50 protein-coding genes and 5 tRNA genes (2 of these 55 running past the window's edge) are annotated in these 57,671 nt (G+C 52.4%); 40 read left to right on the top strand and 15 right to left on the bottom strand.

What is annotated here, in order from left to right; translation table 11 throughout:
* Positions 1-244 carry the 3' portion of a peptide-methionine (R)-S-oxide reductase MsrB gene (gene msrB / locus ACK3CJ_RS13985; RefSeq protein WP_409522831.1) on the top strand. 152 nt of this gene lie to the left of the window's left edge, so 244 of the gene's 396 nt are visible here — the last part of the coding sequence; its start codon lies beyond the left edge, outside the window; it ends in the stop codon at positions 242-244.
* Here msrB and ACK3CJ_RS13980 read toward each other — a convergent pair.
* A complete protein-coding gene (locus ACK3CJ_RS13980) occupies positions 238-828 on the bottom strand; it encodes a YajG family lipoprotein (protein ID WP_409522830.1) in 591 nt (196 codons plus the stop codon). The two genes, msrB and ACK3CJ_RS13980, sit on opposite strands and share 7 nt — an antisense overlap.
* 4 nt (positions 829-832) lie before the next feature.
* Positions 833-1,411, bottom strand: a complete 579-nt coding sequence (gene syd / locus ACK3CJ_RS13975) for a SecY-interacting protein (RefSeq protein ID WP_409522829.1) — start codon at positions 1,409-1,411, stop codon at positions 833-835.
* A 296-nt stretch (positions 1,412-1,707) separates the two neighbouring features.
* Between syd and ACK3CJ_RS13970 the strand changes: the two genes are divergently transcribed.
* The 17 genes from ACK3CJ_RS13970 (at position 1,708) to ACK3CJ_RS13890 (ending at position 15,406) form a co-directional block, all read left to right on the top strand.
* Positions 1,708-1,784 (top strand) — tRNA-Asp (locus tag ACK3CJ_RS13970).
* A gap of 84 nt (positions 1,785-1,868) precedes the next feature.
* A tRNA-Val gene (locus ACK3CJ_RS13965) sits at positions 1,869-1,944 on the top strand.
* 60 nt (positions 1,945-2,004) lie between these two features.
* Positions 2,005-2,081, top strand: a tRNA-Asp gene (locus tag ACK3CJ_RS13960).
* Between the two features lie 86 nt (positions 2,082-2,167).
* Positions 2,168-2,243 (top strand) — tRNA-Val (locus ACK3CJ_RS13955).
* Between the two features lie 24 nt (positions 2,244-2,267).
* A tRNA-Asp gene (locus tag ACK3CJ_RS13950) sits at positions 2,268-2,344 on the top strand.
* A gap of 347 nt (positions 2,345-2,691) precedes the next feature.
* Positions 2,692-5,067: a TonB-dependent receptor domain-containing protein gene (locus ACK3CJ_RS13945; RefSeq protein ID WP_409522827.1), complete on the top strand. Its 2,376-nt coding sequence runs from the start codon at positions 2,692-2,694 to the stop codon at positions 5,065-5,067.
* 134 nt (positions 5,068-5,201) lie between these two features.
* Positions 5,202-5,717, top strand: coding sequence for a DUF2271 domain-containing protein (locus ACK3CJ_RS13940; protein WP_409522826.1), 516 nt, complete (start codon positions 5,202-5,204; stop codon positions 5,715-5,717).
* A gap of 2 nt (positions 5,718-5,719) precedes the next feature.
* On the top strand, positions 5,720-6,541 hold the full coding sequence (locus ACK3CJ_RS13935; RefSeq protein WP_409522825.1) for a DUF4198 domain-containing protein: 822 nt from the start codon (positions 5,720-5,722) through the stop codon (positions 6,539-6,541).
* Positions 6,542-6,564: 23 nt separating this feature from the next.
* Positions 6,565-6,864 (top strand): hypothetical protein, encoded by a 300-nt coding sequence (locus ACK3CJ_RS13930; RefSeq protein WP_409522824.1) that lies wholly within the window; start codon positions 6,565-6,567, stop codon positions 6,862-6,864.
* Positions 6,865-6,922: 58 nt separating this feature from the next.
* Entirely contained in the window at positions 6,923-7,414 is a 492-nt protein-coding gene (locus tag ACK3CJ_RS13925; RefSeq protein ID WP_409522823.1) for a DUF6162 family protein, read from the top strand.
* Entirely contained in the window at positions 7,411-8,298 is an 888-nt protein-coding gene (locus ACK3CJ_RS13920; protein WP_409522822.1) for a metal ABC transporter solute-binding protein, Zn/Mn family, read from the top strand. Before ACK3CJ_RS13925 ends, ACK3CJ_RS13920 begins: the two co-directional genes overlap by 4 nt.
* Positions 8,298-9,002: a metal ABC transporter ATP-binding protein gene (locus ACK3CJ_RS13915; RefSeq protein ID WP_409522821.1), complete on the top strand. Its 705-nt coding sequence runs from the start codon at positions 8,298-8,300 to the stop codon at positions 9,000-9,002. Before ACK3CJ_RS13920 ends, ACK3CJ_RS13915 begins: the two co-directional genes overlap by 1 nt.
* Entirely contained in the window at positions 9,002-9,880 is an 879-nt protein-coding gene (locus ACK3CJ_RS13910) for a metal ABC transporter permease (RefSeq protein WP_409522820.1), read from the top strand. The genes ACK3CJ_RS13915 and ACK3CJ_RS13910 overlap by 1 nt, the downstream gene beginning before the upstream one ends.
* Positions 9,877-10,713 carry a hypothetical protein gene (locus ACK3CJ_RS13905; protein ID WP_409522819.1) on the top strand — a complete coding sequence of 279 codons (837 nt, stop codon included), beginning with the start codon at positions 9,877-9,879 and terminating at the stop codon, positions 10,711-10,713. The genes ACK3CJ_RS13910 and ACK3CJ_RS13905 overlap by 4 nt, the downstream gene beginning before the upstream one ends.
* 180 nt (positions 10,714-10,893) lie before the next feature.
* Positions 10,894-12,090 carry an efflux RND transporter periplasmic adaptor subunit gene (locus ACK3CJ_RS13900; RefSeq protein WP_409522818.1) on the top strand — a complete coding sequence of 399 codons (1,197 nt, stop codon included), beginning with the start codon at positions 10,894-10,896 and terminating at the stop codon, positions 12,088-12,090.
* Positions 12,090-14,075 carry a MacB family efflux pump subunit gene (locus ACK3CJ_RS13895; protein ID WP_409522817.1) on the top strand — a complete coding sequence of 662 codons (1,986 nt, stop codon included), beginning with the start codon at positions 12,090-12,092 and terminating at the stop codon, positions 14,073-14,075. Before ACK3CJ_RS13900 ends, ACK3CJ_RS13895 begins: the two co-directional genes overlap by 1 nt.
* A 5-nt stretch (positions 14,076-14,080) precedes the next feature.
* On the top strand, positions 14,081-15,406 hold the full coding sequence (locus ACK3CJ_RS13890) for an efflux transporter outer membrane subunit (RefSeq protein WP_409522816.1): 1,326 nt from the start codon (positions 14,081-14,083) through the stop codon (positions 15,404-15,406).
* A gap of 124 nt (positions 15,407-15,530) precedes the next feature.
* On the opposite strand, the gene ACK3CJ_RS13885 is transcribed toward ACK3CJ_RS13890, so the two are convergent.
* The 4 genes from ACK3CJ_RS13885 to ACK3CJ_RS13870 are packed head-to-tail and all read right to left on the bottom strand — an operon-like array spanning position 15,531 to position 18,359.
* Entirely contained in the window at positions 15,531-16,499 is a 969-nt protein-coding gene (locus ACK3CJ_RS13885) for an energy transducer TonB (RefSeq protein WP_409522815.1), read from the bottom strand.
* A 57-nt stretch (positions 16,500-16,556) separates the two neighbouring features.
* The gene (locus ACK3CJ_RS13880; protein ID WP_409522814.1) at positions 16,557-17,000 is read right to left on the bottom strand and encodes an ExbD/TolR family protein; all 444 of its coding nucleotides are present in this window, start codon (positions 16,998-17,000) and stop codon (positions 16,557-16,559) included.
* A complete protein-coding gene (locus ACK3CJ_RS13875; protein ID WP_409522813.1) occupies positions 16,997-17,431 on the bottom strand; it encodes an ExbD/TolR family protein in 435 nt (144 codons plus the stop codon). Before ACK3CJ_RS13875 ends, ACK3CJ_RS13880 begins: the two co-directional genes overlap by 4 nt.
* Entirely contained in the window at positions 17,421-18,359 is a 939-nt protein-coding gene (locus ACK3CJ_RS13870) for a MotA/TolQ/ExbB proton channel family protein (RefSeq protein ID WP_409522812.1), read from the bottom strand. The genes ACK3CJ_RS13875 and ACK3CJ_RS13870 overlap by 11 nt, the downstream gene beginning before the upstream one ends.
* A 183-nt stretch (positions 18,360-18,542) precedes the next feature.
* Between ACK3CJ_RS13870 and ACK3CJ_RS13865 the strand changes: the two genes are divergently transcribed.
* The 7 genes from ACK3CJ_RS13865 to ACK3CJ_RS13835 all read left to right on the top strand — a co-directional run bounded on the left by ACK3CJ_RS13865 (position 18,543) and on the right by ACK3CJ_RS13835 (position 25,640).
* Complete coding sequence (locus ACK3CJ_RS13865) at positions 18,543-19,475, top strand: 1-aminocyclopropane-1-carboxylate deaminase/D-cysteine desulfhydrase (protein ID WP_409522811.1); 933 nt, start codon at positions 18,543-18,545, stop codon at positions 19,473-19,475.
* A 30-nt stretch (positions 19,476-19,505) separates the two neighbouring features.
* Positions 19,506-20,375, top strand: coding sequence for an NAD(+) kinase (locus ACK3CJ_RS13860; RefSeq protein WP_409522810.1), 870 nt, complete (start codon positions 19,506-19,508; stop codon positions 20,373-20,375).
* Positions 20,376-20,438: 63 nt separating this feature from the next.
* Positions 20,439-21,488, top strand: a complete 1,050-nt coding sequence (locus ACK3CJ_RS13855) for a metallophosphoesterase (protein ID WP_409522809.1) — start codon at positions 20,439-20,441, stop codon at positions 21,486-21,488.
* A gap of 1 nt (position 21,489) precedes the next feature.
* On the top strand, positions 21,490-22,110 hold the full coding sequence (locus ACK3CJ_RS13850; RefSeq protein WP_409522808.1) for a rhomboid family intramembrane serine protease: 621 nt from the start codon (positions 21,490-21,492) through the stop codon (positions 22,108-22,110).
* A 130-nt stretch (positions 22,111-22,240) separates the two neighbouring features.
* Positions 22,241-22,507: a YeaC family protein gene (locus ACK3CJ_RS13845; RefSeq protein ID WP_409522807.1), complete on the top strand. Its 267-nt coding sequence runs from the start codon at positions 22,241-22,243 to the stop codon at positions 22,505-22,507.
* Between the two features lie 14 nt (positions 22,508-22,521).
* Positions 22,522-25,149, top strand: a complete 2,628-nt coding sequence (gene pepN, locus ACK3CJ_RS13840) for an aminopeptidase N (protein ID WP_409522806.1) — start codon at positions 22,522-22,524, stop codon at positions 25,147-25,149.
* Between the two features lie 104 nt (positions 25,150-25,253).
* The gene (locus ACK3CJ_RS13835; protein ID WP_409522805.1) at positions 25,254-25,640 is read left to right on the top strand and encodes a hypothetical protein; all 387 of its coding nucleotides are present in this window, start codon (positions 25,254-25,256) and stop codon (positions 25,638-25,640) included.
* On the opposite strand, the gene ACK3CJ_RS13830 is transcribed toward ACK3CJ_RS13835, so the two are convergent.
* Positions 25,631-26,773: a DUF484 family protein gene (locus ACK3CJ_RS13830; protein ID WP_409522804.1), complete on the bottom strand. Its 1,143-nt coding sequence runs from the start codon at positions 26,771-26,773 to the stop codon at positions 25,631-25,633. The two genes, ACK3CJ_RS13835 and ACK3CJ_RS13830, sit on opposite strands and share 10 nt — an antisense overlap.
* Positions 26,774-26,869: 96 nt before the next feature.
* Positions 26,870-27,484 carry a riboflavin synthase subunit alpha gene (locus ACK3CJ_RS13825; protein WP_409522803.1) on the bottom strand — a complete coding sequence of 205 codons (615 nt, stop codon included), beginning with the start codon at positions 27,482-27,484 and terminating at the stop codon, positions 26,870-26,872.
* An 87-nt stretch (positions 27,485-27,571) separates the two neighbouring features.
* On the opposite strand from ACK3CJ_RS13825, the gene ACK3CJ_RS13820 reads away from it, so the two are divergent.
* On the top strand, positions 27,572-28,456 hold the full coding sequence (locus tag ACK3CJ_RS13820) for a TIGR01777 family oxidoreductase (protein WP_409522802.1): 885 nt from the start codon (positions 27,572-27,574) through the stop codon (positions 28,454-28,456).
* A 27-nt stretch (positions 28,457-28,483) separates the two neighbouring features.
* Here ACK3CJ_RS13820 and ACK3CJ_RS13815 read toward each other — a convergent pair whose 3' ends face one another.
* Positions 28,484-30,268 carry a BatD family protein gene (locus tag ACK3CJ_RS13815; RefSeq protein WP_409522801.1) on the bottom strand — a complete coding sequence of 595 codons (1,785 nt, stop codon included), beginning with the start codon at positions 30,266-30,268 and terminating at the stop codon, positions 28,484-28,486.
* A 146-nt stretch (positions 30,269-30,414) separates the two neighbouring features.
* On the opposite strand from ACK3CJ_RS13815, the gene ACK3CJ_RS13810 reads away from it, so the two are divergent.
* The 3 genes from ACK3CJ_RS13810 to ACK3CJ_RS13800 all read left to right on the top strand — a co-directional run bounded on the left by ACK3CJ_RS13810 (position 30,415) and on the right by ACK3CJ_RS13800 (position 36,638).
* Positions 30,415-35,265, top strand: coding sequence for an NAD-glutamate dehydrogenase (locus tag ACK3CJ_RS13810; protein ID WP_409522800.1), 4,851 nt, complete (start codon positions 30,415-30,417; stop codon positions 35,263-35,265).
* Between the two features lie 41 nt (positions 35,266-35,306).
* Positions 35,307-35,537, top strand: a complete 231-nt coding sequence (locus tag ACK3CJ_RS13805; RefSeq protein ID WP_409522799.1) for a DUF2835 domain-containing protein — start codon at positions 35,307-35,309, stop codon at positions 35,535-35,537.
* Between the two features lie 72 nt (positions 35,538-35,609).
* Positions 35,610-36,638 carry a quinone-dependent dihydroorotate dehydrogenase gene (locus ACK3CJ_RS13800; RefSeq protein ID WP_409526592.1) on the top strand — a complete coding sequence of 343 codons (1,029 nt, stop codon included), beginning with the start codon at positions 35,610-35,612 and terminating at the stop codon, positions 36,636-36,638.
* 89 nt (positions 36,639-36,727) lie between these two features.
* Here ACK3CJ_RS13800 and rmf read toward each other — a convergent pair whose 3' ends face one another.
* Complete coding sequence (rmf, locus tag ACK3CJ_RS13795; RefSeq protein ID WP_409522798.1) at positions 36,728-36,934, bottom strand: ribosome modulation factor; 207 nt, start codon at positions 36,932-36,934, stop codon at positions 36,728-36,730.
* A 301-nt stretch (positions 36,935-37,235) separates the two neighbouring features.
* On the opposite strand from rmf, the gene rlmKL reads away from it, so the two are divergent.
* Positions 37,236-39,443: a bifunctional 23S rRNA (guanine(2069)-N(7))-methyltransferase RlmK/23S rRNA (guanine(2445)-N(2))-methyltransferase RlmL gene (rlmKL, locus tag ACK3CJ_RS13790; protein WP_409522797.1), complete on the top strand. Its 2,208-nt coding sequence runs from the start codon at positions 37,236-37,238 to the stop codon at positions 39,441-39,443.
* Positions 39,444-39,516: 73 nt separating this feature from the next.
* Here rlmKL and gltA read toward each other — a convergent pair whose 3' ends face one another.
* Positions 39,517-40,800, bottom strand: a complete 1,284-nt coding sequence (gene gltA, locus ACK3CJ_RS13785) for a citrate synthase (RefSeq protein ID WP_409522796.1) — start codon at positions 40,798-40,800, stop codon at positions 39,517-39,519.
* 422 nt (positions 40,801-41,222) lie between these two features.
* Here gltA and sdhC point away from each other — a divergent pair, with 422 nt between their 5' ends.
* The 9 genes from sdhC to sucD all read left to right on the top strand — a co-directional run bounded on the left by sdhC (position 41,223) and on the right by sucD (position 52,603).
* The gene (gene sdhC, locus ACK3CJ_RS13780) at positions 41,223-41,600 is read left to right on the top strand and encodes a succinate dehydrogenase, cytochrome b556 subunit (RefSeq protein ID WP_409522795.1); all 378 of its coding nucleotides are present in this window, start codon (positions 41,223-41,225) and stop codon (positions 41,598-41,600) included.
* On the top strand, positions 41,594-41,941 hold the full coding sequence (gene sdhD, locus ACK3CJ_RS13775) for a succinate dehydrogenase, hydrophobic membrane anchor protein (RefSeq protein WP_409522794.1): 348 nt from the start codon (positions 41,594-41,596) through the stop codon (positions 41,939-41,941). The genes sdhC and sdhD overlap by 7 nt, the downstream gene beginning before the upstream one ends.
* 3 nt (positions 41,942-41,944) lie before the next feature.
* On the top strand, positions 41,945-43,720 hold the full coding sequence (sdhA, locus tag ACK3CJ_RS13770) for a succinate dehydrogenase flavoprotein subunit (protein WP_409522793.1): 1,776 nt from the start codon (positions 41,945-41,947) through the stop codon (positions 43,718-43,720).
* Between the two features lie 12 nt (positions 43,721-43,732).
* A complete protein-coding gene (locus ACK3CJ_RS13765) occupies positions 43,733-44,437 on the top strand; it encodes a succinate dehydrogenase iron-sulfur subunit (RefSeq protein WP_409522792.1) in 705 nt (234 codons plus the stop codon).
* 431 nt (positions 44,438-44,868) lie between these two features.
* Entirely contained in the window at positions 44,869-47,700 is a 2,832-nt protein-coding gene (locus tag ACK3CJ_RS13760; protein WP_409522791.1) for a 2-oxoglutarate dehydrogenase E1 component, read from the top strand.
* Positions 47,701-47,746: 46 nt separating this feature from the next.
* A complete protein-coding gene (gene odhB / locus ACK3CJ_RS13755; RefSeq protein WP_409522790.1) occupies positions 47,747-48,961 on the top strand; it encodes a 2-oxoglutarate dehydrogenase complex dihydrolipoyllysine-residue succinyltransferase in 1,215 nt (404 codons plus the stop codon).
* Between the two features lie 40 nt (positions 48,962-49,001).
* Positions 49,002-50,438, top strand: coding sequence for a dihydrolipoyl dehydrogenase (gene lpdA, locus ACK3CJ_RS13750; RefSeq protein ID WP_409522789.1), 1,437 nt, complete (start codon positions 49,002-49,004; stop codon positions 50,436-50,438).
* A 120-nt stretch (positions 50,439-50,558) separates the two neighbouring features.
* Positions 50,559-51,725 carry an ADP-forming succinate--CoA ligase subunit beta gene (sucC, locus tag ACK3CJ_RS13745; RefSeq protein WP_151703325.1) on the top strand — a complete coding sequence of 389 codons (1,167 nt, stop codon included), beginning with the start codon at positions 50,559-50,561 and terminating at the stop codon, positions 51,723-51,725.
* A gap of 2 nt (positions 51,726-51,727) precedes the next feature.
* Positions 51,728-52,603 (top strand): succinate--CoA ligase subunit alpha, encoded by an 876-nt coding sequence (sucD, locus tag ACK3CJ_RS13740; RefSeq protein ID WP_409522788.1) that lies wholly within the window; start codon positions 51,728-51,730, stop codon positions 52,601-52,603.
* Positions 52,604-52,739: 136 nt separating this feature from the next.
* Here the strand turns inward: sucD and ACK3CJ_RS13735 are convergent, their stop codons facing one another.
* From ACK3CJ_RS13735 to ACK3CJ_RS13720, 4 genes are all read right to left on the bottom strand, one after another.
* Positions 52,740-53,423, bottom strand: coding sequence for a DUF3047 domain-containing protein (locus ACK3CJ_RS13735; RefSeq protein ID WP_409522787.1), 684 nt, complete (start codon positions 53,421-53,423; stop codon positions 52,740-52,742).
* A complete protein-coding gene (locus tag ACK3CJ_RS13730; protein ID WP_409522786.1) occupies positions 53,420-54,916 on the bottom strand; it encodes a hypothetical protein in 1,497 nt (498 codons plus the stop codon). The genes ACK3CJ_RS13735 and ACK3CJ_RS13730 overlap by 4 nt, the downstream gene beginning before the upstream one ends.
* Positions 54,917-54,955: 39 nt before the next feature.
* A complete protein-coding gene (locus tag ACK3CJ_RS13725; protein WP_409522785.1) occupies positions 54,956-55,759 on the bottom strand; it encodes a substrate-binding periplasmic protein in 804 nt (267 codons plus the stop codon).
* 130 nt (positions 55,760-55,889) lie between these two features.
* Positions 55,890-56,789, bottom strand: a complete 900-nt coding sequence (locus tag ACK3CJ_RS13720; RefSeq protein WP_409522784.1) for a substrate-binding periplasmic protein — start codon at positions 56,787-56,789, stop codon at positions 55,890-55,892.
* A 184-nt stretch (positions 56,790-56,973) separates the two neighbouring features.
* Between ACK3CJ_RS13720 and ACK3CJ_RS13715 the strand changes: the two genes are divergently transcribed.
* Positions 56,974-57,671, top strand: the 5' end (the start) of a protein-coding gene (locus tag ACK3CJ_RS13715) for a cation-transporting P-type ATPase (RefSeq protein WP_409522783.1). 2,032 nt of this gene lie beyond the right edge of the window; the window shows 698 of its 2,730 coding nt (coding positions 1-698); its start codon is at positions 56,974-56,976; the stop codon falls past the right edge of the window.

Genomic DNA, 57,671 nt, shown 5'->3' with positions numbered 1-57,671 from the left:
TGGCAGTGAGTTGTTTGCTGCGGATCACAAATATGAATCAGGCAGCGGCTGGCCAAGCTTCTGGCAGGCGATTGATGAGGGCCGTATCACGCGCCATGTTGATCACTCCCACGGCATGACTCGTGTTGAGATCACTTGCGCAGCCTGTGATGGGCACCTGGGCCACCTGTTCGATGATGGCCCGGCGCCGACCGGTCAACGCTACTGCGTCAACTCGGTTTCACTGGATTTCAAACCTTACTGAGATCTGGCCCGTGCCAACAGAAAATCTGACAGGCGCGGGTCATTGAAGGCATTGCTCATGACTTCTCCCACCAGGTTGTTAACGAAGATCTCACTCTTCGCCTCATCGGGAGTGCGTACAACCTCTTCGGTATGGGTTGCTTCAAAGCTGCCTTCATACTGGTGCACGCCATCAATCACCTGGATTCTCAGGCGCAAAGTACCGACCAGTTCACGACGTATGCCATCACTTCTCAGGTGATAGAAAATATCATCCACGATCAGCGTCATCCGGGTGCGGGCATCTGCAACGGGAGCAGGCACGCGCATGCGGGATAGTGCCTGGATAACTGCCTGTCGGAGCTGTTCAGGTGCCTGATGCGACAGTGTAACGGTTGTCTCGTTACCCATGCGGTCGCTGATGGTGCCAATCTGAAGGCGCTCGCTGCGGTTGGCAACATGTACGGATACCGGTGGCGCTTCCGACAGGCGCGGGACAGCCGAGATGGGAGGCTGCAGCTCAATCCTCTGAGGTGGTACACCGCTGCAGGCGGTCAGTGTCATGGCAGTTAACAGTATTGATAAAGAGATCAGCTTTGTACGCATCAGATTACTCCAGATAATCAGCGGGCAGAGGGGTAAGCGTATCGATAAACTCAGCCAGAGATGAAGCCAGTTGACGTATAGGTGGTTTGCCGGGTGTTTCTACCCATACCGTACCATCACTATTATTGATGGTCATGATGTATTCACCATCCGGCAACGAGCAGGCGAAAAACAGCGATAAGGGTTGTTTCTGTTTCTGCTTGGCCAGTGCGTGGCCAATCAGGTTGCTGCGCAGTCGCTCCATATCTTCAGGATTCCATGCTTGCAGGAGGGAAAGTTCGCCTTCATCTGTGCGGGCGGGCAGCGGGTCTGACCAGTAGCGGCTGTAAAAGGCGATAAGATCCGGGTGGATGGTTGTTTCCAGCGCCAGCGCCAGCCGTTCAAACATATCAGTGGTTGGCGTTTGACGAACGGGCCTCCACCTGACCGACTCACCGGTTTTTACCTCGGCCAAATGGCAGGAGCTGGGCCACTTCGGGTCATAATCTATCTCGGGCCAGCCAGCGGTCTGGCTGAGTTCTTCGAGTCGTGTGATAAATCGATCCAGCGACTCAGTTGTGCGCTGGGCAGATGCTACACTCATGGCGATTGATGATCCTCTGTATGAAACTTTAATCAGCCAGCATGATACGCCAGCCTGGCCCTTTAACTCCAGATAGAGTGGTTCAGTTAAATAAAGTTGCGAGAGGGGCTGTAAAAGCCGGAAATGATCCGCTATTATTGCGCGCCTCATCTGATTGAGAAGCGCGAGAGGGTGATGATGCGAAGCAGGCATCTGAAAAAAATTACCATAAAGGTTTGACTTTTCAGGTGAACTCATTAAAATTCGCACCTCGTTAACGGATGCAAGCCAAGCAAACGGCGACGAAATGACAAGTTGGAGTGGTAGTTCAGTTGGTTAGAATACCTGCCTGTCACGCAGGGGGTCGCGGGTTCGAGTCCCGTCCATTCCGCCACTTGAAATTGAAAGCGATCTGAAAAAAAATTCAGGTCAGGCAGCTGAAAACCTCTGGTCAAGGCTGTATAATGGCACGCGTTACGGGCGAATAGCTCAGTTGGGAGAGCGTCTGCCTTACAAGCAGAGGGTCGGGGGTTCGAACCCCTCTTCGCCCACCATAACGCGTAGTGACATGACAGAAACAACACAGTGACATGTTGTAAGTAGTAATGCAGTTCGGAGTGGTAGTTCAGTTGGTTAGAATACCTGCCTGTCACGCAGGGGGTCGCGGGTTCGAGTCCCGTCCATTCCGCCACTTAAGCAGCCAGTCTGCATAAGTGAATGTGCAACAAGTGAAAGAATAAAACAGGCAGCCATGCTGTTTGTGCCGAGTCGGCAAGTGGGCGAATAGCTCAGTTGGGAGAGCGTCTGCCTTACAAGCAGAGGGTCGGGGGTTCGAACCCCTCTTCGCCCACCACTTGCATGACTCAGAGTGTTATCCGGAGCGGTAGTTCAGTTGGTTAGAATACCTGCCTGTCACGCAGGGGGTCGCGGGTTCGAGTCCCGTCCGTTCCGCCATCATCTCAGACCTCAGTGGTCTTATTCATCAGTTATCTATCTATTTCGTTTGTCTTGAGATGCGTCGTTACGTTGATCTCTTTTGCTTTCTGAGCAGTCTTCTGTGCACAAATTTTCCCAGCCTCCCTTTCAGGTCCTGCACTAATCGCATTTTCAGTTGCTGATTACTATTCTGGTCTTCGGTTAATGATCAGCCGCTTATCTCATATAATTTTTATATTAATCTTTATGTAAATAAAAACGATTATCATCATTGATCGTAAGATTGTCTTGCTTTAGACTTCGGAACCTATTCAAACGCTTGCTGTCACGTTCGCGTGCAGCGAGGAGTACGAGAGGAGTCCGCTGTGAATAACACCCCTATGCGCGCACTTGCGGTCGCAATTTCTGCTGCAATCCCGATGGCTTATGCTGATCAGGATGTCCGACTGGACAGTCTGGTTGTCAGCGCATCGGGTTTTGAGCAGAAGATTACGGATGCGCCAGCGAGTATTACGGTTATATCTCAGGAAGAGATTGCATCAAAACCCTACATGACATTGCTGGATGCAGTCAGAGATATAGAAGGGGTGGATGTCGGAGAAACGACAGACAAAACCGGACAGGGCACCATCAGTATCCGTGGTATGGGCGCAGACTATACGCTGATTCTGATTGACGGGCGCAGGCAGAATAACGTCGGTGAACTCTATCCTAACTCTTTCGGTGGTAACCAGTTCAACCATATCCCACCACTGGATACGATTGAGCGTATTGAGGTGATCCGTGGTCCGATGGCGACGCTGTATGGGGCTGATGCCATCGGTGGTGTGATCAATATCATCACCAAACGTATTACGGATAAATGGTCCGGATCGCTGACACACAGTCAGACACTGGAAGAGAACTCTGATTTTGGTAATGACAGAACCACTGACTTCAGTGTTACTGGCCCCTTGATGCCTGGTGTTCTGGGTCTTGGTATCCGCGGTAGTTACTATGAGCGCGATGCGTCCAGCCCGACCTATGCTTCCGTCACTGATCCGTCCGGTGTTGTACATGATCGCTCATTGGGTTTCGGCAGCGGTGGCAGAACCGTGGACAACGACAACTGGAACGGTGGCATCCGCCTGAGTTATCGGCCACATGAGAATCACGATATTGTTTTTGATGCCGAAACCTCACGCCAGACCTATGATAACAATGGCAGTCAGGTAGGTACGGTGGATAATTTCGGTACACTGTGGCGCGCTTCCAATAATGGCATTGTTCAGCCGCGAGTGGGTTACTTCGCAGATCAGAAGTTCAATCGCGATCAGTGGTCGTTGACCCACCATGGTGACTGGGGTCGCTTGAACAGCCAGATAGGTTTCTCTCATGTCACAACCAGCAATGAGGGTCGATCCCTGCCCTTGACCGTGGAAGAGCGTGATGAACTGCAGTCGATCTGGGATTCTGCCTGTGTGGGTGCCGGTGCGTCGGCAGGTTGCTCGCCAGCTCAGATGGGTACCAACAATAATCATGATGAGGCGCGCAAACTGGCTCTGATTGAGGGGCTGTTATCGCCTGAAGAACTTGAACAATTCCGCGCATTTCTTCCGCGTCAGCAACGCATCATGGAAACTCGCCAGAACACGCTGGATGCCAAATTCGATATCGCGCTGGACAGCCACTGGTTGATCTTTGGCGGACAGTATATTGATGCCGAGATGGAGGATGGCGTGTTTGGCATGTACGGAGATGGCTTCCGTTCAGGCACCGTGCAACCGCATCGCCAGTGGGCGCTGTTCCTTGAAGATAACTGGGAGGTGGTACAGGACGTCACGCTGACAGGTGGTCTGCGTTACGACGACCACAATATCTTTGGTGGGCAGCTCAGCCCACGTATCTACAGTGTCTGGAACATGACCCCTGACTGGACGCTGAAAGGAGGGATCAGTACGGGCTATAAAACACCAAAAACCAGTGATCTATTTCCTGGGATTACCGGCTTTGGTGGGCAGGGAGTCAGTCCGTTTGTAGGCACCCCCGATTTGCAACCTGAAACCAGTGTTAATGGCGAGGTGGCAGTCTATTACACCCACCCGGCAGGGCATAACTTCAATGCCACTGTGTTTGCCAACCGTTTTGAAGACAAGATCGCCAATGGTGAGAATGTTCCCAATTGTGAAGTTGCCTCTGCTGGTGAGCCTTGTGTTGATATCGGTGCTGGCTGGGCTGATCTCGGTTATACCTCCTTCCGCCAACGCTACAATATTGATCGGGCTGATATTCACGGGATTGAGCTGGCGGGGCGTTATCAGCTGACACCTTCACTGGCGTTGCGTGGTAACTACACCTATACCGATTCCGAGCAGAAGAGTGGTCTGCAGGCTGGTCAGCCTTTGACCGGAACAGCGAAGCATATGCTGAACACTACGCTGGACTGGCGGGTGAGTCAGGATCTGAAACTTTATCTGAGTATGGAAGCGCGCTCACGTCGCTATCGTGGCTGGGATTCAGATACGGATCAGGCACTTCATTACAAAGACTTCCAGGTGCTGAATCTGGGTGGCTCCTATCAGATCAGCAAGAATCTGACATTCAGAGCGCGCGTCAACAACCTGCTGAATCGTGATTTCACCAGCTATCGGACCAGCTTTACCCAGAATGATGATGACACCTACACGGCCAATTACCGGGATGATTACAACATCAAGGCCAAGTCTCGCAATCTCTGGTTGAGCTTGAACCTCTCTTTCTAATGGCGAACGGTATCCGATAACCCGTTGGTGGATGGGGAGTATCTCCCTCCACCCTGTTAACGAAACTTAACAAAATATAAATTCAAATACAGATATAAATCATTATCATTTGATTTTTTGGGAGCGAAATGGCGATGAAGCGACGGATAGCAGTATTGGGTATGGCTTTAGTGGGGGCAGCGCTGATGAATAGCGCCCTGGTGCAAGCCCAGCCTGTAGAGATAGCAGTAACCCTTCCCGAGATCCCAAACAACTCCTATCGGCCTTATGTGTCTGTCTGGATTGAGGATGCAAACGATGATGTGGTGGCCACGCTGGCAGTCTGGAGCAAAGAGCCGGACTGGCTCAAGGATATGCGTCGCTGGTGGCGTAAGGCTGGTCGATATGATCAGGGTGACCTTGATTCGGTGTCAGGTGCAACCCGCAAGCCAGGGCGCTACAGCCTGTCATGGAACGGTATGGATGCTGCGGGTAATGCGGTAGCTCCCGGAACCTATGTCGTGAATGTCGAGGCAGCTAGAGAGCATGGTGGTCGAAGCCTGGTCAGGCAGGAGATCACACTGAATGATGAAGAGCAGCATCTGATCACAGCACCTCAGGAAGAGCTGGGTGAGATTGAAATTTCAGTAAAAAGCAAATCAGGAGAGTAAAGATGAAAAAAGGGATGATGTTGATGGGTGCCGCAGTGTTGGCCGGTGGTTTCATGGTATCGACTGCAAACGCGCACCCTCTGTGGATGCTGCCGAGTGAGTTCAATCTTTCCACTGAAGAGTCTTTCTGGATTACGGTGGACGCAACGGCTTCACATGGTGTGTTCAGTTTCGACAAACCGATAGGTCTGGATAACGTCAGCATCTATGGGCCGGAAAATGATCGGCACCGCATTGGACCTTACTATAAAGGCCAGCGCCGCAGTGTATTTGATCTGGAAATAGCCGAGCAGGGCACCTACAAGGTCGAACTGAAAACACCGGTTCGTTATATGACCAGCTATGTTGTGGGTGAGCGTGATACACGCCGTCGGATGATGGCAACCAAGATTGAAGCAGCCTCTCAGATCCCTGACGATGCGCGCGAAGTCACGACTACCATGATGCAGAATATCAGTGTTTTTTATGTGACTCAGGGGGCGCCGAGTACGGCCGTTCTGGAACCTACCGGTGAAGGGTTTGAGCTGCATGCACTGACACATCCAAGTGATGTGGTTGTTGGTGAAGCAGCCCAGTTCCGCTTCACTTTTAACGGCGACCCCATCTCTGATATGGAAGTTGAGGTAGTACCTTTCGGAACATCATATCGTGACTCTCGCATGCAGACTGATCTGGTCAGCGATGCTGAAGGGACAGTTTCCTTTGCTCCCACTCTGGCAGGTCCTCATCTTCTCAGTGCCAACCTGCGCCTTGATCAGGAAAGTGTTTTGGCGGATCAGGTTGGCGTTAACTTCCTGATGAGCTTTGAAGCGCTGTCTCAATAGAGGAAGGCCATAGGGTGAGAATCATGAACTTACGTTACCTTGCAGTCGCAACTTTGTTACTGGCACCACTGGCACAGGCTCACTACCCGGTCTTGGATTGTGAGCGTGATGGTGAGCAGATCGAGTGCCGTGTTGGTTACAGTGACGGCACTCTCGCTATTGGTTCAGAGGTGGTGATGTACGCCTATGATGAGAGTGTTCTGGCACGGGCTGAATCCGACAGGCACTCAAGAGTCCTGTTCGACTGGAATGACGAGAAGTTCTATATCCAGTTTGATGCCGGGCATGAAGATCCTGCGGAGTTCGATTATGTCGAGTTCTGACTTAAGTACTGACTTGAGTGCGGGCGCTGATCAATCACCCCGATTTTCAGGGAGCAGAGTGTCGTTTCAGGACAATCAGGCTGCACAGACTCAGCTGGTTAAACCGGACAACGGGCGTAGGGAAACTATCTGGGTGACTCTGGTCGTGATCCTCATTCTGCTGGCCGGAGCGTTGGGTATTATGTTCAGGCAGGCAGGAGCGGCACCAGCAGATCCATATGAGTCGTTGAATGGCGCTCAGCGCCAGTTGCTGACTGAGCTCACGATCGCCAGTGATGAGATCAGATTCATGACACCCTCCAGTACGCCCTGGCCTGAGCTGGACGAGCTTCAGACGTTGGGTGTTTCTCCTTTCGCCCAGACAGATGACGCCTACGATTGGAAGCAGGTGGAGCCGGGTTGTTTTCAAGCACAGGATCGGAGTGAACAGGGGGCCTTTCTGCTCGTTTTAGAGGCAGGAGGAAGCATTCTGTTTCACCCCGGGCAGGCTCCGCTTTTATCAGATTGTAATGACCAGCATCACTGGACGCTTTTAATGGAGTTGCAATGAACAGATGGGTGTTTGCTTTACTGGCTGGCGTACTGTTTTTTTCAGGGCAGTTGCACTCAAAGCCATTGGTAGTGGGAGTTACGCTGCATCCCTATTTCAGTTATGTCAGTCACATAGTTGGTGACAGGGCAAGAGTGTTACCGTTGATCGAAAGCGGCTTCAACCCTCACAGTTATGAGCTGCAACCGGCAGATCTGCAACGCTTGCTGGAGATGGATGCGCTGGTACTCAATGGTATCGGACATGATGAGTTTGCTGTCAATTCGCTGGAAAATCTTGAGCTGCCTGAGCTGACGCTGATTCACGCCAACCGGGATCTGCCGCTGTTGTCATCAGGATCAGGTAACAGTAATTATAACCCTCATACCTTTGTGTCGATTGATGCTGCCATTCGTCAGGTCTACACGATTGCCCGCGAGCTGGGCCAGCTTGATTCAGACAATGCCGACTATTTTCAGGCCAATGCGCTTGCCTACGGGCGTGAGCTGAGGCAGATGAAAAATGGCTATCGTCAGCAGATCGTGGATCTGGATCTATCGGGTATCCGCATTGCCAGTACGCATAATGCCTATGGCTATCTGTTGCAGGAGTTTGGAATTGGTGTCGACACTGTGATTGAACCGGCACATGGTGTTGAACCAAATGCAAAGCAGCTTCAGGGCACGATTGATCGCATCAGAGACGCCGATATTCGCATCCTGTTCACAGAATTGGATATGGAAAATCGCTACATCGATGTGATCGAAGAGGCAACGGGGGTGCGGATCTATCATTTTTCGCACATGACCCATGGCGCGTATGATGCTGAATTGGTGATGCGCGAGATGGAGCATAACCTGAAAACACTGGTGATGGCGCTCAGCCAGGCAGTGGAGCGAACGTGATGGGGCCTCAGATACAGCTCCAATCCATGTCGCTGACACTCGGGCGGGTAGAGATCCTGAAACCAGTCACCGCGCTTTTTCAACCGGGGCAACTGCACGCCATTGTCGGGCCCAATGGTGCCGGTAAAACTTCCTTGATGCGTTGTGTACTGGGCTTGATGCCGCATAAGGGGGAGATCCGCTGTGTGTGGCCGGGTAAGGCAACCCCTGTGGCCTATGTACCGCAGCAGACTGCTTTCGAACCAGCACTGCCGGTAACTGTTGAGGAGTTTATGCTCACCACGCTGACGCGTTTGCCTGTGCAGCTGTTCAGGCGTACAAAGCCCAAGCTGCGTGTGATTGAGCTATTGCGCAGGGTAGGTCTTGAGCATAAAGGGCATCTGCAACTGGGCTCCCTGTCAGGCGGGGAGCGACAGCGGCTCATGTTTGCCCAGGCACTTGAGCGTGACAGTCTGTTCTGGTGTCTTGATGAGCCGATGACAGGATTGGATACCGATGCTCAGGCGCTGATCAATCAGGAGATCAGCCTTTTGCGGCGACAGGGTGCCACACTGCTGGTGATTCATCATGATATGGATTGGGTGCGCCGTTATGCTGATCAGGTCTGGCTGATTGATGGCGGTCTGAAGCGGGCAGGCTCAGCAGATGCCGTTCTGCAGCTAAATCTGACTCCTCTCAGAGATGAGATGGAGGCCTATGCCTGATGGATTCACTCAGACAAACCGCATTCATGCTGCAGGAGCTTGGTTGGCTGCCCGCTATGTTTCAGTATGCCTTTCTGACCAATGCGTTGGTAGCGACCTGCATGATCGGCCCGCTTCTGGGGGCATTGGGGCCGTTAGTCGTGGTCAAGCGTCTGGCCTTTTTTTCGGAAGCGGTCGGGCATGCTGCGCTGACCGGTGTCGCGATCGGCATACTGCTGGGTGAGCCTGCGACCGAACCCCTGGTATCACTTTTCTGCTTTTGTACTCTGTTTGCATTGCTGTTGCACTGGATCAAAAGCCGTACCAGCATCCCTTATGATGCGTTGGTGGGGGTGTTCCTCTCTTTTTCCATCGCATTAGGAGCAGCGCTGATTCTGTATGTCGCGAAAAAAGTGAACGTGCATCTTCTGGAGAATGTCCTGTTCGGCTCCATTCTTACCGTCAAGGATCGAGATCTGCTGGTCTTGGCTGCTATCAGTGCCGCGGCACTGTTACTGATCATTCGTGGCAGTAATAAGGCACTGCTTGCCAGTCTGCTGCCTGAGCTGGCCAGAACCCGAGGCATCAACCTCCGGCTTTATGACTATCTGTTCATTCTGATGATTGCGCTGGTCACGGTGGCATCCGTGAAAGTGGTGGGCGCCATTCTGGTTGGGGCGCTATTGTTGATTCCTGCCACGTCGGCACGTCTGATCAGTCGCACCGGGCGCGAGTTCTTCTGGCTTTCAGTGCTGTTTTCTACAGTCAGCTGTCTGCTGGGTGTGCTGTTACCGATGGCGGGTGCCATGCCTGTACCGTCTGGAGCGGCCATAGTCATCATCGCCTCAGGTGGGTTTGTTCTTGCCCTTATTATTCGTACCTGGAGATCCTTTGCATGAAATCTTTGATAACAGGCTGCCTGCTACTGTGTTTATCTGCCTTTGCTGTTGCAGATCAGTCGCCACGTATCGGCAGTGGTGTGCCGGTGCTCAACTCAATGCTGCTGTCACTGTTGCAGGATACTGATATAGAGGTTGTGTATGTCGTGCCGGAGCGCTTACCGATCAACCGGATTCCAGCCTGGCTGAATCGGGCTGAATCTGGTGAGGTCGAAGCACTGGATGCGCTGTTGACGATTGAGTCGGTCTGGCCACAGTTGAAACTTTATCCCTTGCTGCGCCAGGCGTCGATCCGTGTGGTGCCGATCGACGTGGCGCATGAACTGGCGCCCGGTGGCTCACGTGTGATTCTGATGCAGGGGCGAGAAGATTCGGACCTTTTCTGGATGGATCTGAATAACCTCAGCCAGATGGTGAATGTCGGGGCCAGAGATATTATCAGGCTATGGCCTGATCAGGCGGCCAGGATTGAACGTAACCGTCTGGCACTGCAGCGTTCAGTCCAACAGTCCCAGGTTACTTTGGACGAACTGTTGATGCGGCATGATATCTCATCAGTGGGTGTGTCGGATGAACGGCTCTATCCACTGGCGCATGCACTGGGGCTACCACTCACACAGGCAGAGGATGCAGATCTGTTACTCAGTCTGTCGGATGTTTCAGGGCAGGTGGTTTCAGAGCAGATTGTTTCAGGGCTCATTGTTTCAGAACAAGTTCAGTACCAGTGGGTTATCAATGCCATGATACAATTTCAGTCTGTGACGCTGGAAAAGTGGCTTGCTGAGCAACTAATTGCATTGGAAGACAGTCTTACAGGGAATGAACGCTCCTAGTCGTGCCTGCCTGAAAACAGGCAGGTTAAATAAGCAGGGATTGCTGACTATCGTTAGTTTGAGCTTTTGTTAGTTTGAGCTTTTGTTAGTTTGAGTTTTCAGTGCCTTATTTAACAGGCCGTTAAAGACCTGGCTGTTTAAGAACAAGCTGTCAAAGGCCAAGAGGAGTCTACATTCAGAATGTCGTCCAAAGATGTACGCCACAAAAAGCGTTTTGCCGGCAAAGCCCTGGTGGTCGTTTTTCTGTTGTTGGTGTCGGGTGCGGCAGGTGGTTACTACTACCTGACCTCCACCAAAGATACCGCGACAAACTATACGCTCTTGTCACTGGAGAGAAATGACCTGGAAGAGCTGGTGACTGCTACCGGACGCCTGCAGCCCCGTAACTATGTTGATGTCGGTGCACAGGTTTCGGGTCAGTTGACGCAGCTCCATGTTGAGGTTGGGGAGGTGGTTAAAGAGGGCGATCTGCTGGCAGAGATAGACTCCACCGTTTATCTGGCCACAGTCGATTCAACGCGTGCGCAACTGCGAGCACAGCGGGCGCAATTGGAAGACCGCAGGGCACAATTGACGCTGGCTGAGTTTCAGTATCGCCGGCAGCGCAATCTGCTGGCCGAGAATGCAACAACAGAGGAAGCCTATCAGTCTGCTGAGGCCGGGCTGCGTTCCGCAAAAGCACAGATCACGGCACTTGAAGCTCAGATAGAGCAGGCAGAGTCGACCTTGCGTGCAGAAGAGGCCAAGCTTAACTATGCCCAGATCTACTCTCCCATGGATGGTACTGTGGTATCGATCGCGGCTCGTCAGGGGCAGACAATCAATGCCACGCAGCAGACACCGGTGATCATGCAGATTGCTGACCTGTCGGTCATGACTGTGCAGGCTCAGGTATCCGAAGCCGATATCAATCGCATCAAGCCGGGAATGGAGGTCTATTTCACCACGCTGGGTGGTCAGGGGCAGCGTTGGCATGGCCAGGTGCGGCGCATTGAGCCGACACCGGTCGTTGAGAATAATGTCGTGCTGTATAACACCCTGTTTGATGTGCCGAATGAAGCAGGCGAATTGATGCCTCAGATGAGCACTCAGGTGTTCTTCGTGGTTGCTTCCACAGAGCAGGCGCTGCTGCTTCCCTATCATGCGGTGCAGATGAATACGCGAGATGCCGCAGCACGCAAAGCCAGTGTTCAGGTATTGAATGAGCAGGGCATGCCGGAACCGCGTGAAATCACGATCGGTGTCAGTAACCGCGTTCAGGTTGAGATACTCAGCGGACTGAGCGAAACAGATCAGGTGGTATTACCCAGTGGTAGAGGGTCGGGCTCCAGTCAGCGTACCTCGCCGGGAGGCGGTGGAATGTTGAGGGGGCGCTGATGCCAGACACTGCCATATTAACTCCGCCAAGCCTGGCAACAAGTTCAGTTCCACCCCAGCGCCTTGAGCCAGTGATAGAGCTACGCGGTATTACCCGTACTTTCCTCAGCGGTGATGCCGAGATGGATGTGCTGCGTGATGTCAACCTCAGTATCATGCCGGGAGAGTTTGTCTCGATCATGGGGACCTCAGGGTCTGGCAAAACCACGCTGATGAACATTATCGGCTGCCTGGATCGACCCAGCCGGGGCGAATATCGTTTTTCCGGTCGCGACGTTTCGCAATTCGCATCCGATGAACTCGCTGAGCTCAGGCGCAGCGCCTTCGGTTTCATCTTCCAGAGTTATAACCTGATCGGGGCTCTCACGGCAGTTGAAAATGTTGAGGTACCGGCTATTTATGCCGGTGACAGCCGTCATCAGCGCCGCGAAAGGGCTGAGTCATTGCTGGGTGTGTTGGGCTTGAGTGAGCGACTGGATCATCGTCCCAGTCAGCTTTCCGGCGGTCAGCAGCAGCGTGTGTCGATTGCCAGGGCGCTGATGAACGGTGGGCAGATTATTCTTGCAGATGAGCCGACCGGCGCCCTCGACAGCAAAAGCGGGCGTGAGGTGATGGCCCTGCTGAAGGAGTTGTCTGAAAAGGGACATACTGTTGTTCTGATCACTCATGATCCAGAGGTAGCCCGATATGCTGATCGTCAGGTGGAGATCCGCGATGGCGAGATCATCGCTGATTCTGGATCGGTTCCCCGCTCCCGCGAGCCTTTAGCCTTCGAGTCTGGAAAAGAGAGCCCGGTACTCAGAAACCTGGCTGAAGCGGGTCGTATGTCGTTCAGGTCTTTGTGGAGTAATCTGTTTCGTACCTCTCTGACGCTGTTGGGTATCGTCATCGGTGTGGCATCGGTCATCACCATGCTGGCCATCGGGGATGGTGCGAGGTCCTCTGTTGTGGATCGGATCAGCTCAATGGGCTCGAATCTATTGTTGATCAGGCCCGGTGGCCCGGAGCAAGTCGGCAGAGGAAACATCACGACGCTGATACCGGAGGATGTTGATGCGATTAATGCTCTGGGTGGCATTATCGCGGCGATTCCCGAATTGACCGGAGGCATGACGATGCGTGCAGGAGCGCTTGATCACGCCACTCAGATCAATGCTACGTCTGCGGATTTTCCCGCAGTCAGAGACTGGGCAGTCAGTCACGGGACTTTTTTCTCTGCATTGGATCAAGAGCAGTATGCGGCGGTTGCTGTTCTGGGCGACACCGTAGCGCGTGAGCTCTATGGCGAGGAAGATCCGCTGGGCGAATATCTGATGATCAGCAATATCCTGTTTCAGGTGATCGGCGTGATGGAGCCCAAGGGTGCGTCTCCGATGGGACACGATCAGGATGATATGGTCTATGTGCCTTTCACAACCGGAAGTCTGAGGTTGTTTGGTCAGCGCTTTTTGCGCAATGTCACGGTCGCGGTTGCGGATGTCGGCCGGGTTGATGAGATCCAGAAAGAGGTTCACCAACTGCTGCTGCAGCGACATGGGCGTGAGGATTTCAGAATTCGTAATATGGCGTCACTCATCGATTCTGTCTCTGAAGCCTATTCTACCCTGACGATACTGCTGGGTTCGATTGCTGCTATTTCTCTTTTGGTAGGGGGTATTGGTGTCATGAACATCATGCTGGTCTCGGTGACGGAGCGAACGCGCGAGATAGGTATCCGTATGGCAACCGGTGCCAATACATCACATATTCTGCAGCAGTTTTTGACCGAGGCGCTGGTGGTTTCTGCGTTGGGAGGACTGCTTGGTGTGGTTATAGGGCTGGGTGTGACAGCTGTCGTTGCATCGCTCGGGATGCCTGTGACCTATGCACTCTTTCCGGTTGTTCTGGCCTTCAGTTGCGCGTTTGCCACCGGCCTTGTTTTTGGTTTCTTACCGGCTCGCAAGGCGGCACGCCTGGATCCGGTTGTCGCTTTGGCTTCGGAGTAATCTACGTGAAACTGGTTCGTTTATCGGCATTATCCTCCGCCATGCTGCTGTTGAGTGCCTGTGCCATCACCGAACCTCCTCTGACGCTGACTCTGGAGTCAGCCGCGCAGTGGGAGGTGGTTGATGGGCTAGGTAATCCAATCCAGATAGATCCAGGGTGGTGGCAGGCGTTTGGCTCCAGCCAGTTACCGGATCTGATTGAGGAGGCTCTGAAAAATAACCCCGATCTGGCAGTCGCAGCGGAACGTGTTTATCAGCAGGAGTTGCAACTCGGCATTGCTGGTGCAGGACTGTTACCGGGTGTCGGTTTCAGTGCCGGCAGCAATATGCGGCGTACGGATGCACCGGACCTGCGGGCTCAGACTACCGAATCCAGCTCAGCCTCCTTGAGTGTCAGCTATGAAGTGGATATCTGGGGCAAGGTGGCTGCATCAGTCAGGGGCGCCCAAGCTCAGTTGGAGGTTTCTCAGTTTGACGAGGAGGCGCTGCGTTTAAGCATTGTGGCAGCAGTAGCCAGTCAATACATCACCCTGCTGGGTACCGAGGAGCGTCTGCAGTTGGCAGAGCGTAATCTCGAACTGGCGCAACGAGTAATGAAAATTGTCGACGCTCGCTATCGCAATGGCAGTGTCAGCGAGTTGGACCTGAACCGTCAGGAGACAGCCGTACTGAGCCAACGCTCAGCGATAGTTGAGCTTGAAACACGAGTCAAACAGCAGCGTTGGGCGCTGGATCTGTTGTTGGGGCAGTCGCCACAGACACTGAGGGTGTTGGGTGAGGAGTTCGCCGAGATCCGTGTCCCTGAGGTGTCAGCTGGCATTCCTTCCGAGCTGTTGCTTCGTCGCCCTGATCTGGCCAGCGCTGAGGCTCGCATGCTGGCAGCCAATGCCGATATTGTTCAGGCGCGCGCAGCATTGCTGCCAGCCATTCAGTTGACCGGTTCAGCCGGGCTTGCAAGCAATGCCTTATTGTCTCTTACCCAACCAACCTCCAGTTTGTTGATCGGTGCGGCGCTGAGCCAACTGATCTTTGATGGAGGGCGTCAGCAATCTCAGGTGGATCTGCTTGAGTCGCAACGGCGCCAACTGCTGGAAAACTATCGCAATCTCTGGCTGACAGCGCTGAAAGAGGTTGAAGATACGCTCAGTGATCTGGATCAGACTCGCCGACAATTGCTGTTGCAGGAGCAGATAGAGCAACGCTCGGCGCGGGCGCTGGAGTTGGCCGAGATACGCTACCGTGAAGGGGCAGAGGAGTTGAGCACGGTGCTGGATGCACAGCGCACATTGTTTCAGGCCCGTGACCAACTGATTCAGTTGCAATTGAGCTAGATGGTGGCCACGGTCAATCTCTATAAAGCGCTTGGCGGAGGGTGGCAGCGGGGTAGCTGACCCTCCTGTCTAGAGCTTCCGGTTTAGAACTTTCGGTTTAGAGCTTCCGGTTTTGAACTGCCAGTCATCGATCTGTCAGATTAAACTGAATCGGTAAGGACAACGTCAATTGCTGTTGTCCCAGAAAGTCTGGCAAAGCTGGAAGTGGTGTGGCGCGCTCCAGCATCTGAATCACCGCTCGATCCAGCAGATCGTGTCCCGAGCTTTTGCTGATCTCGTATGAAAGCACCTGCCCAGCGGCATCCATGGTGAACCGCAACTCAACTATACCTGTCTGGCGCCTCTGGCGAGCGGCGCGGGGGTATTGCTTGTGCCGATTCAACCAGGCGGATAGCTCGGCAAAATAGTCGCGTTCGGCGGCGATATTGCCACCACTGTCTGATTGCGCGGCTTGTCCGCTGGCCTGCTGGCCTCCTGGTGCTGGTACCGGAGCCTGCTCCTGCTGTACTGCGTCAGCATTTTCCCTTTCCGCTGGGGCTGGTTGAGTTGTCGGTTGTGTGGCTGGCTCGGCAGCAGGTTCTGGCTTGGGCTCTGGCTTGGGCTCTGGCTTGGGCTTGGGCTCAGGTTTAGGCTCAGGTTTTGGTTTTGGTTTTGGTTTTGGTTTTGGTTTTGGTTGTGGCTTTGGTTCAGGTTCTGGCTCCGGTTCTGTGGCAACTACTTCCAGCGCCGCAGGCTCTTCAGCTAAAGGTTCGATGGTCGGGGTTTCCGGCTCTGGCTCGGGGACGGGTTCCGGCTCTGGTTCCAGCGGTTCCTCTTCAAGGGGCTCTTCTTCCGCAGGGGGGTCTTCTACAGAGGGCTCTTCCACAGGAGGCTCTTCCACTGGCTGCTCTTCAGCGGGTGTCTGTTCGGGGAGGACTTCTTCGGAAGAGGGCTGAGGTTCTCCTGCAATGGCCAGGCTGATGGTTACACCCTCCACACCAGCTTCGGTAGCACCTTTCTCTGGCTTGGATGCATAGATAGTCATCAGCAGCAGAGCATGAAGAGCCAGGGCCGTCAGTAAAGCGGTCATCCAATGACGAAAAGTTAATCTCACGAGTTCTACCTGTTATTAAGTGCCTGTTCTCTAGAGCCTGTTATCAAGTGTCTCTTATCAAGAGCCAGTTGCAGTGCTTGAGGAAGTATCTGGAAGTGCGTCTGTCGCTGAACGCTGGGTATACAAAGTGACCTGGGCGGCGCCCGTATCACGCAGCAGGTCGATGACAGGAGAAAGCTTACTGACGGCCAGAGCGGCATCTGCCTTAAGTGCCAGATGCGCGTCTTTAATCTGTTGCTGGCGCAGGGTCAGTGTCAGCTCCTCCAGACTCAGTAGCTCGTTCTCGAAGGCCAGCCTTCCATCGGCATCGATGAAGATGGTGAAGTCCGCTTCCTGATGAGACTGCTCGTTTCCTGCAGCAGGGGGCGTCACCTTCAAGGGCATAGTGGCTTCTATCTGCCCGGCAATCATAAAGAAGATCAGCATCAGAAAGACGATATTGATCAAGGGGATAAGATTGTCATCGCTGCTGCTTTTACGTGTCGGTGTGATCAGTTTCATGGTGCACTTGTTGTATTCTGATTGCTGTGTGCCGCTGCCGTATCGGTTGCCAGGGTCACGGATGATGCGCCAGACAGTTGCAGACGCTCTATGCTGCTGATCAACATCTGAGTGGTGGTCTCGCCAGCAGCTCGGATAATCACGGGCCTCGCTTTCTCTCTGAAGAGGGCACTCAATGCTTTATTCTGATCAGGCGCATAAACAGAGCCTTCCAATAACAGAGTGCCGTCAGCCTGTATCTCTGCCAGCCAGGGTTTTTCTGGTTCTTCGTTGCTGGTTTTTGCCGAGGCGGAGACATGCAACTCCATACTGCGCCACTGCACGAAGCTGCTGGTCAGCATGAAGAACAGCAACAGAATAAAGACAACATCGATCAGCGGCGTCAGACTGATCTGACGTCGCCGAACAGGCTGGGCAATCTTAAGCAGCATGGGCTGCGCCTTTACCGGTTGCTTTCCAATTTTCTGTTGTTGTATCAAGCTCTGTTGTATCGAGCTCAACTGCATCGAGCTCAGTCGATGGGTGCATATTGGATTTGGGTTCAACATTAATCTGCGCAGTGAAAACCGCTGTCACCAGATCTTCCATCTGATGGGCGACGCGCTCAGTTTTGCGCTCCAGCGTGCTGTGTGCCAGCACCACAGGCAGTGCCACACAAAGACCGGCAGCAGTGGTCAGCAATGCTTGCCAGATACCGCCAGACAGTACGGATGGATCAACCTGATTACCTGCCAGCTGCATCTGCTGGAAAGCCAGAATCATACCGATAACCGTACCCAGCAGACCCAGCAATGGGCTGACTGTTGCAATCACTTCGAGAGGGCGCAGATAGCTGCGCAGGTTTTCCATTTCGTTGGCGGCGATACGGCCGAGCTCTTCACGGATCAACTCTTGATGATGGTTGGGTTGGCTGAAGCCTGTCATGGCAAAGAGTACCAGCCTGGGAACAGGTTTTTTGCTGTTGCGCAGTAGAGCGGCTGCCGCATCAGAATCGCCCTGCTGCCAGAGTTTCAGGGCACGTGCGCACAGGCGCCTTGCGCCCAGAGTGGCGAAAGTCAGTTGCCAGCTCTTCATCAGTATCAGCGCCAGAGCAAATACAGAAAACGCACAGAGAACCCAGACAACCGGGCCGCCGATCTCCAGCAGATCAATCAGTTGCTCCATCGTTCCGAGAACAGGCTCAGCTTCCACCACTGATTCAGCAGCCATTTCAGGCAGCGTGGTCAGCATGTTTTCATTCAGAGCTTCGCTGGTAGTTGCAGTAAGAGTTTCACTGAGAACTTCGTTATTAGCTGCTGTCGGTGCTTCAGCCATGTTGTCAGCAATAGGTTCAACTGATGTACTGTCAATAGTGTCCACGGAACGCCTCCCTGATTTCATTTAACGCAAATAGTAAAGATTCGCATTAAATATATCAATGTTAAGTTGTGTCTCATCTAGTTTATTTTGGTGTTGCTGCCTTGTGTCATCGAATGTTGCTAAACAGAGCCAACCTCATCCTGTATGATGAGGGGCCTGTATAGGCGGTGCTAATGAGGTGAAATGAACAGCAATATCGAATTGCTGCCACTGATGTCGGCACTGTATCGCGATTGCCACGTGCAGGCGGATCTGTTGCGACTGGATCGGATACATCCGCAGATCAGTGGTAACAAGTGGTTCAAGTTGCAGCCTTTTCTGCAGGCAGCGCAAAACAGTGCTTTGCCTCTGTTGAGTTTTGGTGGTGCCTATTCCAATCATATTCATGCACTGGCGTGGGCTGGGCAGCATCTGAGTATCCCGGTTTTCGGGGTTATCCGTTCGGAAGTAGATGCCGACAGTCCGACATTGAGTGATGCGCGAGACTGGGGCATGTGTCTGCACTTTGTCAGCCGACAGATCTATCGGCAGCGAGCAGAGCCAGAATTCATCCGCTCGCTGCAGCAGCAGTTTGGAGATTTCATACTGGTGCCAGAGGGGGGTAGTTCTGCGGAAGCTGTTCATAGCTGCAGCCAGATCTGGCAATTGCCGGTACTTGAGGGCCGGCGTTATGACTATGTTTTCTGTGCCCTGGGTACGGGCGGAACCTTGGCAGGGTTGATAGCCAAAAAGCCAGATGGCTGTCAGATTATCGGGGTACCTGCCTTGCGCATCACCTCAGAGGAGGGGCAGCAGATGGTCGGTTCCCTGCTGGCACAGGCGGGTCTGACGGATCCCGGTCAGTGGCAGGTGTTAAACGGCTATCAGCGTTATGGCAAGCTCAGCGCGGAGACAGCGCGCCTGTTGCTTGAGGTGAAACAGCGGCTTGATATCGAGCTTGACCCTGTCTACACCGCTGTTACGCTGGGTGCCATGAATCGTGTCATTCTGAGTGGTCTTATCCCGGCTGGCTCACGTATCCTGATGATTCATACCGGTGGTCTGCAGGGGTTACGAGGTGCAGCGGGTCGATTGCAGAAACTGGGTCCTGCCTTTAACGGGCCGCTCGCTTTATAATGGAATCAACTGGTATGAATTGGGACGCGTATGGATAATTTTCGAAACATTGGCCTGATCGGCCGCATGGGCAGCAAGTCAGTTATCGTGACGCTGAAGCACCTGATGCGATTTCTGGATGAACGTGGCCTCAATGTCATACTGGATCAGAAGATTGCAGAAGTGATTCCCGGCCATGGCCGACAAGTGTGCAAGCAGAAGCTGATGGGCGAGATCTGTGATCTGGCCATAGTCGTCGGTGGTGACGGCAGTATGTTGGGGGCTGCGCGCTCTCTGGCACAGAGTAATATCCCGGTGTTGGGTGTGAACCGAGGCAATCTGGGCTTTCTGACCGATATATCGCCTCAGGACTTTGATACACAAATCACCGAGATACTGGAGGGACGTTACAGTGTCGACAGTCGTTTTCTGCTCGATGTCTGTATTCGGCGCAAAGGTGAACAGATAGGGGAACTGGTGGCACTGAACGACTGCGTGGTGCATCCGGGTAAAGCAACACGCATGATTCAGTTTGAGCTTTATATTGATGGCCAGTTTGTCTATACCCAGCGATCGGATGGCCTGATCGTGGCGACACCGACAGGTTCAACGGCCTATGCGTTGTCTGCCGGCGGGCCGATCATGCATCCCAAGCTGGATGCGCTGGTGCTGGTGCCGATGTTTCCGCATATGCTCTCAAGTCGGCCAATTGTGGTCAGCGGTAACAGCGAGCTCAAGCTTGTGATCAGTGAGGAGAACAAAACCTACCCGACCGTTTCCTGTGATGGTCAGGTAGATCTCAGTCTGGCTCCCGGTGATGTGGTGAATATACGCAAGAGCTCTCGTAAGCTACGCCTGTTGCATCCGCAGGACTATAACTTTTATCAGACCTGTCGAGAAAAACTGGGTTGGAGCAGCTAGGAGTGTCATGTATCAACTACTGGGCCTTTACATGAATCTTTGTCGGCACGACTGGAGTCTGGTTTGAGTACTTCGCGCTTTTCCGGTTACGACCTGATCGGCGATGTGCATGGCTGTGCCGTGAGTCTGACCCTGTTGCTGGACAGGCTGGGCTATCGTTTGCATAAGGGAGTCTACCGACACCCGAAACGCCAGGCTATTTTTCTGGGGGATATTGTTGATCGTGGCCCCAGGATTCGCGAAGCGTTGCATATTGTTCGGGATATGGTTGAAGCGGGCAGTGCGCAGATTGTCATGGGTAATCATGAGTATAACTATCTCTGCTATTCGACTCCATCACCTGAAGGGTTTGCTCATCCCTGGCTGCGTGAACACAATCCACGCCATCATCGTATTCTTGAACAGACGATTGAACAGTTGGCCAATCACCCCGAAGATCAGCGTGACTTCCTGAAGTGGTTTCTGGATATGCCACTGTTTCTGGAGTTTGAACACTTCAGGGTGGTGCATGCCTGTTGGCATCAGGGGCTGATAGATCAATTCGTGCAGACGCGTCAATGTAACCATATTGATGCGGATTTTCTGATCCGCTCAGCGGTGGAGGGAACCTTCGAGTGGACCATTATGGACAGGTTGTTGCGTGGTACCCACCTCCGTCTGCCCAATGGTGAGGTGATGGTCAGTGGTGATGGCTACCGGCGCCATTTTTTCAGAACGCGTTTCTGGGTGAGTGAGCCTCAATTCATGGGTGATGTAGTTTTTCAGCCGGATCCTCTACCTGAACATATAGCCAGGACCCGGCTGACCACCGAGAACAGAGCGGATCTGATCTGTTATGATGAGTCGGAAAAATTGCTGTTTATCGGTCATTACTGGTGCGATGGCAAGCCTGAACCGCTTGCACCCAATATCGCTTGTCTGGACTACAGTGCGGTCAAATATGGCAAGCTGGTGGCTTATCGCCTGGATGATGAGCCAGTAATTCAGACAGATAAGTTTGTCTGGGTTGATGTAGGGAAAGAGGTCGCGTTGCCTGGAGAACCGCTGGGAGAGCAACTGGTAGAACAACAGGTAGAACAACAGGGAACTCAGCAGGGAGAGGAAGAGGGATAGCATGAAGTGGCATAGTATCTGGTTGTCGCTGTTATTGATTGGTATCAGCGTGGGCATATCACTGCTGATTGGCTTTGGTGATAACCGCGATATGATGCGCAGCTTCAGCTTTGCGGACTTTACTCTGCGCGGGTCGCAGGTGTTTTATCAGAACCTCGACGGTGTTCTGGCCAGTGGTCAGTGGTGGCGCTTTCTGACACCGATCTTCATGCATTTCAGTGTGATGCATATCGTCTTCAACCTGATGTGGGTGTGGGTGATCGGGACCCGAATTGAACGTCAGCAGGGTTCTGTGGTCCTGTTGTTGCTGGTGTTGATCTCAGGAATTGCGTCCAATCTGGCTCAGTTCCAGATCAGTGGCCCGATGTTCGGAGGCATGTCCGGCGTGGTATTTGCGTTAATCGCTTATGCCTGGTTGTGGGACAGGTTTTCTTATCGGCCGCGTTTTGGTTTTCCACCGGCGCTGATGGGCTTTATGGTGGTATGGTTGGCGCTGGGTTATGCCGGCGTTCTGGAAGGACTGGGCCTGGGGGCGGTCGCTAATACTGCACATCTGGTCGGTTTGCTGGCTGGGCTGCTTTTTTTGCCTCTCGGTCGTCTGCTGGCGGGTCGTGTCTGGTAGATAATCAGATCGGTAGTTCTCAGATGTAGTCCTCAGATGTAGCTCTCTGATGCAGTCCTCTGATAAATGTCAATTTGTAGAAAACAGTGGTCGAAAGCAGTGATCATAAGTAGTGGCCAGGAGTGTAGAAATGAATTTTGAAGAGATGATTGAGGCGATGTCGCCGGATATCTATGAATCACTGAAACGCGCTGTCGAGCTCGGCAAATGGCCCAACGGTGTCAAGCTGACTCAGGAGCAGCGTGAGCAAAGCCTGCGTGCAGTGATCGCCTACGAACACACGCGAAACATGAGTGAAGAGCAGCGTGTGGGCTATATTGACCGCTCGCGCAAGGATGGCAGCAAGCACGGGTCTGATCCCCTGCAGCCGGATGTTTTGAAAATTCTCAACGGTTAATAATGGAATAGATCATGTCGCAACAGCCAAACGTCATATACCTGAAGGACTACCAGGCGCCTGCCTGGCAGATAGAGAAAACCGATCTGCATTTCGATCTGGATGAATCGCGGGCGCTGGTACGCTCAACACTGACACTGCGTCGTGCCCCTGATGCTGCTGTGGATGCGCCGCTGCTGCTTAACGGTCATGAATCGGTCGAACTATGTCGCCTGAGTATTGACGGTAAAGAGCTGACCGTTGCTGATTACACACTCCAGGGTGAGCTGTTGACCCTGAAGGGTCTGCCGGAAACCTGTGAGCTTGTATGTGAGACGCGTATTTACCCGCAGACGAATACCGCGCTGGAAGGGCTTTATCTTTCTGATGGCATGTTCTGTACCCAGTGTGAAGCCGAGGGTTTCCGGCGCATCACTTTTTTCCCTGACCGTCCGGATGTGATGTCTGTATTCACCACTACCATAGAAGCTGACAAGCAGGCTTATCCGATATTGCTGAGCAATGGTAATGCGGTGGCGCAGGGGGATGCGGATAACAATCGTCACTGGGTCACCTGGGAAGATCCCTTTCCCAAACCCAGTTATCTGTTTGCCTTGGTTGCGGGCGATCTAAGTTGCCTGGAAGACAGTTACACCACACTGTCTGGACGCCGCGTGAAGCTGCAGATTTTTGCCGAGAAGAAGGATCTCGATAAACTCGATCATGCCATGCGTTCGTTGCAGAATGCGATGCGCTGGGACGAAGAGGTATATGGCCGCGAGTACGATCTGGATATCTACATGATCGTGGCAGTGGACTTCTTCAATATGGGCGCCATGGAGAACAAGGGGTTGAATATTTTCAATACCTCTTGCGTTCTGGCCAGTCCCCGCACCACGTCCGATGCCGCTTTTCAGCGGGTTGAGGCGGTGGTGGCACATGAGTACTTTCATAACTGGTCCGGTAACCGTGTGACTTGTCGTGACTGGTTTCAGTTGAGCCTCAAGGAGGGGTTCACGGTCTTCCGCGATGCTGAGTTTTCGGCCGATATGGGCTCACGCACCGTCAAACGGGTCGAGGATGTCACGCTGCTGCGGACGGCTCAGTTTGCTGAGGATGCAGGCCCGATGGCGCATGCGGTACGCCCGGCTTCGTTTATGGAGATCTCCAATTTCTATACCCTGACGGTGTATGAAAAGGGTGCCGAGGTGGTGCGTATGCTGCACACCCTGCTGGGGCCTGAGCTGTTTCGTAAGGGAACCGACCTCTATTTCGAGCGCCATGATGGTCAGGCCGTGACAACCGATGATTTTGTGGCTGCCATGGAGGCTGTATCGGGTCGTGACCTGACGCAGTTCAAGCGCTGGTATAGTCAGGCGGGTACTCCGCGTCTGCTGGTCAGTGACCATTATGACGAGGCGCAGAAGCGTTACAGTCTGACTGTCACACAAAACTGTCCAGCGACACCTGGGCAGGATGAAAAGCTGCCCTTCCATCTGCCGCTGAGTGTTGCTCTGTTGGGAACGGATGGGCAGTTGCTGGATATGGGGCAAGGGGAGGTCAGTCGTGTACTTGAACTGACCGAAACGGAACAGACTTTCCATTTCGATGCGATTCCAGATCGCCCTGTGCCATCTTTACTACGGGGTTTTTCTGCGCCTGTGAAGCTGCAGTATGATTTCACTGATGAGCAGCTGCAGTTCCTGCTCCAGCACGATACTGATGGATTTACCCGGTGGGATGCGGGGCAGCTCTTGGCATTGAGGTTGATGCAGCAGTTGATGCAGGATTATCGACAGGGCAAGGCTTTACAGCTGCCTGAATCGCTGGTTTCAGCCTGGCGAGCGATTCTGAATGATCAGTTGCTGGACTCTGCGATGGTAACTTTGCTGCTGACATTGCCATCCGAAGCTTATCTGTCTGAGCTGGCCGATGAGATCGATGTAGATGCGATACACCATGTGCGCCAGTTTCTGCGCACCTCTCTGGCAAAAGCGCTGGAGAGCGACTGGCTGGCTACCTACAAGCGTCTTGATTCAGATCAGCCCTACTCGCCGGAGGCGTCCGAGATGGCGCGTCGCAGCCTGAAAAATCTGGCGTTGAGCTATCTGATGTCACTGCAGGATGGCGTTTATCTGGCACTGGCGCAGCAGCAGTTCGAAACAGCAGATAACATGACCGAACAGCAGGCCGCATTGGCACTTGTGGTGCACTCAGAGTTTGCTGAGTGTGCTGGTGAGTTGTTGGGTGAGTTCCTGTCACAGTGGCAGCATGAGTCCCTGGTGATGAACCAATGGCTCTCGATTCAGGCATCAGATCCCAAATCGGGTGCTCTGGCGCGGGTAGAGTCCCTGATGCAGCATCCCATCTATGATGCCCGAAACCCAAACAAGATACGCTCACTGGTCAGTGTGTTCAGTAATCAGAATGCCATCAATTTCCATAAAGAAGATGGCAGTGGCTATCGCTTTCTGGCGGATCGCATTATAGAGCTGAACCGTCAGAATCCACAGATTGCAGCCAGGCTGCTGACGCCTCTGACACGCTGGCGCAAGTACGATGCTAACCGCCAGTCCTTGATCTGTTCGCAGCTTCAGCGCATTCTGGAAAGTGGTGATCTTTCCAGTGATGTTTATGAAGTGGTGAGTAAAAGCCTTGTGTAGTGTAGGGTTTGTTAGTCCAAGGTCGCAGCCGTTATGCTCGCCCCATGCCGGTTGCTTGGGTATACTTCGCTTAATGTTTTGAAATTACCTGTCAGGAAAATGTAATGGAACGATTTCTTCTCTCAGATGATAAGTTTGATTTGCAGCAAAATTTTCGTCGTGCTCTGAAGTGTCAGGAACAGATGACACACGCCAGAGACGGGATGAAAGAGGCAAAAAACAGCCGCGTATGGATTGTCGCACTGGTAATTCTGATTTTTGCCATGGGATCCGATTTCTTCCTGGGAGCTTCTGCCGCTTTGTTCGTGTATTACTTTTACCGGGTTATTCGCTCCTGGTATGAGTGCTCTCAGGCAGAGGAAGGTTTGGAGGAGAATTCCCGCTGGTTTGGTGCCAAGGGCCTCAAGCTGGAAGGTCGGGTACTGTATTTCCGTGATGACAGTCTGCTCGAGCAGCCCCTTGATCCCTTTGATGATGACCTTTATCGCTGATCCGCTTCTGCGATCAACGGGGTCGTGCTCCGGGTGTTCAGTGTGAGGAAGTGGGTCTGATTACGGCCTCTTTCCTTGCTCTGATAGAGCGCCTGATCGGCGGCATGGATCAGTTGCTCCATCAAGCTATCCATATCTTCAGCGGCTGTATCTGCCGGCTCACAGATCGTGAAGCCAAAGGAAGCGCTCAGGCTTAATGCTGCACCTTGATGTGTTTCAAAGGGATAGGCATGCAGCTTCTGTCGTAGATTCTCTGCTACTTGCAGCGCATCATCGTGATGGCAGCCGGGTAAAAGAATCGCAAACTCCTCACCGCCGAAGCGGGCGACAGTGTCCGTATCTCTGACCAGTTCTTTCAGTAATTCAGCGACAGCTCTCAATACCCGGTCTCCGGTGAGGTGGCCGAAATTGTCATTGATTCGTTTGAAATGATCTATATCGAGCAGCATGCAGGCAAAAGGTGTATCTGTGCGGCTGGAGCGCTTCAGCTCACGCATCAGTTGCAGGTTGAATGCGCGCCTGTTCAGGGTTTTTGTCAGCGCATCGATGCTGCTGAGGCGCTGCAGTGTTTCGCGACGAATGCAGTTCTCAATGCAAACGGCAACCACCGATGACAGATGTGACAGATAATCATAGCTCAGAAACTGGTTGTATCTGTCCGGGTCCATGCTGCCAAGGCTCAGGCTGCCAATCAGGCAGTTTTCGCGTATCAATGGCAGGATGGCACAGGAGTTGATGACAGGCGCTTTTTCAAACACCTGTTGCTTCAGACGACTGTCGGGTTGGCCGTAAAAAAGTCGGTTCTCTGGGTGTATCTCACGCAGCAGTTGTTGTGTCGGTAACAGGCGCAGATAGGTTTGATCCAGTGTGATCGAAGAGCTGTCGAGTAGCTCCTGAGCAGTCTCTTCGGGGTCAAACAAAATCAGGCTGACAGCACAAAGCTTGAAGTGCAGGCGAAAGTCATTGAGCAGATAGTTCAGCAGCTCTGCCAGTGATGAGCAGGACAGCATCAGCAGTTCGGCTTCAAAAAAATTGTGCAGTAAAGCCTCGTTCCGAGTGGCTTTGTTCTGCATCAGATGCACTAGCCGTTTTAACTCCCGGTTTTCGACTGCCAACTTCTTGATGTCATCCATCCACTTTGCCTGTTATTGATCAAGCTTATAATTATTTTCGGCCAAAACTTTATGTTCTGCCTCAGCCAGAGGGAGTCCCGTTGATCGCCAGAGCGATCATGTGCCTTGTTGAGCAGTCATGAAACGCTGCACAGTATCAACAATGGCTTGTGTCTGTGAATCTATTTCGATATTGATCAGATCATTCTCTTCAACATCGGAAAAAATCGTCACCGCCAGTGTTTCTGGAATCAGGAACACATTAAAGCAGTCATCGTGCACTTCGCCAATAGTCAGACTGCAACCATTGAGTCCAATAAACCCTTTTGGGAAGATATAAGGCGCCAGATGGGAGGGCTTTTCAATCCAGATGATACGGTTATTATCTGGCGTCTGGATCTTACGGACAGCGGCACAGGCGTGAATATGGCCTGACATGGGATGCCCGCCGATCTCATCACCAAAGCGTGCAGCCCGCTCAAAATTAACCAGACGGCCCGGCTGCAGTTTGCCCAGATTGGTAACACGCAAGGTCTCCATAATCAGATCGAAGTGTACCCGTCGCTCATCAAAGCCGGTTACAGTCAGACAGACACCATTAACAGCTATGCTGGCGCCCGTGCTGAGGGCATCAGTATGTCCGGGTGGAAGTTGTAATATCAGCTTCATGAAGTTGTCGTGATGCTGTGTGGAGATGACCTCTGCTGTTCCCTGTACAATACCGCTGAACATACTGTGCTAATCTCATAGTGCAGAGGGTATCTCTGCGGATTTGGTTAAGCGTCAAGTCTATACAAAAATGTGGCAGGAGATAAAGCGATGCGCGTTCTGATTACAGGCGGAACTGGATTTATCGGTCGTCATGTTTGCGCGGCTCTACTATCCCGTGATGATCAAGTGGTGGTGTTGAGTCGCAGTGATACTGGTGGTGAGCTGGATGATCGTGTCCAGAGAGTGACTCGCTTGTCGCAGATTGATGGGGAGATTGATGCCATCATCAATCTTGCTGGCGCGGCTATCGTGGATCAACGCTGGACAGATGAACGCAAAGCGTTGCTGCGCGCCAGTCGTATCGATACCACGCGTGCACTTAATGCCTGGATTTCTGAGCTGGAGAAAAAACCAAGTGTGATGATCAGTGGTTCGGCTGTCGGTTTTTACGGCTCTCAGGATGAGAAGTTGCTGGGCGAGACTGCTGAACCAAAACCTGGTTTTTCTCATCAGCTCTGTCTCGACTGGGAATCAGAGGCGATGCTCGCCGAAAAAATGGGTGTGCGGGTCTGCGTGATCAGAACCGGAATTGTACTCGGCAATGGCGGTGCATTGAGTAAGATGCTATTGCCGTTCAAACTGGGTCTTGGTGGGCCTATAGCTGATGGTCACCAATGGATGTCCTGGATCCATATGGATGATGAAGTTGCCGCTATTCTCTGGCTGCTGGATCATCCGGTGCTGGAGGGGGCGTTTAATCTCACAGCGCCACGCCCGGTCAGTAATGGCGTGTTCAGCAAGTCGTTGGGTCGAGTATTGGGTCGGCCGGCATTCTTCCGCATGCCCGGTTTTGTCATGGAGTTGATGCTGGGGGAGGCGAGTGAGTTGCTGATAGAGGGGCAGCGTGTCATTCCTGAAAAACTGCTCGCCTCTGGGTTCAGCTTTCGTTTCGATGATCTGGATGAAGCGCTGGCAGATGTCCTGAAGGAGTGACAATCAGCAAACGAATCAGCGTATGAATCAGCGGGCGTCATGCATCGACAGGTCGAATATCGCCATATCTTCCTCCTCTGATCGGCGCTGACGCTGCCGTTGGCGCAGCGCCTTGATCGCTTCCAGCAGAAGATCTCCTTGCCACAAATCGATATCCTCGCTGTAGAGGTGGTGCTCCAGATCCAGGAGCAGAAAGCTCAATGTCTGATGTGCGGCCGCCTGTCCTACCGACTCCAGATCCTCAATGACTGCATCTGGCCAGAAGCGGGGTGCCCAGATCAGCAGTGCACGGCTGCTCAGTTGTGCATCATTAGCCAGGCACGCGGCTGCCAGTACATCGAAAGCCTCCTGTTCACCATCTTTACGCTGTTCTGACAGAGGTTTGTCAGTGCGCGCCTCTACAGAGGCTGGCTGCTTTGGTTGACTCTGCTTCAGTTGATTCTGCTTTGGTAAATTCTGCACACGTTGGCGGTAATTGAAATAGCTGTAAAGGCATCCCAACGAGGCCAGCAGGCTGATGGCGCTTAGAAATATGATCAGACCTGTCGGCGAGCTGTTCTGAGTCTGGATTGTTTGTTGATCAACGGATTGAGCCGCAAGAGAGGGTGTGTCTGGTATCAGTACTTCAATACTGGTAACGGGTGTGCTGGCCGATTGGGTCCGCTCTTCAAGCGTGTTCCACCATTGCAGATTCAGAACAGGGATGGTGAAGGTACCACTGTGGGCGGGAGTGATCAGCCAGGATTCGCGCAGATTGCCGGTCAGACCGAGCATGGCATGCTCGCTGTCATCGCGTCGGCGTGACAGAAGTCTTGCGCCTTCAACAGGTGCTTGCGTATACAGATTGGCAGGGAGTTGCTCGCTGCTGAGTGCGGTTGCTGACAGTGAAATATTCAATAACAGGCTGCCGGGCAGGTAATCGCTCTGGATCAGATCCTGACTCAGTGCGACTTGCTCGGCGGGTAGCCAGTATCCACTTTCGCTGCCGTAAGTCATTGGCAGCACTTCCACATCCAGGTCGTCTGCACGGACAGGGATAAGAATATCTGAGTTGTCATCACTGGTCAGAAGGGCAGCTCCCTGTATTTCAATAAAGCCGGTTTCCTGCGGGAATAATGCATAGAACTGCTCTGTAACGCTGTAGCTTTGCTGGTCAAGCGTGTCAGTATACTGGCGCTGTGGACCCACCTCACGTGTGGTGCCGTTGCTGATCTGGGGTGGTAACAGTCTGGCTGACTCTGGCAGAGGTTCCAGATGATAAAGGCTGGCGCGATAGAGTAGTTGGGCACCTTGATAAACTCTCTCTCTGTCGAGTTCAACTGTAAAGAAAAGAGCATCACGGGCTGCCGGCAGGGGGTTGTTCAGGGTGCTGGTGCTCTGGTTATTGAGGTTCTGACTACCTGAACTCTGGTTGTTGTTCTGGTTGTTGTTCTGGTTATTGTTAAAACCGCCACTCACCATTATCTGCAAAGGTTCTGAAACATGTTCATTAACACGCAACACCGGAATGGTCAGCGTACCGGATCTAAGAGGGTGCAGGTTGATCTGCCATCGTGTACTGGCCTCGCGAGAAGCACTGGTATGACGAAAAATACTGGAGCGCTGGCTGCTGGATATACGAAAATCACGTGCAAGGTGGCTCAGATCGGGAAGGGGCCTGTCAGCACCTGGAATCTCCAACATTAACGTCAGGGTGTCGCTGGTGCTCATGGCGTTTTTATCGGTTTTGGCCGATATCTGAGCAAGTGCAGTTGATGTCAGTAAAATGTATAAAAAACAGTAGGAAATCGCTTGCTTATAGAGGTCGTTCATATACTCTTACTTTTAAGGGTGCCAGGGTTATATCCATTATCAGCCAAGGCAGTCCGGGAGGCAACGGCATACTGAATCTGCTGTTTTCTGGCGATAATAAGGCACCTGTCATAATGGAAATGTGCAGATAAAAAAGAGAGATAGTCATGCCCCGTCCAGGCCCGGAAAGCAAAGCCGAAATTTTAGAATACCTGAGCAACGAAATCTCCAAAAGACTTCCCAAGAATAAATCAGAGCTACTGCTGAAGTTTATCGAACATTATTACCTGACTGCTCCTGAGCGTGACCTCAAACACTGGCGGCTGGATGATCTGTACGGATCAACGTTGAATATATGGGAGTTCCTCCAGGCTCAGTCTGAGCGCACGGGGCGTGTGAGAGTATTCAATCCGGATTATGAAAAGCATGGCTGGCAATCCACGCACACAGTCATTGAAGTTTCTGCGCTGGATATGCCGTTTATTGTTGATTCGCTGCGTATCGAGCTGAATCGTCTTGATGTCACCATCCATTCCATCACCAATGCTGTTTTCAGTGTAAAGCGCAATGAAAGCGGGGAAATAACAGACTTTATAAGTTCCGGAAAGAATACGAATGACACCTACAGCCGCGAATCGGTTGTTGCAATAGAGGTGGATCGCCACACCAATCCGGAAAAGCTTGAACTGATCAGAACAACCCTGCAAGAGGTATTGCAGGAGGTCAGAAGGGTGGTTGACGACTTCTCACCCATGCTGGCTGCTGCTGATGGGCTTGCGAACTCATTGTCAGCGCACAAGGGTGCTTTGGATAAAGCTGATATTGCCGAGGCGCAGGCATTTATCAAATGGCTCAGAGATAACTTCACTTTCCTCGGCTACGAAGAGCTTGAGTTAGTGACGCAAGGGAAAAAACAGTTGCTTAAACCCGTTGCCGGTTCAGGGTTGGGTATGCTGCGTGAATGCGATGATCAGTGTCGTGCAGATCTCAGGCATACCTTCGAGCGCGATGCCGCGATGTTTACACTGATTCCTGATCTGCTCTCCTTCTCCAAATCTGCGGCCAAGTCTCGTATACATCGCCCGGCTTATCCTGACTACATAAGCTTCAAGCGTATCAATGACAAGGGTGAAGTGTGTGGCGAGGTACGTTTCCTCGGCCTCTATACATCCTCAGTTTACGTGCACTCTCCTCGAGGTGTGCCGGTGATCCGAAACAAGATCAATGCGGTCATGGAACGCTCGAATCTGTATCCTGAAGGGCATAACTGGAAGGAGCTGATGCAGATTCTGGAAACCTTCCCGCGGGATGATCTGTTCCAGAGCAGCGTCGAAGAGTTGTTCAGTATGACGCTGGGAATCCTGCAGATCAGAGAGCGTCGACAGATACGTCTGTTCCTGCGGCGAGATCGTTTCGGTCAGTTCTTCTCGGCGCTGGTTTATGTACCTCGTGATATTTACAGTACTGAGTTTCGTGTTCGCAGTGAAAAAATTCTCAAGGATGCGCTGGGTTGTGATCTGGCAGAGTTCAATACCTACTTCTCTGAGTCCATTCTGGCACGTACGCAGTTCAATCTGAGACATTCGGATGAAGGGCGCGTTCTTGATACATTTGATGTTGAACAGATAGAGCGCAGAATTCAGGATGCAGCCAGAAGCTGGGACGAGGATCTCTATGCTGCCCTGATTGACAGTCTGGGTGAAGAGCTGGGTATTCACTGCTACAACCATTATGGCTCCAGCTTCTCACCAAGCTACCGTTCTGATTTCACACCGCGCACCGCGGTGGTTGATATCCAGCATATGCGCAAGCTTTCGTCCGAGTCTCCTATCGCGCTGAGTTTCTATCGTGCCCTGGAGCGTGAGCAGGATGAGCTGAACTTCAAACTGTTCCATTACGGTACGGCGCTGCCGCTGTCTGATGTCATGCCTGCACTGGAAAACCTTGGGCTTCGCGTCATTGACGAGCATCCTTACGAGATTATTTCCGAAGAGAAATGTGTCTGGATACACGACTTTAACCTGCGTTATCGTGGCAAGCAGCAAAGCAGCATTGAAGAGCTACAGTCGATTTTTGAGGATGCCTTCCAGCATATCTGGTCTGGACACGCCAACAGTGATGACTTCAATAAACTGGTGCTCGGTGCGGGTCTTGGCTGGCGTAAGATAGTGATTCTGCGTGCCTATGCAGCCTACATGAAGCAGATTCGTTTCCCGATCAGTATCGAGGCGGTCAGTGCAGCACTGAACAACCATCCCGGCATCTCTCGTCAGCTTATTGAGCTGTTTGAGTATCGATTCAACCCCGAGAAAGTCAGTGAGATTAAAGCGGCCGAGACTGAAGAGGCGATCATGCTCAGCCTTGACGATGTGTCCAGTCTCAATGAAGACCAGGTGATTCGTCAGTATGTAGAGTTGATCAAGGCGACTGTGCGAACCAACTATTATCAGGCGCAGGATGGTCAGGATAAATCCTATGTATCATTCAAGCTGACACCAGCTAACATCCCCTTCATGCCACAGCCCAGACCCATGTTCGAGATCTTTGTTTTCTCGCCGAGGGTGGAGGGTGTTCATCTGCGCGGTGGCAAGGTGGCGCGTGGCGGGTTGCGCTGGTCGGATCGCAATGAGGATTTCCGCACCGAAGTACTGGGGCTTGTCAAAGCGCAGCAGGTTAAGAATGCGGTGATTGTGCCGGTTGGTGCCAAGGGAGGTTTCGTACCCAAGCAGTTGCAGCCCGATTGGGATCGTGACTCCTGGCTGGCTGAAGGTATTGCCTGCTACCGCATTTTTATCAGTGCATTGCTGGACATAACCGACAACCTGGTGGACGGTGAGGTAGTTCCACCGCAAGGTGTTGTTCGTCATGATGAGGATGATACTTATCTGGTTGTGGCTGCGGATAAAGGTACGGCAACCTTCTCGGACATTGCCAATGGCATCGCCAATGATTACGGTTTCTGGCTAGGTGATGCTTTTGCATCAGGTGGCAGTCAGGGTTATGACCATAAGAAAATGGGTATCACCGCACGTGGTGCCTGGGTGTCGGTTGAGCGTCATTTCCGTGAGGTGGGCGTCAATACTAAAACAGACCCATTCACCGTAGTGGGAATCGGTGATATGTCGGGCGATGTTTTCGGCAATGGTATGTTGTTGTCCGATCAGATCAAGCTGGTGGCCGCATTTAACCATTTGCATATTTTCATTGATCCAGATCCAGACACTGCCAGCAGCTATGCTGAACGCCAGCGCCTGTTCGATCTGCCGCGCTCAGGTTGGAATGATTACAATACAAAGTTGATTTCAAAAGGCGGCGGAATTTTCTCGCGCAGTGCGAAGTCGATCACCTTAACACCGGAAATCAAAAAGCTTACCGGGCTTACGCTCAGCAAAGTGGCGCCAAATGAGCTGCTGTCAGCACTGCTGACGGCTCCGGTGGATCTGCTTTGGAATGGTGGTATCGGTACCTATGTTAAAGCCTCTGACGAAAGTCATGCGGATGTCGGAGACAAAGCCAATGATGGTTTGCGTGTTGATGGCTGCATGCTGCGCTGTAAGGTGATTGGTGAGGGCGGCAACCTGGGGATGACCCAGCGTGGTCGCATGGAGTTCTCGCGACACGGTGGCCGGATCAACACCGATTTCATTGATAATGCCGGGGGTGTGGATTGCTCCGACCATGAGGTCAATATCAAGATACTGCTTAACGGTATGGTGGCAGCTGGTGATATGACCATGAAACAGCGTAACAAGCTACTGGTGGAGATGACTGAAGAGGTTGCGGAGCTGGTCCTGCTGAACAACTATCGCCAGGTTCAGGCTATCTCACTGGAAGAAAAACGCTCACTTCTGTCCATGGCTGAGTATCAGCGTTTTATCAGCAAGCTGGAATCGCAGGGTAAGCTCAATCGTAAGCTAGAATATATTCCGAGCGATGAGGAGTTGGCGGAACAGCGCAGTGCCGGACGCGGCTTGACCCGCCCTGAGCTGTCAATACTGATATCCTACTGCAAGGCCGACCTGAAAGAGAGCTTACTGGCGACCAGTGTGCCGGATGACCTCTATTTGTCGAAAGAGCTGGTGACGGCCTTTCCGAACAAGATGGAAACACGTTTTGGTAGTGAGCTTAAGCAGCATCGCCTGTGTCGTGAAATCATTGCGACCCAGATTGCTAACCAGATTGTCAACTTCATGGGGATCAACTTCGTTGACCGCCTGATGACATCGACTGGTGCTTCTCTGGAGTCGATCGTGCGGGCCTATGTGCTGGTGCGCGACATCTTCGATCTTGAGTCCATGTGGGAGATGATCGAAGTGCTCGATTATCAGGTGGATGCTGAGATTCAGAGCGAGATGATGAGCAGTCTGCAGTATCTGGTTCGCCATGCCACTCGCTGGTTTGTGCGTAATCGACGTGGTGAGCTCAATTGCCAGACAGAGATGGACAACTTCCATGACCGTGTTACCAGTATCAGCCAGAACCTTGGTGAACTGCTGCGTGGCGAGCCCAAAGAACTCTGGGAGCAGGCTTACTCACGTTATACGGATGCCGGTGTGCCAGCATCTCTGGCACAGGTAGTGGCTGGCTCAGGCAGCCTGTATGCAGCACTGGGGATTATTGAGGTTGCTCGTGAGTTGGATCGGCCGCTTGAGCACGCTGCGGCTGCCTTCTTTGGGCTGGGTGAGCGCCTTGAGTTACAGTGGTTCTCGCGCCAGCTGAATGGTCTCAGGGTTGACAATTACTGGCAGGCCTTGGCACGGGATGCCTTCCGTGACGATCTGGACTGGCAGCAGAGAGCCTTGATGGCAACCGTGCTTAAAATGCACAAACCCGATGGCGGCTCGATCGAAGTGCAACTGGAGGATTGGGTCGCACTCAACGAAGGGCTGTTGGAACGTTGGAATCGTGTGCTGGCTGATCTGAAAAATGCTAAACATCAGGATTATGCGATGTATACTGTCGCCGTGAGAGAGCTGTTTGATCTCGCGCGCACCTGTATATTCGCTCAAGCTGACTGATATGAAAGTGTCTGTCGGCTTTTTCATGCCGGCAGACATTCATGAAGCATCTGATCGTTGATCTATTTATTACCAAAGATGAGTATCTCAAATACTATCGTGGCAATGCAGCCTGGGTGTCGGCGGTTGCCCGCGATGGCCGCCAGGTACAGTTTCCAGCCAGTACACTTCGGCCCTATCTGACTCATACGGGTATCCGGGGCTCCTTTGTCATCTACTACGACAATGTCGGGAAGTTGATTCAGGTGGATAAACTCGGTTCAATGGCTTGAGTCGAGCTGTCATTTTTATCCCTCATCACGTTATAATGCCTCTCATTTTCCGACCATGATCCAGAGATGACCATGCTTTATACGCTTGCCAGATCCTTGATGTTTAAGATGGATGCCGAGACGTCGCACAATCTTGCCCTGAGTGGCATGAATGCGGTCTCTCGGCTGGGCTTGCAGCGTCTTGCCGGTGCCAAGGCAAGTGACCTGCCTGTGGAGGTGATGGGGATTCGCTTCCCTAATCCGGTTGGCTTGGCAGCGGGGCTGGATAAAAACGGTATCGCAGTTGATGGGCTGGCTGCCATGGGTTTTGGCTTCATTGAAGTGGGTACTGTCACACCGCGTCCGCAGGAAGGTAACCCCAAGCCGCGTCTGTTCAGGATTCCGGAGCATTCCGCGATCATCAACCGCATGGGTTTCAATAATGCCGGTGTCGATCAGTTGCTGAAGAACCTTGAGGCCAGTAGCTATGAGGGCGTTCTGGGCATCAATATTGGTAAAAACAAAGATACGCCCAACAAAAAAGCGCATGAGGATTATCTGCTTTGCTTCCGTAAGGTATATGGTCGTGCCAGTTATATCACAGTGAATATCTCATCTCCCAATACACCGGGCCTGAGAACCCTTCAGTTCGGTGATTCTCTGAATAGTCTGCTGGACTGTATCAAGACGGAGCAGGCCAAGCTGGCACGCTTGTATAAGCGTTATACGCCCGTGACACTCAAGATCGCGCCGGATATGGGGCCGGAAGAGTTTGAACTGGTCGCCAATGCTCTGATGACCTACGAAATAGATGGTGTCATTGCGACGAACACTACATTGTCCCGTGATGGGGTCGAGGGCTCTGAGCACTGTGATGAGGCTGGCGGCCTGAGTGGTGCGCCGGTGCGTAACCGTTCAACAGCTGCCATCTTGGAGCTGTCAAAACATCTGAATGGCAGAATCCCGATTATCGGTGTGGGTGGTATTACTGAGGGTTTTGATGCGGCCGAAAAGCTGGAAGCCGGAGCCAGTCTGGTGCAGTTGTATACGGGCTTTATATACAAGGGGCCTGCGCTGATCCGTGACTCGGTCAGAGCGATGGAGAAGTTGAATAAAACTTGATTTAGCGTCTGTTTATTCGCCTGGAGTGCTCCCATATAGGGAGCCCTCCGTGAAAGGAATTACAGTATGCTCCGTTTTATGAGTTTAGTTTAACCTAGTGATGGATTAACCTGAATTGCAGAAACGCCAGACATCCCGTTCCAGTGTGCTTCGCGTCCTTCTCGCCATCCTCTCATCCAGTGACTTCGTTTTTCAGCTTCAGAAACCGGACAATCCTCTTTGGATTTACCTCCGATACCCGCATTGAAACCACGGCTGAAAAGAGTTGAGCTTGGATCTCGTTTCTGTCTTTTCATAAATATACGCCTCTCATGCTTCTATTTGTCATAGCGTGCGGCAATAAAAACTACGGTCGCCGCAAGTGGCAGTGAACCTGGTAGAAAAATCAGGTCACGTATACATTGATAACTGAAATCGGATCAGAAAGCGATTTAAAAAAACTATGCCTTTAGCAATAATCGATAGTTGTTTGGTTAACGCAGCTGCAAAAATATGCCGCTAATCATGCTGTTAAAGGTTACGATTGAATGAACGTAAAATGATGAATTTTTTTCATATTCATGACAGCTGTTCAGTTGTTCTGAATCGAGGTTGCAGATGGAAATAAACGACGCGAAAACAGCACTGAATTTTTTTGTGACCTGCCCCAAGGGGATAGAGCAACTACTGGCTGACGAGCTGCAGATGCTGGGGGCAGAAAGTGTCCGTCAGACGGTAGCAGGAGTCTCGTGTCAGGGCGACCTGGCACTGGGGTATGGAATCTGTTTGTGGTCGCGTCTTGGCAGTCGTGTGCTGATGCCTTTGGCAGAAGGTGAGGTCAAGGATGCGGATCAGCTTTATGCAGTTGTCCAGCAGGTTGACTGGCTGGAGCATCTACGACCTTCAGGTACCTTGACGGTCGATTTTAATGGTCGCTGTGAAGGGATCAACAATACTCATTTCGGCGCACTCAAGGTCAAGGATGCGATAGTTGATCAGATTCGGGATGCAACAGGACAGCGCCCGTCAGTAGAGCGTCAGGCGCCTGACCTTCGCGTCAATGTTCATCTTGCCAGGGATAAAGTTGTGGTATCTCTGGATCTGTCGGGCGAAAGCCTGCATCGCCGTGGCTACCGTCAGGAGGCGGGCGAGGCTCCTCTGAAAGAGAGTCTTGCGGCGGCGATCCTGATCAGGACGGGTTGGATGGAAAAAAGCAGAGGGCAGGCGGTGCTGGTGGACCCGATGTGTGGTTCCGGCACTTTGCTGATTGAGGCTGCGCTGATGGCGACCGACACGGCACCCGGTTTGCTGCGTAGACAGTTTGGCTTTTCTCGTTGGCTGGGTCACAGGGAGTCGCTGTGGCAAGCGCTGCTGGATGAGGCTACAGAACGCCAGAAGCAGGGGGGCGCGAAGGTTCAGGTCAGATGTCATGGTTCTGATCAGGATTCGCGTGTACTCGAGAAGGCAAAACATAATGCGCGGCGGGCAGGCGTTGATCATCTGATCAGTTGGAAGGTTCAGTCGGTTGAGGAGTGTATGGCCCCTGAGCTCGATGATGCAGTCGGCCTGCTGATCTCCAACCCACCCTATGGTGAGCGACTCGGTGAGGTGGAGCAGTTGATGTTTCTCTATCAGCAACTGGGTAGGGTGATGAAGGATCAGTTTGCCGGTTGGCAGGCAGGTATCTTCACCAGTAATCCGGAGCTGGGCATGGTGTTGGGTATGAAGGCGCAGAAGCGCTATCAGCTGTTTAACGGCACTTTGAAAAGTCAGCTGCTGATGTTCGAAATCTATGAAAATCAGCCTGCGCGAGTTGATGTTGGTGTAAGCGTGGAGAGCGAGGGTCAACAAGAGGCTCAGGCAGCTCAGGCAAAGCCTCTCTCTGAGTCGGCGCAGATGTTTGCCAATCGACTACGCAAAAACTTCAAGCAGCTCTCGCGCTGGGTCAGGAAAGAGGATATCGACTGCTACCGTGTTTATGATGCCGATATGCCGGAATACGCTGTCGCGGTGGACTACTACGCCGGGCAGGTGGTGGTGCAGGAATATGCGCCTCCGGCGAATATACACAAAGTGCGTGCGTTCAATCGCCTGAATGATGTGCTGCAAGCGGTTCCTGATGTGCTGGGGGTGTCGGCTGAACAGGTGGTTCTGAAGCAGCGAAAGCGTCAGCAGGGCACTGATCAGTACCAGAAGCAGGATGAAACTGACCACTTCTTTACCGTCACCGAGCATGGTTGTCAGTTGCTGGTGAACCTGCATGATTATCTGGATACGGGCCTGTTTCTGGATCATCGGCCGATACGCCGCCATATCCAGTCCATTGCGGCTGGCAAGGATGTCCTGAATCTGTTCTGCTACACCGCTAGTGCCACGGTACATGCCATTGTGGGTGGTGCACAGTCCAGTGTCAGTGTAGACATGTCCTCTACTTATCTGGCGTGGGCAAAACGAAACTTCAGGCTGAATAATGCTGATCAGAATCAGCACAAGCTGGTGCAGACCGACTGCATGCGCTGGCTGGAAGAGCAGCAAAAGCCTGCTTATGATCTGATCTTCATGGATCCACCCACGTTTTCCAATTCAAAGCGGATGGAGGGTGTGCTGGATGTTCAGCGTGATCATGTCGTGCTGGTGGAGGGGGCGATGCGCTTGTTGCGCCCGGATGGTGTGCTGATTTTTTCTAACAACTATCGACGATTCAAGCTGGATCATGAGGCGCTGAGTGCATATGAGGTGGCGGATATTACACATAAAACGCTGGATCCCGACTTCAAACGCAGTACAAAGATTCATTGCTGCTTTGAGATACGTCACAAGCGTTAACGCAGTGGTAAAGGACTGGGAGTAATAAAGAGTTCGGGGCGCCGATCTGGCGCCCCGAAGAGTAGAGCAGAAGTTACTTTTTAGCTGGGTAATCGCGCATCTCTGCACCAGTGTAAAGCTGGCGTGGACGACCGATGCGGTTCGGGCTGGAATGGAATTCGTTCCAGTGTGAAATCCAGCCAATGGTTCTGGACAGTGCGAAGATCACGGTAAACATGCTGGTCGGGATGCCGATCGCTTTCAGAATAATCCCGGAGTAGAAATCCACGTTCGGATATAGCTTACGCTCAACGAAATAGGGGTCTTCCAGGGCGATCTCTTCCAGGCGCTTGGCAATCTTCAGTAGCGGATCGTTCTCAATCCCCAGTTCGCTGAGAACCTCGTCACATGTTTTCTTCATCACTTTGGCGCGTGGGTCAAAGTTGCGATAAACGCGGTGACCGAAGCCCATCAGGCGGAAGTTGTCATCCGGGTCCTTGGCTTTTGCAATAAATTCCGGAATGTTTGCCTCATCGCCGATCTCCTCGAGCATGCTCAATACCGCTTCGTTGGCACCGCCATGAGCAGGTCCCCACAGTGCAGCAATACCGGCTGCGATACAGGCAAACGGGTTTGCGCCGGAAGAGCCAGCCAGGCGAACGGTTGAAGTTGATGCGTTCTGCTCGTGATCAGCATGAAGGGTGAATATGCGATCCATGGCGCGTGCCAGAATAGGATTGACTTCATAGTCATCGCAAGGCGTTGCAAACATCATCTGCAGGAAATTTTCGGCATAACCCAGCTTGTTGCGAGGGTGCATGAAGGGTTGGCCGATGGAATATTTGTAACACATCGCCGCCAGGGTCGGCATCTTCGCTATCAGGCGATAGGCGCAGACTTCGCGGTGGTCGGCGTTATTGATATCCAGTGAGTCGTGGTAGAAGGCAGATAGCGCGCCAACAACACCGCACATGATAGCCATCGGGTGGGCGTCGCGGCGGAAGCCCTTGAAGAACTGGCTCAGTTGCTCATGCACCATCGTGTGGTTGCTGATGGTGTAGGTGAACTTCTCAAGCTCTGCCTTGGTTGGCAGCTCTCCGTTCAATAGCAGGTAGCAGACTTCAAGATAGTGTGAATTCTCGGCAAGCTGCTCTATCGGGTACCCACGGTGCAGCAGAACTCCCTTGTCGCCATCAATGTAGGTTATGGAAGAGTCGCAGGCAGCAGTCGACACAAAGCCCGGGTCATAGGTGAAAAGACCTTTGCCGGTCAATGGGCGCACATCGATGACATCTGGCCCGATTGTGCCGGAATAAACAGGAAGTTCAATGACTTCGTCTAGACCATCGACCGTCAAACGCGCTTTTTTGTCAGCCATTGTTGGCTCCTATCATTTTTGTTTGGGTTACAACGACTTAAGGTCAGTCGCACGGCCATGCCTTGTGGGTGTGGCCTTCAAAGACCTGAACACTATAGAGCGTGTCACGCGATTGTCAATCAGTCGAAGGGCTAATTTGTTGCGTTGCAGCATAGCATTATATTATCAACTTGTTACAGGGAATTAGCCGATAGTATGAGTCGGTGTCAAGCAAGCAAAAATACTAGACCATTGTTGTACAAGCCACGTGGTTCGTTGTATTCAGCCTTTGAAGTGACTATACTGCCTGCCCTGAGTTGGTGACATCTCTGGTGCAAAGGTGGATCAGAGACTGATCCAGTTCGTGCATTTCGAGGTACTGCTTCTGAGCACTTCCTAGCAACCAAGTCCTGCAACAGGGCTATTGAGTGTGAACTAGAGCCGTGAACAAGAAAAGACCTGTAAATCTTGATTTTCGTACCATTAAATTGCCACTCCCGGCGATTACTTCGATCATACATCGTGTCACAGGTGTAGCGCTGTTCTTTGGTGCCATCTTTGTCGTGTATATCTTGGGGTTGTCGCTGGAATCTCAGTCGGGCTTTAATGCCGCGGCTGCGATACTCCGGGATAGTTTCCTGGCTAAACTCATCGCATGGGGATTTGTGTCTGCCCTGTTGTACCACATGATTGCCGGTATCAAGCATCTGATTATGGATTTCGGATACTGTGAAGAGCTCGAAAGTGGTCAACTGGCGGCAAAAGTGACAGTGATTGTGGCTGTGGTCGCAGTTTTGCTCGCGGGAGTATGGATATGGTAACTAGCATTACAAGCTTTGGCCGTAGCGGCCTTTATGACTGGATGATCCAGCGTGTAACCGCTGTCGTACTTTTGGCATATACGGTATTCATGCTGGCTTATCTGCTGTTCAATCCAGATCTGGATTTTGCTCAGTGGAGTGCTCTGTTCGAGGGCACGGTCATGCGTCTGTTTACCTTGCTGGCGATTCTGTCACTGGCTGCTCATGCGTGGATAGGTCTGTGGTCTGTTTCCACCGACTATATCAAGCCAACGGTATTGCGCTTCATGTTCCAGTCCCTGTGTGGTCTGCTGGCATTTATCTATGTCGTGTGGGGCATTCAGATTCTGTGGGGTATTTAACACATGTCTTCTAGTCTGCGTACATTGAGTTTTGATGCAATTGTTGTTGGTGGCGGTGGCGCCGGTATGCGTGCCGCGCTGCAGCTGACACAATCTGGCCTGAACACGGCTTGTATCACTAAAGTATTTCCTACCCGTTCTCATACAGTCTCTGCTCAGGGTGGTATCACCTGTGCGATTGCCAGTGCGGATCCTAATGATGACTGGCGCTGGCATATGTATGACACGGTCAAGGGTTCTGATTACATTGGTGATCAGGATGCGATCGAGTATATGTGTTCTGTCGGTCCTCAGGCGGTATTTGAACTGGATCATATGGGTATGCCTTTCTCCCGCACGGAGATCGGTCGTATCTATCAGCGCCCCTTTGGTGGTCAGTCCAAGAACTTCGGTGAAGGCGGTCAGGCTGCCCGTACCTGTGCTGCTGCTGACCGTACCGGTCATGCACTGCTGCATACGCTGTATCAGGCCAACCTGAAAGGCGGTACGACCTTCCTGAACGAATGGTATGCCGTAGATCTGGTCAAGAATGCTGACGGCGCAGTCGTGGGTACTATTGCCATCTGTATCGAAACCGGTGAAACCGTTTATATCAAAGCCAAGGCTACAGTGCTGGCAACCGGTGGTGCGGGTCGTATCTATGCTTCCACTACCAATGCCCTGATCAACACGGGTGATGGTGTTGGTATGGCGCTGCGTGCCAATGTGCCTGCTCAGGATATGGAGATGTGGCAGTTCCATCCAACCGGTATTGCCGGTGCGGGTGTTCTGGTCACTGAAGGTTGTCGTGGTGAGGGGGGTTACCTGATCAACAAGGATGGCGAGCGTTTCATGGAGCGTTATGCGCCCAACGCCAAGGACCTTGCTGGTCGTGACGTTGTAGCCCGTTCCATGATCCTTGAGATTCTTGAAGGTCGTGGTTGTGGCCCTGACGGTGACCATGTTCTGCTGAAGTTGGATCACCTGGGTGAAGAGGTTCTGCACTCACGTCTGCCTGGTATCTGTGAGCTGTCCCAGACCTTTGCAGCGGTTGACCCTGTCAAGGCGCCGGTACCTGTTGTTCCGACTTGCCATTACATGATGGGTGGTATCATTACCAACATCGGTGGTCAGGCGATTACTCAGGATGCTGATGGAAATGACCAGATCATTAATGGTCTGTTCGCCTGTGGTGAAGCGGCCTGTGTTTCTGTGCATGGTGCTAACCGTCTGGGTGGTAACTCACTGCTGGATCTGGTGGTATTCGGTCGTGCGGCCGGTATGCAGATCGAGAAGCAGATGCGTGAAGGCTATGAAGTGGCTGACGCAACTCAGTCCGATATCGATGCAGCCATGGCGCGTCTGAATCGCCTTAACAATAGCACGGGTGGTGAAAGAACCGCCGAGGTTCGCAAGGATCTTCAGAACACCATGCAGCTCTATTTCGGTGTATTCCGCGATGGTGAAAGCATGGAGAAGGGTCTGGCGCTATTGCAGGAGATCCGCAAGCGTGTCGAAAACCAGTATCTGGATGACAAGAGTCAGGCATTCAATACATCACGTATCGAAGCGCTTGAGCTTGATAACCTGATGGAAGTGGCTGAGGCTACCGCTATTGCTGCTGTGGAGCGTAAAGAGTCCCGTGGAGCGCATGCCCGCAATGACTTTACTGACCGCGATGACGAGAATTGGCTCTGCCATTCGGTCTATTATCCGCAGGATAAGCGTATAGGTAAGCGTGCCGTCAACTTCGCTCCGAAGACGATGGAAGCCTTTCCACCGAAAACTAGAACCTATTAAGGGGCTGATACGATGCTGGTAAGTTTATATCGCTATAACCCTGAAACGGACGATGTGCCTTACATGCAGGATATCCATATTGATATCCCCGGTGGCAAGGACATCATGGTGCTGGATCTGCTTCAGCTGCTGAAGGAGAAAGACACGACTCTGACATTCAGACGTTCCTGTCGTGAAGGGGTCTGTGGCTCCGACGGCCTGAACATGAATGGCAAGAACGGTCTGGCCTGTATCACAGCGTTGTCGCAGGTTGTCGAAAAAGACAAGCTAGTGCTGCGTCCGCTGCCTGGGCTTCCTGTTATTCGCGATCTGGTCGTGGATATGGGGCAGTTCTACAAGCAGTACGAAAAGATCAAGCCTTATCTGATCAATGATACGCCTGCACCAGCCATTGAGCGTCTGCAGTCTCCTGAAGAGCGTGCTGAACTGGATGGGCTTTATGAGTGTATCTTGTGTGCTTGCTGCTCCAGTGCATGTCCATCTTTCTGGTGGAATCCCGATAAGTTTGTGGGGCCGTCAGGCTTGCTGCAAGCCTACCGCTTCCTGGCAGACAGTCGTGATACCGCAACAGATCAGAGGCTGGCAGAGTTGGATGACCCCTTTAGTGTCTTCCGTTGCCATGGTATAATGAACTGTGTCAATGTCTGCCCTAAGGGTCTTAATCCGACCAAGGCGATTGGCAAGATCAGGAACATGCTACTGCAACAAGCTACCTGATCCATAATAATAAAAACGGCGCTTATGCGCCGTTTTTTTATGTCCAGGGATGGCGATATGCCGGCAGCGCAGGAGCAGTTGCCTGTTATATGTGCAGAAAGCGTTTTGAAACTACTTTTGAAACTACAGGGTTGTCAACGGCGACAAACCGACGGCTTGTTAAAACGAGGCCTTTTCATCGGGTGAGGCTAGCCAAAAGCAGAATGTCTTTGGCTATCATAAATTCTGTAGAATTTATCCCGTTTGAAACGTGGTTTCGGTGTTAACAGCAAGCTAAAAGTCGTAAAATGTGCGCCTGCATGGTCAGGCGGTATAAAAACGGCTGTGCAGCATCACAGAATCGGTAATCAGCAAAGGGCGGCTGGCACTGGCTTGGCAGGGACTTGGTGCATCCTGCTTTCCGGCTTCCCCAGACTCAGGGTGATATAACAATGCAAGACAGCATGATGGAGCTGCTTTGGAAGAATGCACATCTATATGGTGGCAATCTTTCATATGTAGAACAACTGTACGAAGCTTACCTGATGGACCCGAACGCCGTTCCTCAGGAGTGGCGCGAAGAGTTCGACCGTTTGCCAGCAACAGGCGGTCCGATCTTTCAGGATGTTCCTCACTCCGCTATAAGAGAGCATTTTCTCCACTTATCCAAGAATCAACGACGTGCTGCGGCACCGTCTGCCGACAGCTACAGCTCTGAACACGAGAAAAAGCAGGTGCGCGTACTGCGCATGATCAATGCCTACCGTGTGCGTGGTCATCAGGTAGCCAAGATTGACCCCCTGAATCTGTTGAAGCATGAACCGATTCCCGATCTGGAACTGCGCTTCCATGAACTTTCCGAAGCCGACTATGACACCACTTTCCAGCTGGGTTCTCTATTCTTCGGTCCTGAAGAAGCCACACTGAAAAATATCGTTGCCGATCTGAAGAAAACCTACTGCTCATCCATCGGTATCGAGTACATGCATATCGTTGATACGCAGGAAAAACGCTGGTTGCAGTCACGTATGGAACCCGTGCGTTGTGATCCGGTACTCGACGCTGAGGTCAAAATCCATATTCTGGAACGTCTGACTGCCGCCGAAGGCCTTGAGAAGTATCTCGGCTCTCGTTATGCCGGTGCCAAACGTTTCGGCGTGGAGGGTGGAGAAAGCCTGATCCCTTGTCTGGATGAGTTGATTCAACGTGGTGGTCGCCTGGGCGCGAAAGAGATCGTGATCGGCATGGCACACCGTGGCCGTCTTAACGTACTGGTCAACATCTTCGGTAAGAATCCATCCGATCTGTTTGGTGAATTTGAAGGCAAGAAACTGCTGGATACTTCCGGTGACGTCAAATACCACCAGGGCTTCTCGTCCAACGTCATGACACCAGGCGGCGAAGTTCACATGGCGATGGCGTTTAACCCCTCCCATCTTGAGATCGTCTCTCCGGTGGTTGAAGGTTCTGTGCGCGCGCGCCAAGACCGTCGCGAAGACAAGGTCGGTACTACAGTCATCCCTGTGTCGATCCATGGTGATGCTGCGTTTGCCGGACAGGGTGTGGTGATGGAAACCTTCCAGATGTCCCAGACTCGTGCATACAAAACGGGTGGAACGATCCATCTCGTGATCAACAACCAGGTCGGTTTCACAACGTCCAAGAAAGAAGATGCTCGCTCTACCGAGTACTGCACCGATGTTGCTAAAATGGTTCAGGCACCGATTTTCCACGTTAATGGTGATGATCCTGAGGCAGTGCGTTTTGTTACTCAGCTTGCGTTGGATTTCCGTAACGAATTCAAAAAAGACGTGGTGATTGATCTCGTCTGCTACCGTCGTCGTGGTCACAACGAAGCGGATGAGCCATCCGGTACTCAGCCTTTGATGTACAAGCAGATCAAGGTGCAGAAAACCACGCGTGAGCTTTATGCGCAGAAGCTGATTAACGAAGGCATCATCACTGACGAAGAGAACCGGGCGCTGGAGCAGAACTATCGCAAGGCGCTTGAAAATGGCGAGCATGTTGCCAATTCTCTGGTGCTTGAGCCTAATAGCGAGCTGTTCGTAGACTGGAGGCCTTATCTGGGTCATCAATGGTCTTTCGATGCTAATACAAGTGTCGACATCAAGCTGTTGCAGGAGCTCGGCAACAAGATGTGTCAGCTGCCTGAGGGTTTCGGAGTTCAGCGACAGGTTGAAAAGATCTATGATGACCGCAGGCGCATGGCTGCCGGTGCCATGGAGATCAACTGGGGCTTCGCCGAGACGCTGGCCTATGCGACGTTGCTGGCTGAAGGCTATCCGATACGTCTGACTGGTCAGGATGTCGGTCGCGGTACGTTCTCGCACCGCCATGCTGTTCTGCATAATCAGAATGACGCTGCCACCTACATTCCTCTGCAGCATCTGGATGAGAAACAGCCTAATTTCGATATTTTTGATTCCTTCCTGTCTGAAGAAGCGGTTCTGGCCTTTGAATATGGCTACTCCACCACCATGCCAAACACCATGGTGATCTGGGAAGCACAGTTCGGTGATTTCGCCAATGGCGCACAGGTCGTGATCGATCAGTTCATCACCAGTGGTGAACACAAATGGGGACGTCTGTGTGGTCTGACCATGCTGTTGCCGCACGGTTTTGAAGGACAGGGTCCTGAGCACTCCTCAGCGCGCCTGGAGCGTTTCCTGCAACTCAGTGCTGAACACAATATTCAGGTGTGTGTTCCGACAACACCTGCTCAGATATTCCATCTGATCCGTCGTCAGACAGTGCGTCCGCTGCGTAAGCCGCTGGTCGTGATGACGCCTAAGTCATTGCTGCGCCATAAACAGGCGATATCAACACTTGAAGAACTGGCAGAGGGCAGCTTCCAGCCGGTGATCGGTGAGATCGATACGCTTGATCCGAAGAAGGTTAAACGCGTAGTTCTGTGTAGTGGTAAGGTCTATTTTGATCTGTACAACAAGCGTGCAGAACTTGAAAAAGACGATGTCGCAATTATTAGAATTGAGCAGCTTTATCCCTTCCCTGAAGAGATTCTGGGCCAGGCGATTGCAGATTACACGAATCTGGAGTCCGTGGTCTGGTGTCAGGAAGAGCCTATGAATCAGGGCGCCTGGTACTGCAGTCAGCACCATATGCGTCACGTGTTGCATCGTCATGATCCTAAGTTGTTCCTGACGGGCGTCGGCCGGCCACATGCGGCTGCACCGGCTGTAGGTTATATTTCTGTTCATCTTGAACAGCAGGAACAGCTTCTGAACGAAGCGATTAACGGTTAACGACAGGTTCGATTGCGAACTACCAGAGCAGTTAAAAGGAAACAGCATGTCCATCGAAATTAAAGCACCGACTTTCCCTGAATCCGTGGCAGACGGTACCGTTGCAACCTGGCATAAACAGCCAGGTGACGCCTGCTCCGTTGACGAGCTGATCGTTGATATCGAAACCGACAAGGTTGTCCTTGAAGTGGTGGCACCTGTAGACGGTGTCATCAAGGAAATCCTGAAAGCAGAAGGCGACACAGTCCTGAGTGAAGAAGTTCTGGCCATTTTTGAAGCTGGAGCCGCTGCCAGTGCAGCGCCCGCAGCCGCCGCTTCTGCTTCTGCTCCTGCTGCAACCGCGACAGCTACTGATGCTGACAAGGTTGGCCCTGCTGCACGCAGACTGATTGATGAGCACGGTCTTGATGCATCTAAAATTCCAGGCAGCGGCAAGAATGGTGGTATCACCAAAGAAGACGTTCAGGCATTTATCAACAACCAGTCTGCAGCACCGACAGCAGCGCCTGCGCCTGCAGCAAAAGCAGCAGCACCTGTTGTTAATGTCGCGGCCGGTGAGCGTGTCGAAAAACGTGTGCCGATGACTCGTCTGCGTGCGACTATCGCTAAGCGTCTGGTTGAAGCTCAGCAGAATGCTGCGATGCTGACCACCTATAATGAAGTCAACATGAAACCGATCATGGAACTGCGTAAGCAGTACAAAGATCTGTTCGAGAAGACACATAATGGCACCCGTCTGGGCTTCATGTCCTTCTTCGTCAAGGCTGCTACTGAAGCACTGAAGCGCTTCCCTGCGGTAAACGCATCTATTGATGGCAACGATATGGTCTATCACGGTTATCAGGATATCGGCGTTGCCGTATCGACTGAACGTGGTCTGATGGTCCCTGTGTTGCGTGATACGGATGCCATGAATCTGGCTGATGTTGAAGCTGCCATTGCCGATTTCGGCAAGCGTGGTCGTGACGGCAAGCTGGGAATGGATGACATGCAGGGCGGTACTTTCACCATCACTAACGGTGGTGTCTTCGGCTCGCTGATGTCTACCCCCATCCTGAACCCGCCACAGACTGCGATCCTGGGTATGCACAAGATTCAGGAGCGTCCGATGGCTGTTAATGGTCAGGTTGTGATTCTGCCGATGATGTACCTGGCGCTGTCATATGACCACCGTATGATTGATGGTAAGGAAGCGGTACAATTTTTGGTTACAATAAAAGATCTGCTCGAAGATCCGGCCCGCATGCTGCTTGATGTATAAGGCAGCTGGTAACCCACGTATTAACGACAGGATTGATTAAATGTCTGATAAATTTGATGTAATTGTTATTGGTGCAGGCCCTGGCGGGTATGTTGCTGCAATTCGTGCTGCTCAGCTGGGTCTGAAAGCTGCTTGTGTCGAGAAGTGGGTGGACGACAAAGGGACTCCTGTTCTGGGAGGCACTTGTCTGAACGTAGGTTGCATCCCTTCCAAGGCGCTGCTTGAAACCACTCACAAACTGCATGAAGCTCAGCATGGCTTTGCGGCTCAGGGTATCGTTGCTGAAAATGTTCGCATCGATACAAAACAGATGGTTGCGCGCAAAGACCAGATAGTCAAAAACCTGACCGGCGGTATCGCGGGTCTGTTCAAGGCTAACGGCGTGACTCTGCTGCAGGGTAAAGGCAAGCTACTGGCCAACAAGCAGGTTGAAGTCACTGCTCAGGATGGTGCCGTATCTGTCTATTCTGCAGAGAACGTTGTTCTGGCTGCGGGCTCCGTACCGGTTGAAATTCCACCGGCTCCACTGACCGAAGGTCTGATTCTGGACAACGCTGGTGCTTTGGATATCGATGAAGCGCCAGAGCGTCTGGGTGTTATCGGTGCGGGTGTCATCGGTCTGGAAATGGGCTCCATCTGGGCGCGTTGTGGCTCTAAAGTCACTGTACTTGAAGCGATGGATAGTTTCCTGCCTGTCGCCGACCAGGACGTAGCTAAAGAAGCACAGAAACTGCTGACCAAGCAGGGCCTGGATATCAAGCTGGGTGCGCGCTGCACCGGTACTGAAATCAAAGGTAAAGAGATCACCGTCAAGTACACTGATGGCAATGGCGATCAGGAACTGGTGGTAGACAAGCTGATCGTGGCTGTTGGTCGTCGTCCTCTGACTCAGGACCTGATCAGCGCAGACAGCGGTGTGAAACTGGACGAGCGTGGCTTCATCTTTGTTGATGATCAGTGCCGTACGGATGCACCGGGCGTCTATGCGATCGGTGACATCGTTCGTGGCCCGATGCTGGCACACAAGGCATCGGAAGAGGGCATCATGGTTGTTGATATCATTGCCGGTCACAAAGCCGCAATGAACTACGATTGCATCCCGAACATCATTTATACCTTCCCTGAGCTGGCATGGGTGGGTAAAACCGAGCAGGAACTTAAATCTGCCGGGGTCAAAATAAAAGTCGGCAAATTCCCGTTTGCGGCCTCTGGTCGTGCGATGGCAGCGAATGCGACAGAAGGTTTTGTCAAAATGATCGCTGACGAAGAAACGGATAGAATACTGGGTGTTCACATGGTCGGCGGCATTGCTTCCGAACTGATCGCTCAGGCCGTTATTGCAATGGAGTTCTGCTCAACTGCAGAGGATCTGCAGCTAACGGTATTCGCTCACCCAACCGTGAGTGAGGCGGTACATGAAGCTGCTCTGGCAGTGGATAATCACGCCATCCACATTGCAAATCGCAAGAAACGCTAATAAGTGCTGCGGTGCAGATGAGGCACTGGCTTCATCTGCTGTAGAGCAGCAAAGTGCGTGCAACGAGGTCTCTGACCGCTAGCGTTGTGCATGTTTAGTCAAATTTCAACGGATTAGAACATGAACCTTCACGAGTACCAAGGCAAACAGTTGTTTGCTGAATACGGTCTGCCGGTTTCCAAGGGTTTCGCGGTAGAAACACCAGAAGCAGCTGCTGAAGCAGCTGAAAAAATCGGCGGTGACATGTGGGTTGTTAAAGCCCAGGTCCACGCCGGTGGCCGTGGTAAGGCTGGTGGCGTCAAGCTGATCAAGTCTCCTGCTGAAGCAAAAGAGTTTGCTGAAAAGTGGCTCGGCAACCGTCTGGTGACTTACCAGACAGACGCCAATGGCCAGCCAGTGACCAAGATTCTGGTTGAGACCTGCACTGATATCGCCAATGAGCTGTATCTGGGTGCTGTGGTTGATCGCTCAACCCGTCGTATCGTCTTCATGGCCTCTACTGAAGGTGGTGTTGAGATCGAGAAGGTTGCTGAAGAAACTCCTGAAAAAATCCTTAAGGCTACTATTGATCCCATGACTGGCGCTCAGCCATATCAGGGTCGTGAGCTGGCTTTCCAGCTGGGCCTGAAAGGCGATCAGATCAAACAGTTCGTCCATATCTTCATGGGTCTGGCGAAAATGTTTGAAGAGAAAGATCTGGCACTGCTCGAGATCAACCCTCTGGTTATCACAGAACAGGGCAACCTGCACTGTCTGGACGCTAAAATCGTGATCGACAGCAACGCGGTTTACCGTCATAAAGATATTCAGGAAATGCACGATCCTTCACAGGATGACGAGCGCGAAGGTCACGCAGCCAAGTGGGAACTGAACTATGTTGCCCTGGAAGGTAACATCGGCTGCATGGTTAACGGTGCTGGTCTGGCGATGGGTACCATGGACATCGTCAAGCTGCACGGTGGCCAGCCTGCCAACTTCCTTGACGTAGGCGGCGGTGCAACCAAAGAGCGCGTAACTGAAGCGTTCAAGATCATCCTGTCTGACGACAGCGTTAAAGCCGTTCTGGTTAACATCTTCGGTGGTATCGTGCGTTGCGACCTGATTGCTGATGGCATCATCGGCGCAGTCAAAGAAGTCGGCGTTAACGTACCTGTCGTTGTTCGTCTGGAAGGTAACAACGCAGAGCTGGGTGCACAGCGCCTGGCAGAGTCTGGTCTGGATATCATTGCAGCAACCAGCCTCACGGATGCAGCTGTTCAGGTCGTTAAAGCAGCGGAGGGTAAATAATCATGGCAATTCTGATTAACAAAGACACCAAGGTAATCTGTCAGGGTTTCACTGGTGGCCAGGGTACCTTCCACTCTGAACAGGCTATCGCATACGGCACCAAAATGGTTGGTGGTGTTACACCGGGTAAAGGTGGCACTGAGCACCTGGGCCTGCCTGTATTCAACACCGTTAAAGAAGCAGTCGAGCAGACTGGTGCTGAAGCATCTGTTATCTATGTTCCTGCTGCCTTCTGTAAGGATTCCATCCTGGAAGCCGCTAACGCTGGCATCAAACTGATCGTCTGCATCACTGAAGGTATCCCTACTCTGGATATGCTGCAGTGCAAAGTGAAGTGCGATGAGCTGGGTGTTCGTCTGATCGGACCAAACTGCCCGGGTGTTATCACTCCGGGCGAGTGCAAGATCGGCATTATGCCTGGTCACATCCACCTGCCGGGTAAAGTCGGTATCGTTTCACGTTCAGGTACACTGACGTATGAAGCGGTCAAGCAGACGACAGATGCTGGTTTTGGCCAGTCTACCTGTGTCGGTATCGGTGGTGATCCGATCCCTGGCTCCAACTTCATCGACATTCTGGAAATGTTCCAGAATGACCCGCAGACCGAAGCGATCGTCATGATCGGTGAGATCGGTGGTTCTGCTGAAGAAGAAGCGGCTGCCTACATCAAAGCCAACGTAACCAAGCCTGTTGTATCTTACATTGCCGGTGTCACTGCACCTGCTGGTAAGCGCATGGGTCACGCCGGTGCGATCATCTCCGGTGGTAAGGGTACAGCAGCTGAGAAGTTCGCTGCCCTGGAAGACGCAGGCGTTAAAACCGTGCGTTCACTGGCTGATATCGGCAAGGCACTGACTGAGATCACAGGCTGGAAATAATCCTTCCAACCTTTGCTCCAGTGCAAAAGAAAGGCAGCCTCGGCTGCCTTTTCTGTTTTTATCTGCTGCTCAATCCAATGCCCAATAATGGAGCAGGGAAATGTGTGTGAACACAGGAGTACGGCCACGCCTGTGACTAATCGTGCGTTAGTCCGAGCGGCTGTGGCGATGCAGAGAAGTAAATGTCGCCGTACCAGGCTTTCACTGTGCCACCAGTATCATCAGCGTCCGTCATCAATGCCACACCGTCGATAACATCGATGTCGATGCCAAAGGCTTCCCTGAGGTCTTCACGCACGTTCTGCACATGGGTTACCCACTGCCCTACCATCTCGGGACCGCTGTCCAGAGCCAGCATCTGTGCATTGCCTCCGGCGTAGGCGTTGGGCCATCGGCTCCCCACTGGTTGGTGGTTGGACCACACATAGTTGAGGGCTCGGGTGCGCCAGAATGCCAGCCCGTTTCTTTTCACCACATAGATGCGGGCGGAATAGTCATCGCCAGCCTTGGTGAGCTCATCCACGCCGTCAAAAATGGCATCAACCCGCCATCGCCAATGCAGGTAAGGGGTTTCACGCAGATCGATGCTCAGGGTGCGGTACAGTGCGCTGGCGGTACCGTTGGCATCGGCTTGTAATACGCTCTCTCCATTGAGGTCAACAAGGCTATAGGTGGTTTTGCCATTGAAGGAGCGCTCACGCCACTCTTCCAGTCCGCTTTCCAGTCCGCTGGAAAAATCGCCGACTAATACTCTGTCTGAGGCGGAGGCGGTACCTGTCAGCATCGCTAATAACAATATTGGTGTGAAGATCCATTTCATTGAGATTCGCTCCGTATCAGCAGATTGTGCAGTAGCCAGGCATCGTCGAAATGCCGACGGCCGATAAAAGCAATGGCATGGGTGCCGGGCTGGCGCAGAGTGCCAGCGCTGGGTACTCCAAATGGCCAGAAGACAAATCTTTCAGGGCGGCGAGAAGCCGGTATCAGTCCATCGGGTCGGTAGACGCTGGCATACTTGCCGCCTGGTAAGGGTAATGAACGTAACTTGTCGGCGGTCGCGCTGAGCAGAGTATGAGTCCCTGGGGGCAGAGGTCTGGCTGCCACATCAATGAAATAACGCGTACCTGCAGCAAACAGCAGTACCAGCCGGTTATTGTTTTCGGGCACTGGTGCCTGATCCGGGACAAAGATCGGCTCCTGATCAGTGGGTTGTGGTAGGGCAGTCCAACCCGAAGCAGGGAGCAGGGCGTAATAGCAGCCGCAGGGGTGAATGCTGTCATGGGCGAGTATCTGTCCGTCGCTATCCAGTGTGGTGCGCCAGATCACACCATCCAATTCACCGGCGACCAGATCAAATGCGGATAACCGGGGCCGTTCGGAAAACAACAGCATGTAATTGAGCTGAATCAGCACCTCGTTTTGGAAACGGGTCCAGGATAGCCAGCGGTACTCGGTTGCCTGCTCTGTATCTACTCTGGGGTTGGCATCGTGGTTAAGTAGCAGGGTGCCGGGCAAGTCTGCTGTACTCCGAGTTTCCACCCCCCAAACCGGAGCATGGGTTGCCAGCAGTAGGTCGCGGGTGGCCAGTGGCATTGCAGGCACTCCGAGGGAGTCGCGAGGCAGATCTCTGATCAGCTGTGAGGCGTGTTTGTGCTCAGGGGCAGGGTCGTCGTTAACCGCATAGTAGCGGAAGGCCCCCCGCTCGGTAGAGGTGTCCTGATAGATATCTTCCAGCTGCCTGTGTAACGCCTCGACCCGAGGGCGTGCGACCCGGCGTGCTATGGGATACAGTCCCAGCACGCGTTGCCAGGAGTTGTAGGCGTCAGAAGCCACTGCCGCTGCCCTCAGGGCATCCCGTGATAGATCATTGCCAGTGATGGTGGTGCTCAACAAGGTACGACAGTGATCAAGGGCGTCATCCAATTGCGAGGGCAGTCGATGCTGTTCCGCAATGGGTATCCACTGGTTATGCAGTGCCTGCCTGGAGGAGCTTTTCAGGTTCTGTAGTTCGTAATGTCGCGCATCACGGTCAAGATCTTCCAGGTGTGTCAGCCAATCCCGGAACTGCACCGAATCATCAACTTCTTCGCGAAAGGAGGCAAGAAACCGGTCGGTCCGCAGCCACGGGAATCCCTTTATTCTGGCCGCTCCAGCGTCTCCGACACCTGCTTGGCTGATAGCGTGATCGGTGTTGTCAAACAGAGCCAGACACTGCCGGTCGATATCCGTTACAGAGATAGATGAAAGAGGCGTTGGAACCGTGCTGCAACCCGCCAACATCAAGGGCACCAGCACTAAAAGTCGATGGATCATGGGTATGGATGCACCGAGAGTCATTTTATCGATACATTATCACTCCCACTCAATAACCCCCGGAAACCAGTGTTGCCTGATCTCCCTCAGTCGTCCTGAAGCTTTCAGGTGTTCCACACCGAGATCAAACACCTTCAGCATATCACCTCCGGTGGGGTGGCTTTTGCTGGCAGTGGCATATTCAAAGGTTTCTCCGAAAGCGGGGTGCTTGGTGTAGATATTTGGTAGTCCTGCTTCGCTCAAGGCATAATCGAAGTTGGTTTCATAGCCAGCCAAACCGTCGATCCGGCCAGCATCCAGCATCTGAAAACCCTGAAGTATGTCAGACAGCTCATATTTGTAGAAGCCCTCTGCCTGCTCCCATTCCGTACCATAGTTCCACCCACGCATGGCGCCAAGTGTGAGCTTGTCCAGCGATGTCAGTCCCTCCCACTCCAATGCTTTGTCTGGCAGGGTATAGATGATGAAACTGGCCTCATTGATCGGGTTTACCGAGTAGTGGAAATACTCTGCCCGATCCTCGTTATATCCGGTAGGAAAGAGGATGTCGACCGAATCGCTGCGCGCCATCTCGAAGGCACGGGTCCAGGGAGCGACGTAAATCTGGATGGTATAGCCCTGGCTGTGATAGCTTTCGCGCAGGATGTCCCAGCTGTATCCCTGCAGGCTGCTTGAGTCCTGCCCTGGAGGAATAAGCTCTTCAACTTTACCTGTTGCATCGGGCTTGTTGAATATCAAAGGTGGGTAATCTGTCAGGGTGGCGACACTGACAATGTACTCATCTGCTTGTACTGCTGTAAAGGTGAGTAGCAGGCAAGTAAGTGTTATCAGTCTGAAACGCATCAATAGTTCCCTCTTATTGTTTTGTTGCCTTTAGATTAGCTTGTGTTTTGGCTTTCAGTCGATTGCGGTGGTTCCTGTTGTGTTCGTACAGATCCAGTACTGCTCAACAGGACCAACAGATGAATCAGCGTTAGTCAATTAATGCCTCCTCATTCGATACAAGGGTTTGGCTGCTCATGCTGTCAGGAAACCATTGCGTCTTGATGCGGTCCAACTCTCCACTTGTCCTGAGATAATCCATACCCCGGTCAAACACTTCAAGCAAGTGGCGCGCGTTTGGGTTCTGCTGACTGGCCGCTGCAAACTCCATGGTTCTGCCGAAGGAGGGGTGCTTGGTGTAGATGTTAGGTTTTCCGGCATGATCCAGAGCATAATCGAAATTGGTTTCATAACCGGCAAGGCCATCAATACGGCCAAGATCCAGCATCATGAACGCTTGAAGAATATCGCTCAGAGGGAACTTATCTATTTGATCACTGCCATCCCATTCGAGGCCATAGTTCCAGCCACGCAGCATGCCGATTGTCTGCCCTTCGAGTGATTTCAATCCATCCCATTCGATCTGTTTTTCCGGCAGGGTATAGATGATGAACCTGACTTCATTGATGGGGTGGTGGGAATAATAAAAGTACTCTGCGCGCGCCTGATTGAAACCGGTCGGGAACAAAATGTCGATACTGCCTGCCTTGACCATCTCATAGGCACGCGGCCAGGGCAGTACATTCAGGTCAATCGTGTAGCCTTGGCTGTGATAGCTGGCGCGCAGAACATCCCAACTGAATCCCTGCAGGCTGGTGGCATCCTCTCCCGGCGGAATGCTTTCCTCTATTAGGCCTAAAGTGTCGGATCTACCAAAAGTAAGCGGAGGGTTATCTGTAAGAGTGGCAACCGAGACGCGCTGAGGTTCAGAGAAAGACTCTTCAGAAAAAGGTTCGTCAGATAAAGGTTCTTCAGCGAGAAGCTCGCTGGGAATCAGCAGGATAACCAGTAGAAGCAACCAGCTGGAAGGTCGGGTTGATTTCAGACTCATTGAGTTGTCTGCCACTATTATGAATTACTTAAGTATAAAGCAGTTATTTGCTCGCGTGCAGAAAAACCAAAGCCTGATCTGTATCTATTAAATAAAACTTATATTAACTGTATGCTGGGCTTATGGTTTTACAGGTGCCATGACCCACCATTCTTACATATCTTACGCAGGAGGCACATCAGGAATGACCCGCAAAGAACCCCCTTCAGCCCCAGATAAACCGACGAGTTGGCACAATCTTTCGGCAGATGAAGCACTGACATCCTTACAGACCGATAAAATGGGTTTGCCCGAGAGTGAGTCGTTGGAGCGGCTGAACAGAACTGGCCCGAACCGCCTTAAACCGCCCGTAAAGCAGAGTGGATTAACCCGATTTTTGCTGCAGTTTCATAATGTATTGATCTATATCCTGCTGCTGGCTGCCGTCGGAACCGGCCTGATGCAGCATTGGGTGGATACCGGCGTGATTATCGGGGTGGTTGTGATCAATGCGCTGATCGGATTCATCCAGGAAGGTAAGGCAGAAAAAGCGTTGGATTCAATACGTAATCTACTTTCACCCAAAGCCAAGGTACTGCGCAATGGACACCCTGTTACTGTTGCTTCCGAAACGCTGGTGCCGGGCGATATAGTGATTTTGCAGGGAGGTGACCGTGTCCCTGCTGATCTGCGTCTGTTGGAGGCGCGAAATCTGAGGGTAGATGAAGCGTTGCTGACTGGTGAGTCGGTAGCATCCGAGAAGGCAGTGGGTGCAGTGAAGCAGGATGCGGATCTTGGAGACCGTTTCTGTATGGCTTTTTCCGGCACGCTGGTCGCGTTTGGCCGAGGCATGGGCGTGGTGGTGGAAACCGGCGAGCGTACTGAAATAGGTCGTATCAGCAC

The organism is Nitrincola salilacus, assembly GCF_046271865.1.
GTDB classification, from domain to species: domain Bacteria; phylum Pseudomonadota; class Gammaproteobacteria; order Pseudomonadales; family Balneatricaceae; genus Nitrincola; species Nitrincola salilacus.
The sequence above is the reverse complement of the archived record's forward strand: the minus strand, read 5'-3'. Positions and strand labels throughout refer to the sequence as shown.

What these genes read in the sequence shown, in the direction of transcription:
- ACK3CJ_RS13980 (WP_409522830.1), bottom strand. Translation starts at nt 828, where the DNA reads ATGCGTACAAAGCTGATCTCTTTATCAATACTGTTAACTGCCATGACA.
- syd (WP_409522829.1), bottom strand. Translation starts at nt 1,411, where the DNA reads ATGAGTGTAGCATCTGCCCAGCGCACAACTGAGTCGCTGGATCGATTT.
- ACK3CJ_RS13940 (WP_409522826.1), top strand. Translation starts at nt 5,202, where the DNA reads ATGAAGCGACGGATAGCAGTATTGGGTATGGCTTTAGTGGGGGCAGCG.
- ACK3CJ_RS13935 (WP_409522825.1), top strand. Translation starts at nt 5,720, where the DNA reads ATGAAAAAAGGGATGATGTTGATGGGTGCCGCAGTGTTGGCCGGTGGT.
- ACK3CJ_RS13930 (WP_409522824.1), top strand. Translation starts at nt 6,565, where the DNA reads ATGAACTTACGTTACCTTGCAGTCGCAACTTTGTTACTGGCACCACTG.
- ACK3CJ_RS13920 (WP_409522822.1), top strand. Translation starts at nt 7,411, where the DNA reads ATGAACAGATGGGTGTTTGCTTTACTGGCTGGCGTACTGTTTTTTTCA.
- ACK3CJ_RS13915 (WP_409522821.1), top strand. Translation starts at nt 8,298, where the DNA reads ATGGGGCCTCAGATACAGCTCCAATCCATGTCGCTGACACTCGGGCGG.
- ACK3CJ_RS13910 (WP_409522820.1), top strand. Translation starts at nt 9,002, where the DNA reads ATGGATTCACTCAGACAAACCGCATTCATGCTGCAGGAGCTTGGTTGG.
- ACK3CJ_RS13905 (WP_409522819.1), top strand. Translation starts at nt 9,877, where the DNA reads ATGAAATCTTTGATAACAGGCTGCCTGCTACTGTGTTTATCTGCCTTT.
- ACK3CJ_RS13900 (WP_409522818.1), top strand. Translation starts at nt 10,894, where the DNA reads ATGTCGTCCAAAGATGTACGCCACAAAAAGCGTTTTGCCGGCAAAGCC.
- ACK3CJ_RS13895 (WP_409522817.1), top strand. Translation starts at nt 12,090, where the DNA reads ATGCCAGACACTGCCATATTAACTCCGCCAAGCCTGGCAACAAGTTCA.
- ACK3CJ_RS13880 (WP_409522814.1), bottom strand. Translation starts at nt 17,000, where the DNA reads ATGAAACTGATCACACCGACACGTAAAAGCAGCAGCGATGACAATCTT.
- ACK3CJ_RS13875 (WP_409522813.1), bottom strand. Translation starts at nt 17,431, where the DNA reads ATGCTGCTTAAGATTGCCCAGCCTGTTCGGCGACGTCAGATCAGTCTG.
- ACK3CJ_RS13865 (WP_409522811.1), top strand. Translation starts at nt 18,543, where the DNA reads ATGAACAGCAATATCGAATTGCTGCCACTGATGTCGGCACTGTATCGC.
- ACK3CJ_RS13860 (WP_409522810.1), top strand. Translation starts at nt 19,506, where the DNA reads ATGGATAATTTTCGAAACATTGGCCTGATCGGCCGCATGGGCAGCAAG.
- ACK3CJ_RS13850 (WP_409522808.1), top strand. Translation starts at nt 21,490, where the DNA reads ATGAAGTGGCATAGTATCTGGTTGTCGCTGTTATTGATTGGTATCAGC.
- ACK3CJ_RS13845 (WP_409522807.1), top strand. Translation starts at nt 22,241, where the DNA reads ATGAATTTTGAAGAGATGATTGAGGCGATGTCGCCGGATATCTATGAA.
- pepN (WP_409522806.1), top strand. Translation starts at nt 22,522, where the DNA reads ATGTCGCAACAGCCAAACGTCATATACCTGAAGGACTACCAGGCGCCT.
- ACK3CJ_RS13835 (WP_409522805.1), top strand. Translation starts at nt 25,254, where the DNA reads ATGGAACGATTTCTTCTCTCAGATGATAAGTTTGATTTGCAGCAAAAT.
- ACK3CJ_RS13830 (WP_409522804.1), bottom strand. Translation starts at nt 26,773, where the DNA reads ATGGATGACATCAAGAAGTTGGCAGTCGAAAACCGGGAGTTAAAACGG.
- ACK3CJ_RS13825 (WP_409522803.1), bottom strand. Translation starts at nt 27,484, where the DNA reads ATGTTCAGCGGTATTGTACAGGGAACAGCAGAGGTCATCTCCACACAG.
- ACK3CJ_RS13820 (WP_409522802.1), top strand. Translation starts at nt 27,572, where the DNA reads ATGCGCGTTCTGATTACAGGCGGAACTGGATTTATCGGTCGTCATGTT.
- ACK3CJ_RS13815 (WP_409522801.1), bottom strand. Translation starts at nt 30,268, where the DNA reads ATGAACGACCTCTATAAGCAAGCGATTTCCTACTGTTTTTTATACATT.
- ACK3CJ_RS13810 (WP_409522800.1), top strand. Translation starts at nt 30,415, where the DNA reads ATGCCCCGTCCAGGCCCGGAAAGCAAAGCCGAAATTTTAGAATACCTG.
- ACK3CJ_RS13805 (WP_409522799.1), top strand. Translation starts at nt 35,307, where the DNA reads ATGAAGCATCTGATCGTTGATCTATTTATTACCAAAGATGAGTATCTC.
- ACK3CJ_RS13800 (WP_409526592.1), top strand. Translation starts at nt 35,610, where the DNA reads ATGCTTTATACGCTTGCCAGATCCTTGATGTTTAAGATGGATGCCGAG.
- rmf (WP_409522798.1), bottom strand. Translation starts at nt 36,934, where the DNA reads ATGAAAAGACAGAAACGAGATCCAAGCTCAACTCTTTTCAGCCGTGGT.
- rlmKL (WP_409522797.1), top strand. Translation starts at nt 37,236, where the DNA reads ATGGAAATAAACGACGCGAAAACAGCACTGAATTTTTTTGTGACCTGC.
- gltA (WP_409522796.1), bottom strand. Translation starts at nt 40,800, where the DNA reads ATGGCTGACAAAAAAGCGCGTTTGACGGTCGATGGTCTAGACGAAGTC.
- sdhD (WP_409522794.1), top strand. Translation starts at nt 41,594, where the DNA reads ATGGTAACTAGCATTACAAGCTTTGGCCGTAGCGGCCTTTATGACTGG.
- sdhA (WP_409522793.1), top strand. Translation starts at nt 41,945, where the DNA reads ATGTCTTCTAGTCTGCGTACATTGAGTTTTGATGCAATTGTTGTTGGT.
- ACK3CJ_RS13765 (WP_409522792.1), top strand. Translation starts at nt 43,733, where the DNA reads ATGCTGGTAAGTTTATATCGCTATAACCCTGAAACGGACGATGTGCCT.
- ACK3CJ_RS13760 (WP_409522791.1), top strand. Translation starts at nt 44,869, where the DNA reads ATGCAAGACAGCATGATGGAGCTGCTTTGGAAGAATGCACATCTATAT.
- odhB (WP_409522790.1), top strand. Translation starts at nt 47,747, where the DNA reads ATGTCCATCGAAATTAAAGCACCGACTTTCCCTGAATCCGTGGCAGAC.
- lpdA (WP_409522789.1), top strand. Translation starts at nt 49,002, where the DNA reads ATGTCTGATAAATTTGATGTAATTGTTATTGGTGCAGGCCCTGGCGGG.
- sucC (WP_151703325.1), top strand. Translation starts at nt 50,559, where the DNA reads ATGAACCTTCACGAGTACCAAGGCAAACAGTTGTTTGCTGAATACGGT.
- sucD (WP_409522788.1), top strand. Translation starts at nt 51,728, where the DNA reads ATGGCAATTCTGATTAACAAAGACACCAAGGTAATCTGTCAGGGTTTC.
- ACK3CJ_RS13735 (WP_409522787.1), bottom strand. Translation starts at nt 53,423, where the DNA reads ATGAAATGGATCTTCACACCAATATTGTTATTAGCGATGCTGACAGGT.
- ACK3CJ_RS13730 (WP_409522786.1), bottom strand. Translation starts at nt 54,916, where the DNA reads ATGATCCATCGACTTTTAGTGCTGGTGCCCTTGATGTTGGCGGGTTGC.
- ACK3CJ_RS13725 (WP_409522785.1), bottom strand. Translation starts at nt 55,759, where the DNA reads ATGCGTTTCAGACTGATAACACTTACTTGCCTGCTACTCACCTTTACA.
- ACK3CJ_RS13720 (WP_409522784.1), bottom strand. Translation starts at nt 56,789, where the DNA reads ATGAGTCTGAAATCAACCCGACCTTCCAGCTGGTTGCTTCTACTGGTT.